The sequence below is a fragment of the Chryseobacterium sp. W4I1 genome, assembly GCF_030816115.1.
Lineage (GTDB): Bacteria > Bacteroidota > Bacteroidia > Flavobacteriales > Weeksellaceae > Chryseobacterium.
In genome coordinates this window covers 3,803,358-3,861,028 of the sequence record NZ_JAUSXQ010000001.1, presented here as the reverse complement: position 1 = coordinate 3,861,028, position 57,671 = coordinate 3,803,358, and the positions used below count along the sequence as shown (strand labels likewise).

General features: G+C 37.7%; 54 protein-coding genes, 4 tRNA genes and 1 pseudogene (2 of these 59 cut by a window edge). 26 read left to right on the top strand and 33 right to left on the bottom strand.

From position 1 onward, the window contains the following. The 5 genes from feoB to QF044_RS17920 form a co-directional block, all read left to right on the top strand. Window positions 1-1,539: the 3' portion of a ferrous iron transport protein B gene (gene feoB / locus QF044_RS17940; protein ID WP_307270215.1), read on the top strand. Its footprint begins 495 nt before the window's first position; the window shows 1,539 of its 2,034 coding nt (coding positions 496-2,034); its start codon lies beyond the left edge, outside the window; the stop codon is at window positions 1,537-1,539. A 220-nt stretch (window positions 1,540-1,759) separates the two neighbouring features. Then, window positions 1,760-2,083: a hypothetical protein gene (locus QF044_RS17935; protein ID WP_307270212.1), complete on the top strand. Its 324-nt coding sequence runs from the start codon at window positions 1,760-1,762 to the stop codon at window positions 2,081-2,083. Then, entirely contained in the window at window positions 2,040-2,789 is a 750-nt protein-coding gene (locus QF044_RS17930; RefSeq protein ID WP_307270208.1) for a DUF4421 family protein, read from the top strand. The genes QF044_RS17935 and QF044_RS17930 overlap by 44 nt, the downstream gene beginning before the upstream one ends. Window positions 2,790-2,849: 60 nt before the next feature. After that, on the top strand, window positions 2,850-4,232 hold the full coding sequence (glmM, locus tag QF044_RS17925; RefSeq protein WP_307270205.1) for a phosphoglucosamine mutase: 1,383 nt from the start codon (window positions 2,850-2,852) through the stop codon (window positions 4,230-4,232). A 362-nt stretch (window positions 4,233-4,594) separates the two neighbouring features. Further along, the gene (locus QF044_RS17920; RefSeq protein ID WP_307270203.1) at window positions 4,595-5,977 is read left to right on the top strand and encodes a tetratricopeptide repeat protein; all 1,383 of its coding nucleotides are present in this window, start codon (window positions 4,595-4,597) and stop codon (window positions 5,975-5,977) included. Between the two features lie 73 nt (window positions 5,978-6,050). Here the strand turns inward: QF044_RS17920 and QF044_RS17915 are convergent, their stop codons facing one another. The 3 genes from QF044_RS17915 to QF044_RS17905 all read right to left on the bottom strand — a co-directional run bounded on the left by QF044_RS17915 (window position 6,051) and on the right by QF044_RS17905 (window position 8,020). Further along, a complete protein-coding gene (locus tag QF044_RS17915; RefSeq protein ID WP_307270200.1) occupies window positions 6,051-6,941 on the bottom strand; it encodes a DMT family transporter in 891 nt (296 codons plus the stop codon). Then, window positions 6,928-7,581: a leucyl/phenylalanyl-tRNA--protein transferase gene (aat, locus tag QF044_RS17910; protein WP_307270198.1), complete on the bottom strand. Its 654-nt coding sequence runs from the start codon at window positions 7,579-7,581 to the stop codon at window positions 6,928-6,930. Before aat ends, QF044_RS17915 begins: the two co-directional genes overlap by 14 nt. Window positions 7,582-7,642: 61 nt before the next feature. Continuing rightward, window positions 7,643-8,020 carry a DUF3127 domain-containing protein gene (locus QF044_RS17905; protein WP_034739828.1) on the bottom strand — a complete coding sequence of 126 codons (378 nt, stop codon included), beginning with the start codon at window positions 8,018-8,020 and terminating at the stop codon, window positions 7,643-7,645. A 171-nt stretch (window positions 8,021-8,191) separates the two neighbouring features. Here QF044_RS17905 and QF044_RS17900 point away from each other — a divergent pair. The 17 genes from QF044_RS17900 to QF044_RS17820 all read left to right on the top strand — a co-directional run bounded on the left by QF044_RS17900 (window position 8,192) and on the right by QF044_RS17820 (window position 21,339). Continuing rightward, window positions 8,192-8,273 (top strand) — tRNA-Leu (locus QF044_RS17900). Between the two features lie 4 nt (window positions 8,274-8,277). Beyond that, window positions 8,278-8,353, top strand: a tRNA-Gly gene (locus QF044_RS17895). A 5-nt stretch (window positions 8,354-8,358) separates the two neighbouring features. Beyond that, window positions 8,359-8,442 (top strand) — tRNA-Leu (locus tag QF044_RS17890). A gap of 165 nt (window positions 8,443-8,607) precedes the next feature. After that, window positions 8,608-8,692 (top strand) — tRNA-Leu (locus QF044_RS17885). A 172-nt stretch (window positions 8,693-8,864) separates the two neighbouring features. Then, window positions 8,865-9,233, top strand: a complete 369-nt coding sequence (locus QF044_RS17880; RefSeq protein ID WP_307270196.1) for a hypothetical protein — start codon at window positions 8,865-8,867, stop codon at window positions 9,231-9,233. 41 nt (window positions 9,234-9,274) lie between these two features. Continuing rightward, a complete protein-coding gene (locus QF044_RS17875) occupies window positions 9,275-10,690 on the top strand; it encodes a PLP-dependent aminotransferase family protein (protein ID WP_307270193.1) in 1,416 nt (471 codons plus the stop codon). Between the two features lie 206 nt (window positions 10,691-10,896). After that, window positions 10,897-11,382 (top strand): GNAT family N-acetyltransferase, encoded by a 486-nt coding sequence (locus QF044_RS17870; protein ID WP_307270191.1) that lies wholly within the window; start codon window positions 10,897-10,899, stop codon window positions 11,380-11,382. Window positions 11,383-11,621: 239 nt separating this feature from the next. Beyond that, window positions 11,622-12,329 (top strand): response regulator transcription factor, encoded by a 708-nt coding sequence (locus QF044_RS17865; protein ID WP_307270189.1) that lies wholly within the window; start codon window positions 11,622-11,624, stop codon window positions 12,327-12,329. Between the two features lie 3 nt (window positions 12,330-12,332). Beyond that, complete coding sequence (locus tag QF044_RS17860; protein ID WP_307270187.1) at window positions 12,333-13,733, top strand: HAMP domain-containing sensor histidine kinase; 1,401 nt, start codon at window positions 12,333-12,335, stop codon at window positions 13,731-13,733. A 412-nt stretch (window positions 13,734-14,145) separates the two neighbouring features. Next, window positions 14,146-14,640: a hypothetical protein gene (locus tag QF044_RS17855; RefSeq protein ID WP_307270186.1), complete on the top strand. Its 495-nt coding sequence runs from the start codon at window positions 14,146-14,148 to the stop codon at window positions 14,638-14,640. Window positions 14,641-14,672: 32 nt separating this feature from the next. After that, complete coding sequence (locus QF044_RS17850; RefSeq protein ID WP_307270184.1) at window positions 14,673-15,500, top strand: YoaK family protein; 828 nt, start codon at window positions 14,673-14,675, stop codon at window positions 15,498-15,500. A gap of 452 nt (window positions 15,501-15,952) precedes the next feature. Beyond that, window positions 15,953-17,749, top strand: coding sequence for a DNA mismatch repair endonuclease MutL (gene mutL, locus QF044_RS17845; RefSeq protein ID WP_307270182.1), 1,797 nt, complete (start codon window positions 15,953-15,955; stop codon window positions 17,747-17,749). A gap of 2 nt (window positions 17,750-17,751) precedes the next feature. Then, on the top strand, window positions 17,752-18,501 hold the full coding sequence (locus QF044_RS17840; protein WP_307270179.1) for a rhomboid family intramembrane serine protease: 750 nt from the start codon (window positions 17,752-17,754) through the stop codon (window positions 18,499-18,501). 211 nt (window positions 18,502-18,712) lie between these two features. After that, window positions 18,713-19,498, top strand: coding sequence for an endonuclease/exonuclease/phosphatase family protein (locus tag QF044_RS17835; protein WP_307270176.1), 786 nt, complete (start codon window positions 18,713-18,715; stop codon window positions 19,496-19,498). 79 nt (window positions 19,499-19,577) lie between these two features. After that, a complete protein-coding gene (locus QF044_RS17830) occupies window positions 19,578-20,552 on the top strand; it encodes an endonuclease/exonuclease/phosphatase family protein (protein WP_307270174.1) in 975 nt (324 codons plus the stop codon). 4 nt (window positions 20,553-20,556) lie between these two features. Continuing rightward, the gene (locus QF044_RS17825) at window positions 20,557-20,919 is read left to right on the top strand and encodes a hypothetical protein (protein ID WP_307270171.1); all 363 of its coding nucleotides are present in this window, start codon (window positions 20,557-20,559) and stop codon (window positions 20,917-20,919) included. A 39-nt stretch (window positions 20,920-20,958) separates the two neighbouring features. Beyond that, window positions 20,959-21,339 carry a hypothetical protein gene (locus QF044_RS17820; RefSeq protein ID WP_307270169.1) on the top strand — a complete coding sequence of 127 codons (381 nt, stop codon included), beginning with the start codon at window positions 20,959-20,961 and terminating at the stop codon, window positions 21,337-21,339. A 137-nt stretch (window positions 21,340-21,476) separates the two neighbouring features. On the opposite strand, the gene QF044_RS17815 is transcribed toward QF044_RS17820, so the two are convergent. The 16 genes from QF044_RS17815 to mraZ form a co-directional block, all read right to left on the bottom strand. Beyond that, on the bottom strand, window positions 21,477-22,994 hold the full coding sequence (locus QF044_RS17815; protein ID WP_307270167.1) for a GH3 auxin-responsive promoter family protein: 1,518 nt from the start codon (window positions 22,992-22,994) through the stop codon (window positions 21,477-21,479). A gap of 106 nt (window positions 22,995-23,100) precedes the next feature. Continuing rightward, window positions 23,101-23,511 (bottom strand): BrxA/BrxB family bacilliredoxin, encoded by a 411-nt coding sequence (locus QF044_RS17810; RefSeq protein WP_307270164.1) that lies wholly within the window; start codon window positions 23,509-23,511, stop codon window positions 23,101-23,103. A gap of 443 nt (window positions 23,512-23,954) precedes the next feature. Continuing rightward, window positions 23,955-24,401 carry a GatB/YqeY domain-containing protein gene (locus QF044_RS17805; protein WP_307270162.1) on the bottom strand — a complete coding sequence of 149 codons (447 nt, stop codon included), beginning with the start codon at window positions 24,399-24,401 and terminating at the stop codon, window positions 23,955-23,957. A 123-nt stretch (window positions 24,402-24,524) separates the two neighbouring features. Beyond that, window positions 24,525-26,432, bottom strand: a complete 1,908-nt coding sequence (gene ftsZ / locus QF044_RS17800; RefSeq protein WP_307270159.1) for a cell division protein FtsZ — start codon at window positions 26,430-26,432, stop codon at window positions 24,525-24,527. A 120-nt stretch (window positions 26,433-26,552) separates the two neighbouring features. Next, complete coding sequence (gene ftsA / locus QF044_RS17795) at window positions 26,553-27,935, bottom strand: cell division protein FtsA (RefSeq protein ID WP_307270156.1); 1,383 nt, start codon at window positions 27,933-27,935, stop codon at window positions 26,553-26,555. 89 nt (window positions 27,936-28,024) lie between these two features. Next, on the bottom strand, window positions 28,025-29,014 hold the full coding sequence (locus QF044_RS17790) for a cell division protein FtsQ/DivIB (RefSeq protein ID WP_307270154.1): 990 nt from the start codon (window positions 29,012-29,014) through the stop codon (window positions 28,025-28,027). 84 nt (window positions 29,015-29,098) lie between these two features. Continuing rightward, window positions 29,099-30,472, bottom strand: coding sequence for a UDP-N-acetylmuramate--L-alanine ligase (murC, locus tag QF044_RS17785; protein ID WP_307270152.1), 1,374 nt, complete (start codon window positions 30,470-30,472; stop codon window positions 29,099-29,101). 59 nt (window positions 30,473-30,531) lie between these two features. After that, on the bottom strand, window positions 30,532-31,641 hold the full coding sequence (gene murG, locus QF044_RS17780; RefSeq protein WP_307270150.1) for an undecaprenyldiphospho-muramoylpentapeptide beta-N-acetylglucosaminyltransferase: 1,110 nt from the start codon (window positions 31,639-31,641) through the stop codon (window positions 30,532-30,534). A gap of 63 nt (window positions 31,642-31,704) precedes the next feature. Beyond that, window positions 31,705-32,943: an FtsW/RodA/SpoVE family cell cycle protein gene (locus QF044_RS17775; RefSeq protein ID WP_307270147.1), complete on the bottom strand. Its 1,239-nt coding sequence runs from the start codon at window positions 32,941-32,943 to the stop codon at window positions 31,705-31,707. Window positions 32,944-33,016: 73 nt separating this feature from the next. Next, complete coding sequence (gene murD / locus QF044_RS17770) at window positions 33,017-34,342, bottom strand: UDP-N-acetylmuramoyl-L-alanine--D-glutamate ligase (protein ID WP_307270146.1); 1,326 nt, start codon at window positions 34,340-34,342, stop codon at window positions 33,017-33,019. 86 nt (window positions 34,343-34,428) lie between these two features. Beyond that, window positions 34,429-35,670, bottom strand: a complete 1,242-nt coding sequence (gene mraY, locus QF044_RS17765; RefSeq protein WP_307270144.1) for a phospho-N-acetylmuramoyl-pentapeptide-transferase — start codon at window positions 35,668-35,670, stop codon at window positions 34,429-34,431. Window positions 35,671-35,679: 9 nt separating this feature from the next. Beyond that, window positions 35,680-37,140, bottom strand: a complete 1,461-nt coding sequence (locus QF044_RS17760; RefSeq protein WP_307270142.1) for a UDP-N-acetylmuramoyl-L-alanyl-D-glutamate--2,6-diaminopimelate ligase — start codon at window positions 37,138-37,140, stop codon at window positions 35,680-35,682. A 62-nt stretch (window positions 37,141-37,202) separates the two neighbouring features. Next, window positions 37,203-39,194 (bottom strand): penicillin-binding transpeptidase domain-containing protein, encoded by a 1,992-nt coding sequence (locus QF044_RS17755; RefSeq protein ID WP_307270139.1) that lies wholly within the window; start codon window positions 39,192-39,194, stop codon window positions 37,203-37,205. Then, window positions 39,178-39,543 carry an FtsL-like putative cell division protein gene (locus tag QF044_RS17750; protein ID WP_307270137.1) on the bottom strand — a complete coding sequence of 122 codons (366 nt, stop codon included), beginning with the start codon at window positions 39,541-39,543 and terminating at the stop codon, window positions 39,178-39,180. The genes QF044_RS17755 and QF044_RS17750 overlap by 17 nt, the downstream gene beginning before the upstream one ends. A 96-nt stretch (window positions 39,544-39,639) precedes the next feature. Further along, entirely contained in the window at window positions 39,640-40,533 is an 894-nt protein-coding gene (gene rsmH / locus QF044_RS17745) for a 16S rRNA (cytosine(1402)-N(4))-methyltransferase RsmH (RefSeq protein ID WP_307270135.1), read from the bottom strand. Window positions 40,534-40,575: 42 nt separating this feature from the next. Beyond that, the gene (gene mraZ, locus QF044_RS17740) at window positions 40,576-41,034 is read right to left on the bottom strand and encodes a division/cell wall cluster transcriptional repressor MraZ (RefSeq protein WP_048501622.1); all 459 of its coding nucleotides are present in this window, start codon (window positions 41,032-41,034) and stop codon (window positions 40,576-40,578) included. A 273-nt stretch (window positions 41,035-41,307) separates the two neighbouring features. On the opposite strand from mraZ, the gene QF044_RS17735 reads away from it, so the two are divergent. The 3 genes from QF044_RS17735 (at window position 41,308) to QF044_RS17725 (ending at window position 43,201) form a co-directional block, all read left to right on the top strand. Then, window positions 41,308-42,069 carry an alpha/beta fold hydrolase gene (locus tag QF044_RS17735; RefSeq protein ID WP_307270132.1) on the top strand — a complete coding sequence of 254 codons (762 nt, stop codon included), beginning with the start codon at window positions 41,308-41,310 and terminating at the stop codon, window positions 42,067-42,069. A 66-nt stretch (window positions 42,070-42,135) separates the two neighbouring features. Further along, on the top strand, window positions 42,136-42,759 hold the full coding sequence (gene yihA / locus QF044_RS17730) for a ribosome biogenesis GTP-binding protein YihA/YsxC (RefSeq protein ID WP_307270129.1): 624 nt from the start codon (window positions 42,136-42,138) through the stop codon (window positions 42,757-42,759). After that, window positions 42,752-43,201 carry a GNAT family N-acetyltransferase gene (locus QF044_RS17725; protein ID WP_307270128.1) on the top strand — a complete coding sequence of 150 codons (450 nt, stop codon included), beginning with the start codon at window positions 42,752-42,754 and terminating at the stop codon, window positions 43,199-43,201. Before yihA ends, QF044_RS17725 begins: the two co-directional genes overlap by 8 nt. A 62-nt stretch (window positions 43,202-43,263) precedes the next feature. Here QF044_RS17725 and QF044_RS17720 read toward each other — a convergent pair whose 3' ends face one another. The 10 genes and pseudogenes from QF044_RS17720 to QF044_RS17675 form a co-directional block, all read right to left on the bottom strand. Then, window positions 43,264-43,569 (bottom strand): hypothetical protein, encoded by a 306-nt coding sequence (locus QF044_RS17720; RefSeq protein WP_307270126.1) that lies wholly within the window; start codon window positions 43,567-43,569, stop codon window positions 43,264-43,266. 44 nt (window positions 43,570-43,613) lie between these two features. Continuing rightward, a pseudogene (locus tag QF044_RS21620) lies at window positions 43,614-44,682 on the bottom strand (type I restriction endonuclease). A gap of 120 nt (window positions 44,683-44,802) precedes the next feature. Continuing rightward, a complete protein-coding gene (locus tag QF044_RS17710; RefSeq protein WP_307270122.1) occupies window positions 44,803-46,353 on the bottom strand; it encodes an AAA family ATPase in 1,551 nt (516 codons plus the stop codon). A gap of 2 nt (window positions 46,354-46,355) precedes the next feature. Then, window positions 46,356-46,868 carry a hypothetical protein gene (locus QF044_RS17705; RefSeq protein ID WP_307270120.1) on the bottom strand — a complete coding sequence of 171 codons (513 nt, stop codon included), beginning with the start codon at window positions 46,866-46,868 and terminating at the stop codon, window positions 46,356-46,358. Then, on the bottom strand, window positions 46,868-47,035 hold the full coding sequence (locus QF044_RS17700) for a hypothetical protein (RefSeq protein ID WP_307270119.1): 168 nt from the start codon (window positions 47,033-47,035) through the stop codon (window positions 46,868-46,870). The genes QF044_RS17705 and QF044_RS17700 overlap by 1 nt, the downstream gene beginning before the upstream one ends. 10 nt (window positions 47,036-47,045) lie before the next feature. Next, window positions 47,046-48,749 carry a hypothetical protein gene (locus QF044_RS17695; protein WP_307270116.1) on the bottom strand — a complete coding sequence of 568 codons (1,704 nt, stop codon included), beginning with the start codon at window positions 48,747-48,749 and terminating at the stop codon, window positions 47,046-47,048. A gap of 18 nt (window positions 48,750-48,767) precedes the next feature. Further along, a complete protein-coding gene (locus QF044_RS17690) occupies window positions 48,768-49,217 on the bottom strand; it encodes a hypothetical protein (RefSeq protein ID WP_307270113.1) in 450 nt (149 codons plus the stop codon). Between the two features lie 126 nt (window positions 49,218-49,343). Then, on the bottom strand, window positions 49,344-50,009 hold the full coding sequence (locus tag QF044_RS17685) for a response regulator (RefSeq protein WP_307270111.1): 666 nt from the start codon (window positions 50,007-50,009) through the stop codon (window positions 49,344-49,346). Between the two features lie 14 nt (window positions 50,010-50,023). Beyond that, complete coding sequence (locus QF044_RS17680; protein ID WP_307270109.1) at window positions 50,024-51,682, bottom strand: tetratricopeptide repeat-containing sensor histidine kinase; 1,659 nt, start codon at window positions 51,680-51,682, stop codon at window positions 50,024-50,026. A 46-nt stretch (window positions 51,683-51,728) separates the two neighbouring features. Continuing rightward, entirely contained in the window at window positions 51,729-51,908 is a 180-nt protein-coding gene (locus tag QF044_RS17675) for a hypothetical protein (protein ID WP_307270107.1), read from the bottom strand. A 376-nt stretch (window positions 51,909-52,284) separates the two neighbouring features. On the opposite strand from QF044_RS17675, the gene QF044_RS17670 reads away from it, so the two are divergent. Continuing rightward, on the top strand, window positions 52,285-53,097 hold the full coding sequence (locus QF044_RS17670) for a hypothetical protein (RefSeq protein ID WP_307270105.1): 813 nt from the start codon (window positions 52,285-52,287) through the stop codon (window positions 53,095-53,097). Between the two features lie 51 nt (window positions 53,098-53,148). Here the strand turns inward: QF044_RS17670 and msrA are convergent, their stop codons facing one another. From msrA to QF044_RS17650, 4 genes are all read right to left on the bottom strand, one after another. Beyond that, window positions 53,149-53,703: a peptide-methionine (S)-S-oxide reductase MsrA gene (gene msrA, locus QF044_RS17665; RefSeq protein WP_307270102.1), complete on the bottom strand. Its 555-nt coding sequence runs from the start codon at window positions 53,701-53,703 to the stop codon at window positions 53,149-53,151. 376 nt (window positions 53,704-54,079) lie between these two features. After that, entirely contained in the window at window positions 54,080-55,048 is a 969-nt protein-coding gene (locus QF044_RS17660) for an ROK family protein (RefSeq protein WP_307270100.1), read from the bottom strand. An 85-nt stretch (window positions 55,049-55,133) separates the two neighbouring features. Next, window positions 55,134-56,345: a PepSY domain-containing protein gene (locus QF044_RS17655; protein WP_307270097.1), complete on the bottom strand. Its 1,212-nt coding sequence runs from the start codon at window positions 56,343-56,345 to the stop codon at window positions 55,134-55,136. A gap of 54 nt (window positions 56,346-56,399) precedes the next feature. Next, a protein-coding gene (locus QF044_RS17650; protein WP_307270094.1) for a TonB-dependent receptor crosses the window boundary here: on the bottom strand, window positions 56,400-57,671 show its 3' portion. 846 nt of this gene lie beyond the right edge of the window; only the last 1,272 of its 2,118 coding nucleotides appear in the window; its start codon lies off the right edge, out of view; the stop codon is at window positions 56,400-56,402.

Below are 57,671 nucleotides of genomic sequence, written 5' to 3'. Positions count from 1 at the left end.
AATAATGGGTTTGTAAAAACAGATACAGCCTCCTTCGAAATACCCAATGAACATAAAGATTTTATTCAGAAAATAGCTGCGAACAGTGGCATAAACAATGAATATAAGGCTTGGATGAACCTTTCTACAGGGTCGAGCCTTGGAAAGATACAATCCATAAAAGAACTTATCAATGAGCCGGATTCCAAAAGCCTGGTGCCAAAAAGACTTCAGGTACAGGAAACAGTAAGAAGATATCAGAATGTTGACAAAATTTTAGCAGATGTTATCTCTAAAAAAGCCCAGTTTAAAGAACTTCTGACTGAAAAGCTGGATAAAGTTCTTGTCCACAAATTCTGGGGATACATTGTTTTTCTGATGATTCTATTGGTCATTTTCCAAAGTGTTTTTTTCCTGGCAGAATATCCGATGAACTGGATCGATGATTTCTTCTCATGGCTGGCTGCATTTACAGCAGAACATTTACCGGATGGCCCTATCAACTCACTGATCTCAAACGGAATTGTTCCTGGAATCGGGGGAATTGTGGTATTTGCACCACAGATCGGGATTCTGTTATATTTCCTTTATTTACTGGAAGATTCAGGATATATGGCAAGAGTTGTGTTTCTAATGGACAGGATGTTACGACCATTTGGACTGAATGGTAAAAGTATTGTGCCGCTCGTTTCAGGAACAGCCTGTGCTATTCCGGCAGTAATTTCCACAAGAAATATTGAAAATGTAAAAGAAAGACTTTTAACCATATTAGTGACACCTTTTATGACCTGTTCTGCAAGACTTCCGGTCTACAGTATTATCATCGGGTTGATTATCTCAGAAGGCTCTTTTCTTGGAATCAAGTATAAAGCATTGGTGCTGATGGGAATGTACCTTTTAGGTTTTCTGGTAGCCTTATTTTCAGCAGCAATCCTTAAAAGATTTATTAAAAATGAAGGCAAAACCTATCTTGTGATGGATCTTCCGGCCTATAAAAAACCACTTTTCGGATATGATTTTAAAATGGTTTTAGGTAAGGTTTGGGAGTTTATAACAGGTGCGGGAAAGATCATTTTTATCGTCAGTATCATTATTTGGTTCCTGAGCTATTTCGGACCTAAACAGAAGCCTGAGCAATTTGTGGCAACTAATGTTGAGCTGGACCATTCCTACCTTGCGAAAATGGGGAAAGGAATCGAACCGCTTATTGAACCTCTCGGTTATGACTGGAAAATGGGTGTAGGAATTCTGACAAGTTTTGTGGCGAGAGAAGTTTTCGTAGGAACCATGTCTACTTTGTACAGCCTTGAAGATGATGCTCCCGAAGTGAAAGTAATTGATAAAATGAGAAGAGACGTGAAACCCAATGGAGAGAAAGTTTTCAGCTTTGCCACAGGGATTTCAGTGCTCTTGTTTTATGCGTTTGCAATGCAGTGTGTTTCTACGCTTGCAGTAGTCTACAGAGAAACCAAAAGCTGGAAATGGACCGGCCTTCAGGTAGCAATGATGACCGGTTTGGCATATTTTGTGTCGTTGATAGCATATCAGATTTTAAAATAATGGATAACTCATTGATTTTTCAGTACGTCATCATTGTACTGATCGTTGCATTTGCCTGTTACTCTTTATTTAAAGTACTCAGAAAGAATTTTGCACCGAAGAAATTCAGCTCCAAAAGAACCAACTGCGACAAAGATTGCGGATGTTCATGAATTTGTTTTAATATTTGCAATTGAAAAAATTGTAGTAATTTCATTTCCTGATATTAAAATATTTTGATTTGAGCCCGAAATCAGCAGCTGTCTTTTTATTATTTCTCGTTACACTTCTGGCAAAAGCCCAGGTAGATTCCACCAGGATCAAGTCTTATGCAGACCAGGTGATGGTTCGTGTGAATCTGGATACCAATATTGATCAATTCATCTTTACCGAAGGTCCGGAGGATAAGCCACTGGAAACAATCCTGATGACCAATAATAAGACCAGGCTTTCTTTTTCTGTTGATTACAGGATTATAAGTGCAACCTTGTCCGTTACGCCCCGTTTCCTGCCCGGTAATAATGACAATGAACTTAAAGGGCACCAGCTCCTATACAGATTTTAGATTTCGTTTCTTTCCTAAAAGATTTATCCAAACCGTTTACTATAAAAATATAGCGGGATTTTATATGGAAAATATGAAAGACTTTTTTCCCGACTGGAAAGAAGGAAAAGATGCGTATTTCCAGTTTCCCAACCTTAGAGTTCAGAGTTTTGGAGGATCTACAGCTTACGTAATGAAGAAAGATTTTTCCTTAAAAAGTATTTATACCCAGGGAGAGTGGCAAAAAGAAAGTCGTGGCAGCTGGGTTCCTTTTATGGATTATGACCTTTCCATATTCAGAGATGTCATAGACGGTAAGAAAAGCAAAGAGACCCAGTATAGTTTTGGAGGAAGCATGGGGTATTTTTACAACTGGGTACTAGGCTCCAAAAAAAGAGTGAATATTGCTCCCAATGTTTCACTGGGTGTAGGCGGCATGTTTTCCAGCAGCTGGGATATTCTTGATGACGGCTCGAAAGCAAACAGGGAAAACACAGGATATTTCACTTTTAAATTTACTACCGGACTTCATATAGGATATAATACAGACCGTTTCCTTTTCGGGGGGAAATTCAATGTGAATGCTAATGTTTACAACGAAACTGAAAATCAGACTGTACAGAATAATAATATATTCGGATTGCTTTACATAGGCTACCGTTTTCCTCCGCCAAAAGTGGTGGAAAGGAATTATAACAGAATGCAGAAAAAAATTCCCATTTTATAACTTAGAAGTCTTTTAAGTATCTTTGTCCAGAATACAACCAATTAAAAATATAAAGTAGAAATGTCGTTAATAAAATCTATATCAGGGATCAGAGGAACGATCGGCGGAAAAGTAAATGATAACCTGACACCTCTGGATGTCGTGAAATTTGCTTCAGCATTCGGAACCTGGCTTCAGAATACACAGAATAAAAATAATTTGACCCTTGTCATAGGAAGAGATGCCAGAATTTCAGGAGAAATGGTTTCTTCGCTTGTAGCAGCAACTTTACAGGGATTGGGAATTAATGTAGTGGATTTAGGTCTTTCTACAACACCAACTGTAGAGATAATGGTTCCCGAACTGAATGCAGACGGAGGTATCATCCTTACTGCTTCACACAATCCAAAACAGTGGAATGCACTTAAGCTATTGAATGGCAAAGGAGAATTTATCAGTGGAGATGACGGTGCAAAAGTATTGGCCCTGGCTGAAAGTGAAGATTTCAACTACGCTGAAGTAGATGACCTTGGAACATACGAAACCAGAAATGATGCTTTTGATATTCATATCCAGCAGATCCTTGACCTGCCGATGGTAGATGTTGAAGCTATTAAAGCCAAAAATTTCAAAGTGGTTCTGGATGCTGTAAACTCTACAGGAGGAATTGCAATTCCAATGCTGCTAGATAAGTTGGGCTGTGAGACGGTAAAATTATACTGTGAACCCAACGGACAGTTTCCACACAATCCGGAGCCTTTAAAAGAGCATTTGGGAGATATCTGTGAGCTTGTCATAAAAGAAAATGCAGATCTGGGAATTGTTGTAGATCCGGATGTAGACAGATTAGCCTTGATCGATGAAAAAGGAGAAATGTTCGGGGAAGAATATACCCTGGTTGCTGTTGCAGATTATTTATTAAAACATAAAAAAGGGACTGCTGTTTCCAATCTTTCTTCAAGTCGTGCCTTGAGGGATGTTGCTCAAAGCCACGATTCAGAATATTTTGCAAGTGCAGTAGGAGAAGTGAATGTTGTGAATTTAATGAAAGAGAAAAATGCAGTGATCGGCGGAGAAGGAAACGGAGGAATTATCTATCCTGATCTTCATTACGGGAGAGATTCTTTAGTAGGGGCAGCCTTATTTTTAACCCATTTAGCCAAAGAAAACAAGACCGTTTCCGAATTAAGAGCCGGATATCCAAGCTACTTTATGGGCAAAAAGAAAATAGAACTGACTCCCGAGATCAACGTAGATGATATTTTAGCTAAAATGGAAAAAGAATACCAGAACGAACAGGTTTCTACCATTGATGGAGTAAAGATCGACTTTGAAAACAACTGGGTTCATCTCAGAAAGTCCAATACGGAACCCATTATCAGAATTTATACAGAGGCCTATTCACAGGAAGAAGCCGATAAGCTGGGAGATGATATCATTGCTAAGATTAAAAGTTTAATTTAAAATAAAAAAGGAACGGAGCATAAATGCTCCGTTCCTTTTTTCCGTATTCATATATTTAAAACATTACAAACAGGTTTCTGACCATTGATATAATACATAGAATTGTTTGGAATACAAAAATTACCACCGCAAAAGACTAGTTATAATTATTTAATCACAATTTGCGTTATTTATCCACAATCCTTTTATCTATTTTCTTTTTTTACTATCTTTATTATAGAAATATAAGCAAAGCAAATTCAAAAAAAAGTTGCAACTTTGCATAAACATTTGAATTTCAGATTCAGAAGTTATTATTAATTAATAAAGTTTGCCGAGGTTTGTAAGCATATTCAGACATCGGACCGACAAAGAGGACACTATTGGAAGAGTATTTTGGAAATGAACTTGTAAAAAAGTTCGAGGAAATGATGGAAAATAATGATGAATTCTACTTCGATACCGAAGAATTGGAAGACATTATTGTTTATTATTTGGAGCTGGGAGATTTTAATTACGCAGATAATGCTGTTAATTATGGCCTTAAGCTTCACCCTAATTCATTAGATATCAAGATCAAAAGACTTGAAATTCTTTTGGAATGGGAAGATTATAATACCGCAAAAGAGCTTATTGACGAGCTGAAAGGTTCTTCAATGGAGAATACAGACTTCTTGGTCTGTTATGCGAAGTATTATTCGAACCTGGGAAATCCGAGAAAAGCCATTGACATCTGCAAAAGAGCCCTAGAACTGAAAGAAGAAGAAAACTTCCTTCATAACTTTATTGCAGACGAATATGTAAATCTTGGAGACCCCTTTAACGCTCTTAAACATTACAGACAAGCGCTGAAAGAAGATCCTACAGACGAGTATTCACTTGAAAATGCTATGATCTGCTTCAGCGATCTGAACAAGAGCGAGGAGGCTGTTGCCTTTCTTAATGAATATTTAGATGAATTTGCCTACTCTGAGGTAGCATGGTTTGAATACGGACAGTTTTATTTCAACAGAAAGAATTTTGAAGAAGCCATAAAAGGGTTTGATTACCTGTTGGCTATTAATTCAAATTCTGTGGGAGTTTATGCCAATAAAGCAGCCTGCTATGAGGCTTTGGGACAATATCAGAAAGCAGTATCGGTATACGAGGAAATGCTCGAGCTGGAATATACAAAAGCTTTTACTTTTTATAAGATAGGATTATGCCACAAGGCAGAGAAACAGCCTATAATGGCCCTGAATGCTTTCCAGAAATCATTGAGAGAAGATCCTCAGTTTTATCTGGCAATGATGGAACAGTCTTATCTGTATGAAGAAATGGGTGGTATGACAGAAGCTTTGCATTTTGCCAAAGAAGCAACTATGCTGAATGACGGCAATCTCGATTATCAGAAAAGATTAGCATTTCTTTTCATTGATTCCGGTAAATTTGAGGAAAGCCTTGGCTGCCTTAAAAAACTGGTAGATGCTGAACCTACAAGGTTTTATAACTGGTATGCCTACTCGGAAGTATTAATGCTTTTAGGCGAATATGAAGAAGCTGTAACCATTCTGGATACAGCAGTAAAAGTTCATGACAGGGCAGAACTGTATTATCAGCTCAGCAACTGCTATTATAACCTAAGAAAGCCGGAAAAAGGGGCAGAGTCTCTTCAGAAAGCATTAAGTAAAGATTCATCGCTGGCTCAGGATATGCAGAAAAAATATCCCTTCATTAAAGATGAGGTAAAGAAAGTCAAAGCCAAAGTGAAAAAGAAGAATTCTTAAAGATTTAATTGAATAACTCAATAAATAAATCCTGCAGCAATGCAGGATTTTTTAGTTGATATCAGGGAAATATTTATTTTTTAATAACACCCGGTTTAGACCTTAAAAAGATCAGTCCGCCAATAATGACCCCTGCGCCTACAAATTGTAAAACACTTAGTTTTTCACCATCTATAAAGCCCCAAATGATAGCAACAATAGGCATGAGCAATGTTACCGTCGAAGCAAACAGTGGAGTAGATACTTTCAGTAGTCTGTAATTTAATGTCATGGCCAGTCCGGTTCCGAAGATAGACAACAACCCTACAAACATTAGCCCCAGCATGTTATCTTCATTAAAACTGAACGTTGAAAAGAATCCTGTAAATGTTAAAGCAATCAGAGAAGGGAAAAATAAAACAAATGAGAACACAAAAGCTGATAAGATCGTGGAAGAAACATCCATCAGTTTAGATTTTACCGTTGTTGTGCTTAAGGCATAGCATAATGTAGCCAGCAGAAGCAGTAATATTGGGATCAGTTTAAATTTTCCGCCTTCCCCGTCCCCACCGAATGCCAGTAAACAGACTCCGGCGAAACTGATCATTGTTCCTACCATTTGCCTTTTTGTGGTCTCAAATTTCCAGACCAGTGCTCCCACAATGATTACAAAGATCGGCATCATAGAATTGATGATTCCTGCAATGCTGCTGCTCACTTCCGTTTCTGCGATAGGAAACAGGAACATCGGGATGAAATTTCCTGTAAATGCGGCCAATATAAGCCATTTCAAATGTTTTTTCGGAAACAGCTTGTATTTTGAGATTGCAATCGGCATTAAAATAATTCCTGCGATCAAAACCCTCAACGCACCTACCTGATAGGGACTGAAATGCTCAAGAGATTTTTTAATTAAAATAAAGGATGATCCCCAGATAACAGTTAATATAACCAGAAGGATCCATTTTTCTTTATCTGCGTTCATTGTTTGTGTGTAAAATTTTTAAAAATTCTTTTTTAGGAATCATCTTTGCACCAAGGCTTTCCAAATGCTCGGTATGGGACTGGCAGTCAATCAGATCAAAAACATCTTTATTGCTTTCTACAAAATGGATAAATCCTGCTTTGGAAGCATTGCTCACTTTAGCAAACATACTTTCCCCACAGAAAACATTGCCGATCTGAAGCCCGTAAAAACCTCCGACCAATTCTTCATTCTGCCATACCTCGATACTTTTGGCCAGGCCATATTCATGTAACTTGATAAAAGACTCCATCAGTTCGTCTGAGAGCCAGGTGCCAGTCTGTCCCTTTCTGCTCGTCTGCTGGCAATTTCTGATGACTTCCCTGAAGCTTTTATTCTCTGAAAAAGTGAAAATATTCCTGTTCAGGATTTTTCGCATCGATTTTGAAACTTTAAGCTCATCGGGAAACAAAACAAATCGAGGATCAGGGCACCACCACAATATTTCCTCATCAGGATTATACCATGGAAAAATACCCAGTTGATAAGCAAACCAAATACGTTCTACAGACAAGTCACCACCAAAAGCAACCAATCCGTCCTGCCCGTCATAAAGCTCCGGATCAGGGAATGAAATCTCGTTTTCGTCTAGTCGGACCATTTTTCTGGAAAAAAAATCCCACTTGAGAAAGCAGGATTTATATTTGATTTTATTCTTTTAATTAAAAAGGTAAATCATCGTCATCATCTCCAGCGAAAGGATTTTCATTGGAAACCGGTGATGCAGATTGAGAAGGAGAAGCCTGAGTTGGCTCAGATCCGTTATCCATTACTTTCTCAATTTTCCATCCGGTGATCGAGTTGAAATACTTAGTCTCACCTTGTGGAGAAACCCATTCTCTTCCTCTGATGTTGATTCCCACTTTTACATTTTCACCTTCTTTAAGATTATCTAATAAACTGATTTTATCAGACAAAAATTCTATGTTTATCGGCTGTGGATACTGTTCTTGGGTTAAAATAACCATTTCTCTTTTTTGAAAACCGCTTGCAAATGTCTGAGCGTCAAAAAGTTTCTTTACCGTTCCTTGTAATTCCATATTATAATTGTTAACGCTGTAAAAGTAAGAAAATGAAATGTAATAATAGAACACCCTGAAAAAAATCTGTCAATTTTAATTTTTTTTTCTGAAAAGTTTGGAGGTAAAGGAAAAAGTCCTATATTTGCACTCACAAAAACGAAGCAAGCTCTTTAAAATAAACAAAAACCAGCGGATGTGGTGTAATTGGTAGCCACGCCAGACTTAGGATCTGGTGCCGTGAGGCGTGGGGGTTCGAGTCCCTTCATCCGCACTATGCGAAAATAGCTCAGCTGGTAGAGCACAACCTTGCCAAGGTTGGGGTCGCGGGTTCGAATCCCGTTTTTCGCTCCACACCTGCCCTGGTGGTGGAACTGGTAGACACGCAGGACTTAAAATCCTGTGTTCGTAAGAACGTGCGGGTTCAAGTCCCGCCCGGGGTACTAAACTCTCTGTTGTTTCAACGGAGAGTTTTTTAGTTTTAAGAAGGTTTAAAAAATCCTGTTTATTTATTCATTGTTTGTGAGTATTTTTTAGTCCTGTTTTAAGGCAAAATGTTTATATTTGTAATTATAAATGACAAAGCCTTAGTAAAGGATAAATAACCAGCGGATGTGGTGTAATTGGTAGCCACGCCAGACTTAGGATCTGGTGCCGTGAGGCGTGGGGGTTCGAGTCCCTTCATCCGCACCAAGCGAAAAAAACTCTCTATTGAAATTCAATAGAGAGTTTTTGTTTTTTAGAGAAGCGTTTAAGGTAAACTCTGATTTAGCTTTTTAATGTCTGTACCCAAGATAATAATAACTTCTGTATCTGTGTCCTTAATTGAATACTCCATAATTTTGTCTTACTAAAGAAGAGTATTATGGAAACTACCGCTCAATATCACGAACAGCTTCAATATGCTGAAGTATATATTTCAGATATGCTGACATTAAAACAGATTTTTCTACAGTCACAAAATATCAAAATACTTCCCCGAAATTTTGGAGTTCCTTTTCTTTTAGTTAAAAAAAAGAATGAAATTGCAGCATTTGCGAGTCTTATTATTAATGAAAAAGGAGAAATCACCTTTAAGATATTTCACAATAATCAATTTTCAGAGTCAGAAAAAAAGGATTTTATTATTCGTGCAGAAAACTATTTTAAAAAGAATAATACGGCTAATTTTAAAAATCCGGAACAGCTCAAAAGCAGCATCTCGAGAATGGTCAGCTGGCTGAATATCGGATAAAACAGCAATAAGTTGTACATTTACTTAAAAGCACAATTCCTATGTCAAAAGATGTTCTGTACCTTAAAATAGCAAAATCTGTTACCGAGCAGATTAAAAGTGACACCCTTCAATTTGGCGACAGATTGCCTTCCTTAAGAAGTGCCCAGAAACTTTATAATGTCAGCCTCAATACTGTGAAGCAGGCCTATATGGAACTTGAAAGCCGTTCGTTGGTAGAATCACGTCCGAAATATGGCTATTTTGTGAGCCAGAGCTCTCAAAGAAAGTTGGCATTGCCATCTGTATCCCCTATGAAAGTGGCAGAGAAAGAAAATACAGCCGAGGTTCTGATCGATAAAGTGTTCGGAACGATTGATCGGACTGATGTTACCCAGTTTGCTTTAGGGATTCCCGGGAAAAGCTTTCTTCCTTTGGCTAAGCTGAAGAAATCGATGATCAATGTGATTAACAGAAAGACTGACAGCGGAACAGATTACGAACCGGTGCAGGGAAACGAATATCTGCGCAGAGAATCTGCCAAATGGGCTCTGGTACTGGAAGGGAAGATCTCAGAAGATGATCTGGTGATTACCTCCGGTGCGATGAATGCAGTGTATACCTGTCTGATGGCAGTAACAAAACCCGGAGATTCTGTAGCCGTGGAAAGTCCTGTTTATTTCGGTGTTCTTCAGGCCATTCAGCAATTAGGATTGAAAGTCGTGGAAATTCCCACCCATCCTATTTACGGAGTTGATCTGGCTGCCTTGAAAAAAGTTCTGCCTACGCTTTCTGCCTGTTGCTTTGTAACGAATTTCAACAATCCGTTAGGCTTTCAGATGCCTGATGATAATAAAAAAGAGCTGGTACGGCTCATCACAGAATATAACGTTCCTCTTATTGAGGATGATATTTACGGCAATCTGTATTTTGGAGCTGAAAGACCAAAACCCTGTAAATTCTATGATGAAGCTGGATTGGTGATGTGGATAGGATCAGTTTCCAAAACACTGGCTCCGGGTTATCGCGTGGGATGGGTAGCTCCGGGAAAATTTAAAGAGCAGGTGATTCGTCAGAAACTGGTACAGACGGTATGCAGCCCGTCCATATATCCGGATGTCATTGCAGATTTCCTGGAACACGGCCGGTATGACCATCACCTGAGAACATTCAGAAAAAAATTATATGCGAATTATCTTCAGATCCAGAAGTCAGTGACAGAATATTTTCCCGACAATACCAAAATCTCAGAACCAAAAGGCGGCTTTATGCTGTGGCTGGAACTGGATAAAAAAATCTGTACAGAAGATTTGTTTGATGAAGCAATGAGCCAGAAAATAAATTTTGCCCCGGGAAGAATGTTTTCACAATATAACCAGTATCAGAACTGTATGCGACTGAATTATGCTCTGGAATGGACAGACAGAGTGGAAAGCGATCTGGAGAAATTAGCAAAAATGGTAAAAAAGAGAATTTAATTTTCGGTAATCAAATCATAATCAACCACAAAAGTTTTTAAACACTTTAGTTATTTTAAGTTCAATACATTGAGTATACAAAGAGCACTAAAGTTTAGAAAAATCAAAATTATTAACCATAAAAGTAAACCAGAGATTTTTAGAGGAATTATGATTCCAAGAATCTGTCAAAAATATAAATAATACGATCAATTAACTCTATAGCGATGAATGAAATGAATAATGAAGTAACCATTATCAACTACGAGCCTCAATACAAAGAAGCCTTTAAAACATTAAATGAAGAATGGATCAAAACATTCTTTACCATGGAAGCCGGCGACTATAAACTGCTGGAAAATCCCGAAGAACAGATTATAGATAAAGGAGGGCATATTGTTTTTGCAATTTTGGATCATGAAGTGGTAGGAACCTGCGCATTGGTGAAAATGTCCGACGAGCCGCTTAAATTTGAACTGTCTAAGATGGCGGTAAGCCCAAAAGCACAGGGAAAGAAAATAGGCTATCTGGTAGGACAAGCTTTAGTGGATAAAGCAAGAGAACTAAAAGCAGAAAGTGTTTTCCTGGAAACGAATTCCGTGCTGGTTCCTGCGATAAAACTCTACGAAAAGCTGGGCTTCAAACATATGCCGGTTTCAGATTCAGCCTATGACCGTTGTGATACCCAAATGCTATTGACATTCAATGATTAAGCAAAAAAAAATATTGGAACTCAGATGGAAATATCCTTGTTCTGATATTAAAAGAATAAATCCAATGCTATAGTATTGTCAGGAAGTGTGAAACTATTGTGCCCAAAACTAAAACGGGAACTTTCAGCTTCCAATTCAGAGCTTCCGATCATTGAAATTATTATTGAAATTTTGTCGTAGATGAAGCCGATTCCACATATTCGCTCTTTTTCGCTATTTTTGTGAAATTCCTTGTTTCAATGAAAAAGATTATCCTCATAGAAGACGAAACCAGCGTTGTCTCTTTTATAAAGAAAGGCCTTCAGGAAAGCGGGTACGAAGTTTCCGTGGCTTTTGACGGGCGTACCGGTGTACAGCTTGTACAGGCGAACGACTTTGATCTGGTAGTTTTGGATATTATGCTGCCGGAAATGAATGGTCTGGATGTCTGCAAAGAGATCAGGAAAACCAACCAGCATGTTCCGATTCTTTTTTTGACGGCGTTGGGAACTTCTGAAAATATTGTTCTTGGACTGGAAAGCGGAGGTGATGATTATCTGGTTAAGCCTTTTAAGTTTATCGAACTGGTGGCGAGAGTAAAATCTCTGCTAAGAAGAAGTAACGGAATAAGCCCGCAGGAAATTGCTGAACCGGAACCGGATAATGAACATGTATTCCAGTTTTCAGACCTGATCGTTAATGATTATACAAAAAAAGTGACGCGCGCCGGAGATGAGATTTCACTGACATCTACAGAATATAAACTCTTGCTGTATTTCCTGAATAATCCTGAAAAAGTAATTTCCAGAGCTGAAATCCTGGATGCAGTCTGGGGTGTTAATTATGAACTGGGAACCAATGTGGTAGATGTATATGTGAACTATTTAAGAAAAAAACTAGATCAGCAAGATGATAATAAACTGATTCATACCGTGATAGGAATGGGATATGTATTGAAAAAACCTTAATGAATGTTTAATAAAGTCGTTACAAATCAAACCAAAACGATGGTGCTCCTGATGTTGGTGTTTACCGCCATCATCCTGCTTTTCAGTGGTTTGGTTTATTTTTCGATTGTCAACTTTTCACATCAGAGGTTTTATGAATTGCTTAAGATCCGTACAACGACGATTGTTCAGATTGAGAAAAGCAAAGACCATCTGGATCTTCCCGAAAACTATATCCTCAACAGTCTGAATGATGAGGAACTTCCCATGGAAAGAGATTATGTTTTCGCAGTTCCTACAGATTCTAATTTCAAAAAAATTTCACAGGAAGTTCATATTCCGGATTATTTTTTCAAAAGTATCGTCAGGAAAGGGGAGTCCAATTATAATGATAAAGAATTCTACTATATCGGACAGACCTTTAAATATGATGATAAAGATTATATCGCCATTGCTTCTGCAAAAAACCATTATGTGATCTATTATCTCGGGTTTTTAAAAAGAACACTGATCACCTGTATTGTACTTTCTCTGTTCTTCAGTATGATCTTTTCTTTTTATCTGTCTAAAACCTTATTCAGACCGATTCTTAAAATTACCGGGAAGGTAAAAGAGATCAGTTCTGAAAATCTTCACCTGAGGCTGGAGGCTCAGCCTGACAATAAAGAACTGAATGAGCTGGTAGATACGTTCAACGGAATGCTAAACCGTATCGAAACTTCATTTGAAACCCAGAATCACCTGATCGGAAACGTTTCTCATGAACTGAGAACGCCATTGACGTCGATCATGGGTGAAGCGGATGTTGCCCTTTCGATCAACAGAACGGCAGATGAATATAAAGATACATTACAAATCATCCTGGATGAAGCCGAAAAGCTGGATAAAAAGATCAAAGCATTACTTATGATTGCGGAGACCGGTTTTGATGGTAAAATTCAGAAAATGGATAAAGTAAGGATTGATCAGCTGCTTTGGGATGTCATAGAAACACTCAGAAAAATTGATTCAAGAAATAATATCTACTTGGATATCAGTATGCTACCTGAGAATCCTAAAAAGCTGAAAGTTTATGGTAATGAACAGCTGTTGCACCTTGCAGTGGCCAATATCATCAGTAACGGATGCAAATATTCTAATTTCCAACAGGTAAAAGTTTCGTTGGGTGCTACAGATACCGATGTCTATATCATTGTAAAAGACTTCGGGATCGGGATTCCGGAGGTAGAAATGAACAAGATTTACGACCCATTCTTCAGGGCTTCCAATACCAAAAACTATGAAGGCTACGGAATCGGACTTCCGTTGGCCAGAAACATCGTAAGAATGCACCGTGGAGAACTGATTGTAAGCTCCCATGAAAACCAGGGAACCACCGTTCAGATGCGTTTTCCCAATTTCTACAGTACAAGACCGGAAAGTTGAGGTGCGAGTTTGAGAGTTTGAGAGTCGGAGCGTTTTGGGTTTGAGAGTTTCGGGAAGTGATGAGTTATAAAGATGAATTCTGAGTTCTGTAACGTGAGGTCTTGGAGTTGGTAGTCTTTCACCATTCACTTGCGAAGCAAAATTCACCATTGACCATTCTCAATCTTAGCCTTACCCTAAAAATCTGAAATCTTGTGTCTGAAATTTCCTATTTACGCAAGAAATTCACCATTCACTTGCGAAGCAAAATTCACCATTCACTTTTTTTCTTTATGTTAACGGCCATTAACAATATTCTAATCTCATTCTAATCTCTTTAATCACATTTTAATTCCATTCCAAAGGGCTTCTAATCTTGCCGCTTTAGTTTTGTATCATCAAAATATGATAACAAACCTAAAATCTAAAAGATATGACCAAAACAATTTTAATCGCCACGGATTACTCTCTTGAGTCACTGAACATATTAAAAAAAGTACTGAAAGAGAAAGAAACATCGGAAGATCAAAATCAGTATAATGTTCTTTTGGTTTCAGGATATGAAACCGGAGATTCTATCAGGGATCTTCTTTTTAATACCAAAAGCACCATTTTCAATAAAATCAGATCTCAGGAATTCTGTGATGCCTACACAATCATCAGAAATAAATACCCTCACCTGGTCAATAAGATCATCTGCGATATTTTCACAGGAAGCTTTCAAAGGACTTTCAACAATTATGTGAAGGCAGAGAATATTGAAGAAGCCTACTATTCTCCATCTATTAAAAGTAAAGGTAAAGGAAAATTTGACATTGCACCTTACATCAAAAAATGCAAAGATCTGCAGGTTCAGGAAATCAAAGTTTCAATGCCTGAGAGGCTTCCGGAAAGAGGAAGACTGGCTGAGATTTTCGTAGAGGTCTAAAAAATAAAGAACACAATTTAAAAATATAAAAAATGCTAAGGAATTATAGTAACAGCCGAACGTTGGGAGACAATATCAGATTGGGGACGCTGACTGCATTTACTGCGGGGACTATAAACATTGCCTCTCTGTTAATTTTTCTCTCTTTTACATCCAACGTAACAGGACACTACGCCATATTGGCGGCAGAGATCAGTAAAGGAAACTGGACACAGGTAGCTGTGGTAGGAGCATGGATCTTCCTGTTCTTCTTCGGAAGCTTTCTGTCCAACTTCATCGTCATCAATTTCAATAAAAAGAGTAAGTATTTTGCTCATTCCATGCCGATTGTGCTGGAAATCATATGCTTATTGTTTGTAGGGATATACGGTCAGTTCTATTACCAGAAAACACTGGAAGAAACGGAATATCTGGTGGCACTGATGCTTTTTGCAACCGGACTTCAGAACGGGCTTACCGCAAGTATCTCTAACTTCTCGGTGAAAACGACCCACCTTACGGGTACCACCACCGACCTTGGAATTCTGCTTTCCATGTTTACAAAAAAGAAATATAGAAAAAGCGGTGAACTGATTGCAAGGGCAAAACTGCTGACGAGTATTATGGCAGCCTATGTTTTAGGAGCTGTATTCTCAGGACTTACCTATTATTATCTTGAATTCAGGGTGTTTTATGTGATCAGTTTCTGTCTTTTGATTGTCATCGGGTATGATGCTTATAAAATTCATATCAGGCACTTTAATACAAAATACCGCTACAGCAGGATTTATAAGAAACCTAATGTATTGGCTTATTTATACGACAAGATCCACGGTATTCCGAAAAGAAGAGAAAAAAGAACGCTTGTCTTTGATGATTAAGCAAAGAAATAAAAATAAATATCATTTATTATTTTTGTGTAAACTAGCTGTGAAGCACCCCTTTTCGATGGTAGAGAAGGGGTGTTCTTCTTCGATTAAAAGAACGTTATTTTCTTGTTTAACGCAAAGGTTGATATTAAAGCGTTTTATTTCTAAGTCTGCAGAGGAGGAATCAATCAAAAATTGATTCGATGAAGCGTACGGATAAAACGGTCGCTTAGTCAGTGGCGAAGCCACATCTCTTTGCCTTCCTTAATACTAAAGCAATTCATCATTAAACTTTGCGTTAAAAAAGACAAATTTCTTTTCAATGTTTTTTTCCTTTGTCTGGGATAAAAATAGAACAGGACAGCATATTGTGATTAAAATGTTGATAATAAAATTTTAATTCCCGTTTTTATTGTTTTAATTCCCGTTTCCATTGACTATTTTTGTAAGTTGATTAAACGTTTATGTCAGATATTATTCAGCTTTTACCGGATCATGTAGCTAACCAAATTGCGGCAGGAGAAGTGGTGCAGCGACCTGCGTCCATTGTGAAAGAACTTTTGGAGAATGCTATTGATGCGGAAGCTTCCAAGATCGAGTTGATTATCCGGGATGCAGGAAAAAACCTGATCCAGGTGGTAGACGACGGTAAGGGAATGTCTGAGACCGATGCCAGAATGGCATTTGAAAGACATGCTACGTCAAAGATCAAAGGAACGGAAGATATCTTTAAGATCTCAACAAAAGGCTTCAGAGGTGAGGCACTGGCTTCTATCGCTGCTGTTTCGCAGGTTGAACTGAGAACAAAGCAGAATGATGCGAAGATCGGAACCAATATCTACATTGAAGGCGGGGTATTTCAGTTTCAGGACCCTATACAGACTGCAGACGGATCCAATTTCCTGGTGAAGAATCTCTTTTATAATGTTCCGGCCAGAAGAAAATTCCTTAAAAATAATAATGTTGAATTCAGACATGTTATCGATGAATTTCAGCGTGTTGCTTTAGCGCATGAAAATCTGGAGTTTTCCCTGTTTCATGATGATGAAGCCGTTTTCAGACTGAGAAAAGGAAGCCAGATGCAGCGTATTGTAGATGTTTTCGGTCGTAAACTGCAGCCACAGCTGATTCCTATCAAAGAAGATATTATCTGGTGTAAACTTCACGGATTTGTTGCAAAACCTGAAGGTGCTAAAAAGTCAAGAGGAGAGCAGTTTCTTTTTGTTAACGGAAGATATTTCAGAAGTCCGTATTTCAATAAAGCGGTTCAGGAAGCCTTTGAAGGACTGCTTTTACCAGGGTATGTTCCAACTTTTTTCCTATATCTGGAAATGGATCCGGAAAAAATAGATGTCAATATTCATCCTCAGAAAACAGAGGTGAAATTTGAAGACGAGCATCTTATTTTTGCCCTTCTTCGTTCCACCATTAAAAGGTCTCTGGGAATTTACAACGTTTCTCCAAGTCTTGATTTTGATAAAGATCCGGAAATGGATGCGATGATGAATAAGCCTTTTCCAAGCAAGGGAAACAGCAACGGTGGCGTGATCAAGATGCCTGAAATTATAGTAGACAAAGACTACAACCCATTTATTGAAGAGAGAAATGTACGTCCGGAAGAGATTCAGAATCTTACGGAAATGTACCACCAGAATATTACGGCAGAACCATCCAAGATCAATTTATTTGAAGACGAAGATTTTGATGAAGATCTGATGAGGTTGCCCAACGGCTACTGGCTGTTCAATAAAGGAGATGTGACTCTGATGTTGGACCTTGGAAGAATGCACAGGCTGATTGTTTCAGAAAACAACAAAACATCAAAGAAGAATAACATCAATACCAATCCGAATAGTCATTCACTTCTCTTTTCTCTGGAGTATCATATGAACGAAATTGAGAAGAATAAATATAATTCTTTCAAAAAATTTCTTCCGGAACTCGGGTTTGACATGAAAATTGCTCATGAAAGCGTGCTGAGAATAGATGCACTTCCTGAAGGACTGAAAGAAACCCAGGCAATGAAATTCCTGGAGAACCTTTTTGAGATCCTGGAGTATAAAACTGAAGAAGAATTTATGCAGTTTTATCTCAATCAATGGAGCAAAATGCATTCGAAATCAAGGTTCGATTTTATTTATAAGAAAGATGCGGAACAGGTCATCAAAGATTTTACAGCGTTAGGCTTCCCGGAATTTTTACCGGATGGCAAAAGATGCTTTTATGAAGTTCCGTTTAATGATATTAAAAACAAATTTTAAAAATGTTTAACAATATACCGCCAATTACAAGGAGTATTATCATTATAAATATTATTGCTTGTATAATAACCAATTTTTTTTGGTACCCTTATTTATACAACATGCTTTCAGGATTTTATCCTTTTTCTCCGAACTTTAAATCCTGGCAAATCATTACTCATATGTTTATGCATGCCTCTTTTAGAGAAACGGGGGGATTTATGCATATTTTATTCAATATGTTAACACTATGGAGTTTTGGGCCTATTTTGGAGCAATCACTTGGAGAAAAAAAATATTTGATCCTTTATTTTGTAAGCGGTTTAGGTGCATTTTTTTTGTTTAATGCCTGGAATTTCATTGAAGTTCAGCAAGTTACCAATGAATTGCAACAGCTGGGATTCAATGTTAATGCTTATCTATCTGGGGCAAGAGTACAGTATGTAGGGAATGCGGAATCTATAATCCAACAGAAAGAGCTTTTAGATAATTTAAGCAAAATTATGACAACCCCTATGGTTGGTGCTTCCGGAGCCATTTTCGGAGTGGTAGCAGCCTTTGCCACACTTTATCCTGATTCAAAGATTATGATGATGTTTATTCCTGTTCCTATGAAGGTAAAATACCTGATGCCTATTGTTATTGTAGTTTCCATATATCTGGGAGTTTCCGGAAACGGGGGAGGTATTGCCCACCTGGCGCACGTAGGAGGAGCTTTGGTTGGCTGGATTCTTGCAAGGATCTGGAAAAAACATCTTTATAGATTCAATTAAAATTCTGTGAAAGTTTTCCGTTTAATCATACTGATCCTTCACCTGGGAGTTTTATTTCCTTCTGCTGGGTACTTTAATGAACGCTTATGTTCCGCCTAAAATATTCCCGTGGTTCAATTTGCTTTCCTTAGGATTTCCTGTACTTATTATTTTGTATAGTATATTTACAATTTTCTGGCTTTTCAGCTGGAAAAAAAGAACTTTTGTGTTTATGCTGGCAGGACTTATCTTCATGAATCCTGTACAGAGATGGGTGAATTTCTCTTCCGGTAAAAAAGATGCTGCAGACCTGAAAATGGTTTCCTTTAATGTTAAAGCCGGAACATTAGGTGCCTCCGGTATTGAAAAATACCTGAATAATGCCAATGCAGATATCATTATGCTCCAGGAATCCGGAAACAAAATTTCGGTTAACGGAATGGAAGAAGCTAAAGGAAATGGGATATTAAAAATCTTTTCAAAACATAAAATTATAGACTCCCGAGAATTGATCAAGAGCGATTATGACTATAATAATGCATATGCTTCCCAAACAGATATTGAAATCAAAGGAAAAATTTACCGTTTTGTTAATTTTTATCTGGAACCTTTTAAATTTGAAAAGGGAATGATTAGGTTAGATGGCGTTAAGGAAGAAGATGAGCAAAAGCTGAAGAACATCGTTAAAAGACTGATTCCTGTTTTTAAAAAACACCAGGATCAGGTAAATAGCATTAAAGAAGCCATCAGAAACTCACCCTATCCTGTCATCCTTGCCGGAGACCTTAATTCTGTTCCCAATTCGTACGAATATTATCACCTTTCCGATGGATTGGATGATGCTTTCGTAAAAGCCGGAAAAGGCAGCGCCACAAGCTTTCATGACTATAAGTTTCCCATTAGGATCGATTATATTTTCACCTCAAAAACCATACATCCGGTGACGTATCAGGTAGACCGAAGTATAAATCTTTCAGATCATTATCCTGTGGTGGGAACATTTTCATTAAATAACTAATAATCATAAAATTAGTTAAAGCTTACAGTCTTGGTAGGATTTTTGATGAATACAAAAGCGTACTCTAGACTGTTATTTCATGAAGCCGAGCCAGTTATTACTTTTTGTTCATATCGTTGTCGCCGTTTTGCTGTTATGCACATTAGGTAATGCGTGGATTCCACCTAATCTTTTAGGAGGTCTTAATGTGCTTTCTCTAGGCTTTCCTTACCTGATAATTCTCTATATTCTTCTCACCTTGATTTGGGTAATAAAAAGAAAAAAGATAGCCATTGCTTTTGTACTGGGAACTTTTCTTTTTTACAATCCTGTAAGAAGATGGGTAAATTTTTCTCCAAAAACAGAAAATTTAAAGACGGTAAGAGATATCAAAGTACTTACGTTTAATGTGAAGTATGGAGATTTTGGATGGGAGAAAATCAAAAAATACATCAAGGACCAGGACGCTGATATTATTTTAGTTCAGGAAAAAGATACCAATAGAGCGATCAGACGGGATATGGTAAAATACCCTTCCGTTATTCTGAAGACAAAACATAAAATTATAAGACAGGAAAAGCTGATTGAAGAAAGTGCAAGAGGAAACTCTTTTTATGCAGATGTAGATATCAACGGGAAGATCATAAGAGTGGTTAATGTATATCTGGAGCCTTTCAGGTTGCATAAATCAATGCTTCAGTTTGATGGTTTTGCAAAAGAAGGTGGAAAAATTGCCACCCTTTTTTCTCACATGACTCCTACCTTTAAAGCCCACGAAGACCAGATCAGAAAGATCAGAAAAGTAATTGATTTTTCACCTTATCCCGTGATTCTGGCAGGCGATTTCAATTCTGTACCTAATTCTTATGAATATTATAACCTTGGAAAAGATCTTCAGGATGCCTTTCTGACCGTTGGAAATGGCATTTCCTCCAGTTTCCACGACTATAAAGTTCCTTTGAGAATTGATTATATTTTCAGTTCAAAATCCATTATTCCTTTAAGCTATAAAGTAGATCAGTCTGTAAAATTATCGGATCACTATCCTGTAATTGCAGAATTTCTGCTAAATTAGTTCCATGAAAAATTTACTGTCTGCGGTTTTTATTGTATCCCTGTTACTGATATCCTGTTCCAAGAAAGAAACTCCCGGTTTTGCAGCAGAGCAGGAGGTAAGGATGCAGTATGATACGGCAGCTGTGGATTCCTTTTCATCAGGGGCTACATCAATAGATATTGTCCGCCAGATCAGAATGTCTTCACAGAACTATCAGGACTCTATAAAGCAGGCAGCCAAACTTCAAAAAGAAGAACAGAAACTGAAAGAGGAACTCGAAAAAGAGAATAAAAAGAAACTGGAAGACGAAAAGAAAAAGGCAGATACAGAGAAAAAGCAAAAGAGCTCTGAGATACCATCGGCTACCGGAACTAAATCCGAATAGAATTTTCAAACACGAAAAACATTTAAAAAAATATAAAATATGAAAAAACAAATCTTAGCAGCAGCTGCAGTAGCATTATTTGCTGTGTCATGTACAAAATCTACAACAAAAACAGAACAAGTCGAAAGTGCTGACGGGTCTGTAACGACCACGACTACAACAGTGTCAGAAACACCTTCTCATGTTGTAGACAGTGCCAAAGTAGATAAGGCTAAACAGGATGTAAAATCTAAAATGGACGAAGCCGGAAACAAAATAGATAATGCAGCTCAGAAAACGAAGGAAGACCTTAATAAAGCGGGAAAAGACATTAAAGCCGGAGCTAAAGAAGTCGGACAGGATGTAAAAGACGCCGCTGCAAAAGGAGCCGCCAAAGTAGAAGAGGGAGCAAAAAAACTGAAGGAGGATTTAAAGAAATAACAATTCTAAAATACAGAAAAACGCAGTCGAAATTTCGGCCGCGTTTTTTTTATATTTTTAAAGCAAATATCCCGATTTTAAAACTAGATATTGTTTATGAGCTCAATAGCTTTCATCTTTCAGCAAGAAGTTCCCTCTTATATTCCGTTAAGTTCAAGCAATGGATCTATATACTCTCTGTCGTTGCTCAATCTCGGAACTTTGTTCTGGCCTCCCAGTTTTCCTTTAGATTCAAGCCATTGATAAAAAAGATCAGGTTTTGCAATATGAACGATCGGCCTTTTCAGCGTCAGATTGTTATATCTTTTAGCTTCATAATCCGAATTTATTTTCTTTAAATGCTGATCAAAGGCGTCAGTAAAACGATCCAGATCATCGGGTTTATGGTTGAATTCAAAAATCCATTCGTGAGCACCACTTTCATTTTCCTTCATAAAAACAGGAGCACCTGTAAAATCAGCAACACTTGCTCCCGTAAGTTCACAAGCCTTTGAAAGGGCAGATTCTACATTCGTGATCATAAGTTCTTCCCCGAATGCATTGATGTAATGCTTGGTTCTTCCCGTAATTTTTATTCTGAAAGGATTTATTGACGTGAATACTACCGTATCTCCGATAAGGTATCTCCACAATCCACCATTGGTCGTAATGACCATTGCATAGTTTTTCCCCACTTCTACATCTTCCAGGCTGACCACTTTCGGATTGGAAAAGTGAAACTGATCCATTGGGATAAATTCATAAAAAATACCGTAATCCAGCATCAGAAGCATTTCATCACTGTTCGATCTGTCCTGGATTCCGAAGAAGCCTTCAGAAGCATTGTAAATTTCGTAGTAATTGATGTTTTTTCCGATGATCTGTCGGTACTGCTCCCTGTAGGGCTTAAAACTGATTCCACCGTGAAAAAAGACCTCTAAATTAGGCCAAAGCTCAGAAATGCTGCTGTTGCCGGTTTCTTTAATTACCCTTTGAAGCAGCACTAGCATCCAGCTTGGTACGCCAAGGATACTTCCCACATCCTCATTCTTCACTTCCGAAGTAATTGCTTTAAGCTTGCTTTCCCATTCAGACATCAGGGAGACCTTTTTACTGGGAGTTGTCGTAATTTCTACCCAGAAAGGAAGGTTATCAATTAAAATGGCTGAAAGATCTCCAAACTTCGTATTAAAATCCGCATGGAGCTCAGAGCTTCCTCCAAGCCGAAGGTTCTTATTGGTGAAAAGCTGGTTTTCAGGATGATTATTGGCATAAATGGAAACCATATCTTTTCCTGCTTTCATATGGCAATACTCCAGGCTTTCTGTAGAAATTGGAATAAATTTACTTTTGGCATTGGTGGTTCCTGAAGACTTTGCAAAATGCTTGATATATCCAGGCCAGGAGACGTCCTTATAGCCCTGCCTTGCTTTTTCAATATAAGGTTCAAAATCTTCATAACAAACGATCGGAACCTTGTTTTTAAAGTCCTGATAGCTCGAAATAGAGTTGAAGCCATAGGTTTTGCCATATTCCGTATCCTCAGCATGAAACAGCTGCGAAAAGAGTATACCTTTCTGAGTTTCAATAGGATGGTCCATGAAATTCTGTATCTGATCTATCCTTTGACGGATAAACCAGTTGACGACAGTATTAAAAAGTGCCTTTGTTGCCATTCCAACAAATATAATAATATTTGGATTTTTAGAGAATTTTTATGGTGTTAAATAAAAAAACCGTTACAAATAATGTAACGGTTCAGTATTGAGATTTATTATTTTATTAGCAATACTCATCAAAAGCAGCCTGAAGGTTTGCTGCAATAGCGCCTGCAGGGTTTCCTTCGATGTGGTGTCTTTCCAGCATGTGGACCAATTCACCGTCCTTGAAAAGAGCCACACATGGAGAGCTTGGAGGGAATGGAGCAAGGTGCTTTCTTGCCTCTGCTACAGCTTCTGTGTCAAATCCTGCGAAAACAGTTGTTAAATGATCTGGCTTTTTATCTCCTGTCAAAGAATATACAACTCCTGGTCTTGCAGCACCTGCTGCACATCCACAAACGGAATTGATTACCAATAAAGTGGTTCCAGACTGCTTTAAAGCCGCTTCTACCTGTGCTGGAGATGTTAAATCTTCGAAACCTTTATCTGTAAGTTCTGCCTTCATAGGCATTACTAAATCTGTTGGATACATATATTTTGTTTTTTATCGATACAAAGTTAATCATTTCTTAGCTTTTCTTCAATATATAAAAACTATCGGCGGCTTAGTCAGATAAAATTAATAGAATATTAATGTTTCAATAATATTAAGAAATATGTACAATAAAACTATGAATAATGATAAATATTTATTAAATTTGAAATGATTCTAAAAACAATGACCATGAAAAAACCATTTACTGCTTTCCCTCGAGCATTCAAATTATTTAACACGACATGAGTTAAATAGAACCTATTCAGTTTTCAATCACAATGACTGGATTAATTATTTGAATATCCAAAAAATGAAGCCCTGAACATTAATGTTCAGGGCTTCTTTAATCAAATCGATATGCAAAGGTTGGATATCCTGTTTTTTAGGGCTTGTATTTGGTGTTCCGGCTATATATCCCGGATCTTACAAGGCATCCCGTTTTAAGAAAGAAGCTTCTTAGCCATCTCGGAAATACTTTTCCCATCTGACTTTCCTGCTAATGCTTTTGAAGCAGCTCCCATCACCTTACCTAAGTCTTTAACAGACTCAGCTCCAGTTTCTGAAATAATATTTTTTATTTCTGCTTCCAGTTCTTCCGGGCTTAATTGTTTAGGAAGAAACTGCTCGATTACTTTCATCTGAGCCTCTTCAACTTCTGCAAGGTCATTTCTTCCCTGTGCTGAAAACTGCTCGAAAGAATCTTTACGCTGTTTAATCATTCTCTGAAGGATTGCAATTTCCTGCTCCGGAGAAACTTCAACTCCTCTCGCTTCAGTGTGTAGATTTAAAATTTGAGCTTTTACAGCTCTCAGAGAGTCCAAAGCGACTCTGTCTTTCGCTCTCATCGCTGTTTTAATAGCTTCGGTTATTGTATTTTCTAAACTCATTTTTTGAAATTTAACAATGTATCAATGTAACGGTTTACCAATTGAGAATGCGTCGATAGTTCGACAAGCTTCCATGATGGTTATTATTGTTACATTGGTACATTTCTACATTGTTATATTATTTTAGTCTACGTCTTTATTTAAAAATCTGTTCTCTCTTACCTGCATGTTCCCATTGTTGTCAGAAAGGTACGTGTTGATGTTCTGATCTGAGGCATTGGTTCCATCAATAGAGATATTTTTTCTTTTGAAAGCCGGGACAGATTCAAATTCGCTTGTGCTGTCAAAGCTTTGATAACGTGAATTGAATTCTTTTAATTTATTTCTTCTCTCCACAATTCTTTCCTGATCAACGGCTTTGTTCACAAAAGTGAACTCAGATTCTGCATGTTTTGGAGCTTCAATTTCTGTTTTTTCCTCAAAGGCTGGTTTTGTTTCAGTTTTCGGTTCTTCCTGTCTTGTCTGAAAGAATGTTTCAAGAGCCTGAACCGGGATTTCAGTTACAGCATTGGCTGGAGCAGAAAATTCTGCTTTTGGCTGTCCGAAATCTGTCTTAGGCTCATTGGATGAAGAGTTATTATTAACAAAGAAACTGAATTCAACAGGTTTATCGTCTGAGAAAGGTCTGCTGGCAGGTGTAGACGGAGTTTCATCTTTTTTTGAATCGAAATCAAATTTAAAAGATTCAATTTCGAGATCATTAGGATCTTCTCCTTCTTCATCGTAAGAGAACAGGCTGTAAGACTCTTCCCCGGATTCTTCTTCGTTTCTCCAGTTATCCTGTGTATCTTCCTGTTGGTCAAAGAATTTTATTTCTGTTTTAATTTCTTCTTCAACGATCATTTTTTTTTCTGAAGAGATCATGCCGAATTGCGGAACATCACTGTCTTCATCATCCAGTCTGAACGTATGTTTTCCTCCGAAATCACGAGGTGATTCAGAAGAGGTTTCTCTTTCTTCTCTTGTTTTAAAAGGAGAGGCTTTTGGAGTTTCAAGACTGTCATTAAGACTGATTCTGATCTTTTCCGTAGGACCTGCAAATCTTTTGCTGTCATTTGAAAAACCTGTTGCGATCACAAGAACGCTTACAGAATCTCCTAATTCCTCATCAGCACCGACCCCGAAAATAATATCAGCGGTATTTCCTGCTTCTTTCTGGATATGATCCATAATCACCCCGATCTCGTCCATGGTTACTTCTTCAGCACCACTTCTGATCAATAGAAGAACATTTTTAGCACCGGTGATCTTGTTATCATTCAATAACGGAGAATCTAATGCTTTTTTAACGGCTTCTTCGGCTTTGTTCTCGCCTGAAGCGATTCCTGTAGACATCAAAGCTGTTCCGGAGTTCTGAAGCACAGATTTAGCATCTCTAAAGTCAATGTTTACATCAAAGTAACCGGTAATAACTTCTGCCATTCCTTTGGCTGCATTGGTTAAAACTTCATCGGCCTTTGAGAATCCCTGCTTGAATCCAAGGTTTCCAAATTGCTGTCTCAGTTTATCATTATTGATCACAATCAGTGAATCAACATTATTTCTTAGTTTTTCAAGACCTATTTCGGCTTGTTCAAGTCTTCTTTTACCCTCAAAGCTGAAAGGAACGGTAACGATACCTACCGTTAGAATTCCCATATCTTTGGCTACTTTAGCAATAACGGGAGCTGCTCCTGTACCAGTACCACCACCCATTCCGGCCGTAATAAATACCATTTTGGTATTCTGACCCATAGATGCTTTGATCTCTTCAATACTTTCGATAGCAGATTTTTCTCCTACTTCAGGATCTGCACCGGCACCAAGACCTTCTGTAATGGTAGTTCCCAGCTGTACCTTGTTGGCAACGGGGTTATTATCTAAAGTCTGGGCATCGGTATTACAGACCACGAAATCTACTCCGTAAATACCTTTTTCGTACATGTGTTTCAGGGCATTGTTTCCGCCGCCGCCTACACCGATTACTTTTATGATGGATGAATTTCCTTTTGGTAAATCAAATGAAAATCCTTGTGTACCTATATTTTCCATAACTATGCTTTTTAAATTGATGGTTGATGAATGATAATTGATGAGTGATAAACGGCGACATGCAATAAGCTGTTTGCTTTTTATTTATCAATTATCAATAATCTTCTATCATTTTATACTTTACTCTACTTCTTCAAAGAATTTTTTAACTTTTTCCATAAGCGACTGCCCAAAAGTGAGTTTCGCTCTTCTGTTTTCCCGCTGTTCATTAACAATGGATTGTTCCTGAACTACAGGTGCCGGCTGAACAGACTGAACTGTTTCTATCTGTGCTGCAGAGGTTTCCACTTTGGCAGTTTCTTCCTCCATCAGCTCTTCCATTTCAGCACCCTGTTTTTTGTCCCGAATCTTCAAACTCTCCATCAGCAGGCCGATTGAAGTAGCAAATTCCGGGCCTTTCAGGTACTGGTTCTTATCGTTTGCAATATATTCATTTGCAAAACCAATTCTGCTGTCGAAACCTGTCGTATAATTGGCCAGCTGACGAAGGTGCTTCAAGTTGGATCCGCCTCCCGTAAGGACAATGCCCGCGATCAGCTTTTTCTTTTGCTCAAATGCTCCGTAAGCTTTTAATTCTGTATTGACCATTTCCAGGATTTCTTCCACTCTGGCATTGATAATTTGAGCCAAAGTTTTAAGGGAAATTTCTTTATCCGGTCTTCCGTGAAGCCCTGGAATAGTAACAAATGTACTGTCTTTTTCAAGTTCTGGAACTGCAGAACCAAATTTTACTTTCAGCTGTTCTGCATGTTTTTCAATAATAGAGCAGCCTTCTTTAATATCTTCTGTAATAATACCACCTCCGTAAGGGATAACGCAAGTATGACGGATGATATTATCTTTGAAAATGGCAATATCTGTGGTACCGCCTCCTATATCTACAATAGCAACGCCTGCTTCTTTTTCTTCTTTAGTTAATACAGCTTCTGAAGATGCCAACGGTTCCAGGGTAAGGGCTTCCATTTCCAGGCCTGCTTCTCTTACACACCTTGCGATGTTCCTGATGCTGCCCATCTGTCCTACTACCACGTGGAAATTGGCTTCTAAACGTTTACCATGCATTCCCACCGGTTCCTGAATTTCACCTTCGGAATCCACTTTATATTCCTGGGGAAGAACATGGATAATTTCTTCACCAGGAAGCATGACCAGTTTTTTCACCTGATCTTTTAGTGCTTCGATGTCGTCATCTGTAATAAATTTGTCTGGATGTTCACGCATAATATAATCAGAATGCTGCAGGGAACGGATGTGTTTTCCGGCGATACCTACCGTGACCTTACGGATAGGCACTCCTGCACTGGATTGTGCTTCAGACACAGCAGCTTTGATTGAATTAATGGTTTGTGAGATATTATTTACAATACCTTTATGAACTCCAAGACTTTTGGCCTTCCCAACACCGAGAACTTCTATTTTCCCGTGTGCATTCCTCCTTCCGACAATCGCGACAATTTTCGTTGTCCCGATGTCCAGACCTACTGAATACTCTTGATTTTCCATTTTATGTCGATTTGATTTTTTGTCTACTTTTTCATGTCTGGGACGGTGTCCCGTTTTTTTAATCAGTTGGATTTCATCCCAACTCTATGCTAATCGTCCTTTTGGACTCCTTTTATTCTATTTTTTACCTTGGCTTTGGGCTTAGTAGCCGTGGGCTTTTTCTCTGTTTTCCTGATTTCCTTTGGCTTGACTGCTGTTTTGGGTTTTGGTTTTTCCTTGGGCTTTACTGCAGGTGCTTTCGTTTTTTTTGTTTCTGAAGTTTTAGGCATGGCTTCCGGTTTTTTTGATGCCGCCAGTATCGGGGCTTTTGCCAGTTCCAGATTTCCAGCTTTCAGAATACTGTCGTTTTCTTTAAAGTAAGGATTTAAGGTAGTTACAATCTGGTTTTGATATTTTATGGAAACCATACTGTACTTTTGTGGATCCTGAAATACCAGGTATTTTTCCACGAAAGTTTTGAATCCTTTTACTTTAAATTCAATATTGTCAAGATCTCCCAGCTCCACTTTATAATTTCCTTCACTTGTCAGAAGATTATAATCGTCTTTACTTTTTGATATTCCGATAAAGAATTTTTTGCTGAAATCATCTTTATCAATTTTTTCAATGAGCTCTGCCAGCTTTTTGTATTCATCAGGTTTCACATTTCCGGTTACCAGCATGCAGGGATGCGAGTAGGTTTTTGAAGTAGGGAATTCAGTGCCTTTCTGATCTACATAAAAGTCTCTTCCATCTTTATTAAGTCTGAAAACCGGGACTCTCTGTTTGATATCCAGATAGAGTTTTCCGTTAAGGTTCAGATAAACATTGGCACTGTCAACTGCGGGAAGGGAATTGATCTTTTTTTCAAGCACAGGAATATTCAGATCTCCTACCTTTCCGGAAGGGTTTTCTTTTTTTACAATTTCCCGGATGTCTTTTTCATCAACAAAGTATACGGGTGTTTTTTCATTCATTTTTACAGAAATCTTATTGTCCGTGATCTTCTGGCCGCTGAATCTCTTCAATGAGAAACTCAGCAGTAATCCAAGGATGATCACTGTGACAGTAATTTTTAATATTCTGTATTTATTTTTCATATATTTTGTACAATGTAAAAAGTACAGTGTACTATTGTATTCTAATTAGTTACTTTATTAAATGATCTCTGTGCATTGTCCTTTTTACATTTTACTTTGTACAGAAGAATTTATCCATTCGCAAATAGGGTCATACAGGGTATCTATATTTCCTGCGCCTACGGTGAGAAGGATGTCAAAATCTTTTTCTTTTATTTTTTCAAAAGCACCGGACAGATCCGATTTTTCTTTTTTATCTAAATTCACTTTTTCCAATAACCAGCCGGATGTTATTCCTTCAAAATTTTCCTGAAGCTCTCTTGCAGGGTAAATGTCGAGAAGGATTAGCTCATCTGCTTTATCTAAACTTTCAGCAAATCCGTCAGCGAAATCTCTTGTTCTGCTGAAAAGATGTGGCTGAAAGATCACCAATAATTTTTTATCGGGGTAAAATGTTCTGATAGAGCTTAGTACGGCATTGATTTCTGTCGGGTGGTGCGCATAATCATCGATATAAATTTTACCGTTTGGATAAATATGTTTGGTATATCTTCTTTTAATTCCTTTAAAATTTGCAATAGCCTTTTTCAGGGTTTCAAAATCTACGCCTAAATTGTGCAGAATAGCCAATGCAGCTGTAGCATTTTCTACATTATGGATTCCCGGAATTTCCCATACAAAATCTTTTACCGTTTCGGAAGGGGTATGGAAATCAAAATAGATCTTATCGTGATCCATACGCAGGTTGTCTGAATAGTAATCTGCTTCTTCATTGACTGCATATGTTTTATGATTCCTGCCAATATCCAGACCTTTTCTTACAAACAGCTGTTTGTCATCCGGCACAAGTGCTGCAAACTGTTTGAATCCTTCTTCAATATGGCTTTTGTCCCCATAAATATCCAGATGGTCTGCATCCGTTGAAGTTACCACAGCCCAGTCCGGAGAAAGGCTCAGGAAGCTTCTGTCATATTCATCTGCTTCTACGACAGAATATTTTGTCCCGTTAAACAGGAAGTTCGACTTAAAATTTTCAGAAATACCTCCTAAAAAGCATGAAAACGGAAGATTGGCTTCTTTGCACAGGTGAGAAACCAAGGTAGAAGTTGTTGTTTTTCCATGGGTTCCTGCAACTGCGATACAGTCTGTATTTTCTGTAATTAAACCTAAAACTTTTGCCCGCTTTAAAACTTCAAATTGATTTTCATTAAAATAATCTAAAATTCCCAGTTTTTTAATAGCAGGAGTGTAGATTACCAAAGTTTCTCCTTTCTGAAGCGAAGTTATTTTTTCGTCAAGTACATCTTCAAAAACAATATCAATTCCCTCAATTATCAGTTGTTGAGTGAGTTTGGTGTTGGTTTTATCGTAGCCTAAAACATTTTTGCCTGAAGCATGGAAGTAGCGCGCCAAGGCGCTCATCCCGATACCTCCGATTCCAACGAAGTAATAATTTTGATATGTTTCTAATATGTTCATTCTTTTTGTATTAATGTATATTGTAAAATGTATTCATGTTTCTGGGTTGTTGTTACATTTTACACTGTACTTTTTACAGTTTTAAATATCTCATCTACAATCTCTTTTGCGGCATTTGGTTTGGCAAAATATTCCAGATTTTGAGACATTTCATTTCTTAGACTTTCACTGTTGCAGATTTCTTCCAGGGTATTCCAGAATTTTTCCTGCATTTCAGAGTCTTTTACCATTCTGGCTGCATTTTTTTCAACCAGATTCATGGCGTTTTTGGTCTGATGGTCTTCTGCCGCAAATGGGAAGGGAACCAAAAGAACCGGTTTTTTAGCTACTGCAAGCTCTGAAATGGCTATAGCTCCAGCTCTTGAAACGATGATGTCTGCTGCAGAGTAGGCCAGTTCCATTTCTTTAATAAATTCCCGGATCTGGATATTTCTGTTTTCGCTATCTTTTGTTTCTTCTAAAATATCTTTATAATCAAGCTTTCCTGTTTGCCAGATCAGCTGATTATCTTTGTTTACAAGTTCATTCAAATGAGATCTCCATGCATTGTTTAATGTCCTGGAGCCTAAAGAACCACCTACGGAAAGAATAGTAAGCTTATCTTTATTGAGGCCCATTTTCTCTTTCGCTGAAGAGGTTTCTGTCATTCCGGAGATAATATTCTCACGGATCGGGTTGCCCAGAAATTTTATTTTGTCAGCAGGAAAGCCTTCTACTTTTGGATAAGCTGTGAAAACGGCTTTAGCTTTCTTGCTTAAAATTTTATTGGTAACACCTGCATGAGCATTCTGTTCCTGAATGAAAATAGGAATCCCCATTTTACTGGCTTCGTAAAGGGCAGGCCCGCTGGCGAAACCTCCTGTTCCTATTGCAAAATCCGGAGCGAAGTTTTTAATCATCCTTTTTGATTTGGATAAGCTCTTCAAAATTTTGAAAGGAAGCCCTAAATTGGACAAAAGATTTCCTCTGTCGATTCCGGCAATATCAATTCCCTCAATTTTATAGCCAGCCTGCGGAACTTTTTCCATTTCCATTTTTCCGTTGGCTCCAATGAACAAAAATTCCGTATCAGGAAATCTTTTTCTGATTTCATCTGCAATAGCGATGGCCGGGAAGATGTGTCCTCCTGTTCCGCCGCCGGATAATACTACTTTTAGTTTTTTGTTCATTTCTTTTCTTATGTTGATGGGACTGCGTCCTATCTTTTGTTAAATCGTCCTGTTGAGACTCTTTTATGCTATATCATTAATTTCTGCTACACTTTGTTTTTTGCCCATTCCTTCTTCATCGTATATCTGTATTCTTGAGCTTATATTTAAAATAATTCCAAGCTGGAGGTAAGTAACCAGCATGGAGGTTCCGCCATAACTTATGAGTGGCAACGGCTGTCCTGTTACCGGAATCAAATTGACAGCTACTGCAATATTCACTGCAAGCTGAATGAAAATCATCACCCCGAGACTGAGCACGAGCAGTGACCCGAAAAATGCGGGCATTTTGCTGGCGATCATTACGATCCGGATCATCATAATCAGATACAGACATATTAGGAAAGCTGCTCCTATCAACCCATATTCTTCTACAATCACTGCGAAAATAAAGTCGGAGGCAGACTGTGGAAGCATTTGTTTTAATGCACTTTTCCCGGGTCCCATTCCGGTAATTCCACCATGAACGATGGCTGCCTTGGCCTGCATTACCTGATAGTTTTTAGCTTTTACACTTTCATCATCTACATCGGTTGTTTTTGCTTTGCTGGAAGTAAATGTTTCGACACGGCTCATCCATGTATGAACACGGTTTCCACCGATCAGATTGGTATTTAACGCAATAATGAGAAACAGAATAATGGCTACAAATGAGGAAGAAATAAATCCTGCAATGTATTTCCAATGAAGCTGTCCTATGATCAGGACAATTACGGAAACCATCAGGATCATCAATGCGGTAGACCCGTTATCTTTTGCTACCAATACAAATACCAATAGGATAGGTCCGAAAATGTACATAATATTCTCTATCGGAAGTCTTTCTCTTGTTATTTTCTTGGTGAGATATCTGCAGAGATAAATAACGAGCATTAAAAAGGCAAAAGAGGATGGCTGGAATGAAATGGGTGTTCCCGGAATTTTTAACCATCTTGAAGCACTGGCTCCGTCAATGGTCTGACCTGTAAACATAGTAACAACAAGGAGAACAATCATTAAGCCGAGCAGAATGCTGCTGAGCTTTCCAATGTATTCGTATTTCACCATTCCAACGACTCTCATAATGACGAGACCTAAGACTACAAAGAACATATGCTTGATCACGTGACCTGTTGTGGTCCCGTTATTGACAATATATTCCAGGTTTGAACTTGCAGAATATACGGGGAAAATAGAGAAAATGGAGATCACAAGGATGACCATCCAAAGTACTTTATCACCCTTTAGAAGTTCAATTCTGCTTTCTGTATTCTGTTCGTCCATATTTTTTTGTATTCATGTATTGATGTAAAATGTATTCATGAGTTGAATCATCATACTTTCCTACTTTTTACATTTACTTTAATACTTGCTCTTTAAACTGTTTTCCTCTGTCTTCATAGCTTTTGAAAAGGTCAAAACTCGCGCAGCATGGGGAAAGTAAAACGGTATCTCCGCTTTTGGCCAGTGATTTTGATATTTTCACGGCTTCTTCCATACTTGAAGTGTCATAGATGAATTCTTTTTTGTCTCTAAAGAAGTCTATGATCTTGATATTGTCTATTCCTAAGCACACAATGGCTTTTACTTTTCTTTTAACGAGCTCTTCAATTTCTGAGTAATCGTTTCCTTTATCTAGTCCCCCTACGAGCCAAACCGTTGGAGTTTTCATGCTTTCTAAAGCGTAGTAAGTGGCATTTACATTGGTTGCCTTACTGTCGTTGATGTATTTTACACCATTGATTTCTGTCACGAATTCAAGCCTATGCTCTACCGCCTGGAACGTCATTAATGAGTTTCTGATGCTTTCGTTGTTGATTTCCAGTATTTTACCTGCTATTGAAGCGGCTAAGCTGTTGGCAACATTATGATTTCCCAGAAGAGAAAGTTTATCAACCTTCATGGAAAACTCATCTTTCATTTTTACTATAATCTGATCGTCATCAATGAAACCACCTTCCGACAGTTTTTCTTTTGTAGAGAAGGGAATCATTTTAGCTTTTATTTCCAGCTTCTCAAGGATATTTTTACTCATTTCATCATCCTTATTGTAGATGAAGAAATTATCATTTTCCTGGTTCTCAGCAATTCTGAATTTAGCTAAAGCATATTCTTCATAATTGTAGTTGTATTGATCTAAGTGATCTTGAGACAGATTCAGCAATAGAGAAATATAAGGTCTGAAATTCTGAATATCATCCAGTTGGAAAGAACTTACCTCCAGTACATAATACTCATGGTTTTCATCAGCTACCTGTTTGGCAAAGCTGTATCCTATGTTTCCGCCTAGCCCTACATTTAATCCGTCGTTTTTCAGAATATAGTAGATCAGGGAAGTGGTGGTTGTTTTTCCGTTGCTTCCTGTGATAGCGATGATTTTGGCATCGGTAAATTCTGAGGCAAATTCAATTTCAGAGGAAAGTCTTATTCCTTTATCATGAATTTTATGGATGATTTCTGCCTTTTTGGGAATTCCTGGGCTTTTTACAATCCAGTCTGCATTTAAAATTCTTTCTTCGTTGTGGTTTCCTTCTTCAAATTCAATTTCATTTTCGGCTAAAAACTGCTTATAGTTATCCTTAATAGCACCTTTGTCTGAAAGAAAAACTTCCAGACCTTGTTTTTTCGCTAAATAAGCAGCTCCGCATCCGCTCTCTCCACCTCCTAAAACAACTATTTCCATATTTATTCTTTTGTAAAATGTATAATGTAGTATTGTATTAATGTAATTTGGATTTGTATTAACACGTCATACTTTACACAAAATTTCTATCTCATTTTTAATGTGATCAGGCATATTATGGCCATCATTACCCCGATGATAATCATTCTGTTTACGATCTTACTTTCGTGAAATCCTCCTTTCTGATAATGGTGGTGTAATGGTGACATTCTAAAAAATCTATTATTCTGAGCATATTCCAGCCCATATTTTCTTTTTCTGTATTTGAAAACAATAACCTGAAGCATAACAGATACGTTTTCAATCAGGAAGATTCCGCATAAAACGGGAATCAGGAGTTCTTTTCTCAAAATAATTGCTAAAACGGCAATCACTCCTCCAAGCATCAGGCTTCCTGTATCGCCCATAAAAACCTGTGCAGGGTATGTATTATACCAAAAGAAACCGATCACGGCACCTACCATGGCTACCGCAAAAATGGTGGTTTCACCCATATTCGGGAGAAACATAATATTGAGGTAGTCTGCAAAGATGATGTTCCCGGAGAGGTAAGCAAACAAGGCAAGGGTAAGCAGTATGACTACGCTGGTTCCTGCGGCAAGTCCATCAATTCCATCTGTGATATTGGCTCCGTTTGATACGGCAGTCACGATAAAAATAACAATTGGAATAAAGACAATCCATGCCCATTCATGAGCATCTTTATCATTCATCCAGAACAGAATTCCACTATAATCAAATTCATTGTTTTTAGCAAAAGGAACGGTAGAAACGGTGATTTTTTCTGTAGGCATAAAATTCTGCTCTACATTGTTTCTGTTCACTACTTTTGCATCTGCATATTTTCTTTTCACGGTAATGTCTGGATGGAAATACATTGTAATTCCGACAATTAGCCCTAATCCCACCTGGCCTACAATTTTAAATTTTCCGCTCAGACCGTCTTTATTTTTCTTTACTTTCTTCAAATAATCATCTACGAAACCTATAGCCCCCATCCACACCATGGAAACCAGCAGCAGAACAATATAAACATTGGTAATTCTGGTAAAGAGAAGAACCGGAATGATGGTGGCTATGATAATAATAAGCCCTCCCATAGTAGGAGTTCCTTCTTTCTGCTTTTGCCCGTCTAATCCAAGGTCACGTACCAATTCGCCCATCTGTTTTGTTCTCAGGTAATTGATGATCCTTTTTCCATACACAAGGGCAATGACAAGAGAGAACAGCACAGCTATTCCGGCACGGAAAGAAATGTATTTAAGCATTCCCAATCCCGGTATGTGGATTCCCTGGCTTGTAAGATATTCGTATAGATAGTATAGCATGTCCTTTTTTTATTTACTCATTAACTTCCAAAGTTCGTTGATCGTTTCCTTGTCGTCAAAATGATGTTTTACACCATTAATGTCCTGATAGGTTTCGTGGCCTTTTCCAGCTACTAACACTATATCTTTTGGTTCTGCGAATTTAATCGCCATTTTTATAGCTTCTTTTCTATCCGGAATTGAAGTGTATTTGCTGAAATTCTGAGGTTCAACGCCTGATTCAATTTCCTTGATGATCTGTGCAGGATCTTCTGTTCTCGGATTGTCTGATGTGATAATTGCTAATGTCGATTTTTTGGTAGCAATATTTCCCATTTCAGGTCTTTTGGAGTGATCTCTGTCGCCTCCGCACCCAAAAACGGTGATCAGTCTTTCGTTTTTGGTCCTGATTTCATTAATGCTGTCCAGAATATTTTCCAAAGCATCCGGCGTATGAGCATAATCCACAATGAAGAAAATTCCGCCATCTGATTTGAAGGTTTCAAATCTTCCGGAAACTCTTTTCAGCTTACTGATCGCCTGCAGAATTTCATCCTGACCAAAACCAAGTTCTGTTGCGATTCCGAAAACCAATAGTAAATTGTAGACATTGAACTTTCCTGTCAATGTGGTCCAGAATTCTTTTCCGTTGAAGTTCAGCAGCATTCCGTTGAAATCAAGTTCTAAAGATTTTCCGTGGTAATCTGCCATGGTTTTCAGAGCGTAAGACTTTTTCGTTGCTTTTGTATTCTGGAGCATCACCATACCGTTTTTGTCATCAATATTGGTAATGCCTATGGCAGTATCTTCAAGTCCGTCAAAGAATCTTTTCTTGGTTTTAAGATATTCTTCAAACGTTTTATGATAGTCTAAATGATCGTGGGTAAGGTTGGTGAATCCTGCAATTTTAAAATGCAGTCCCTCAATTCTGTTTTGGGCAATTCCATGGGAGCTGACTTCCATGAAAGCAAATTCACAGCCTTTCTCAACGGCTTCGGCTAAAATCTTATTGATGGTAATCACATCCGGAGTGGTGTGGGTCGCAGGGATGATTTCATCTGCAATTCTGATCTCCACCGTGGAAAGCAGTGCAGAATCATATCCTAAGTTTGTGAATACATCAAAAAGAAGGGTAGATACCGACGTTTTTCCGTTGGTTCCGGTAACCCCGATCAGTTTGAGTTTCTGAGATGGATTTCCGTAAAAGTTGGATGCCAGGTGCCCCAATGCTTTAGATGAATCTTTTACCTTAATATAGGTTACGTCTTCATTCAATATTTCAGGAAAGTCTTCGCACACTACTGCTTTTGCACCTTTTTCAACAGATGATGCAATGTATGAATGTCCGTCTGCAACCGTTCCTCTCACTGCTACGTACAATGAGTTTTCCGTGATCTTTCTGCTGTCAAAAACCAATTCTGAAATCTCACGGGCGTCGTTGCCGTGAATTTCTAAAACTGGGATCCTTTTTAATAATTCTGTTATTATCATTTTTTATTTGACAGGAATTTTCTTATCCTGTATTAAAGCGTCCCTTGGGACTTGTTTCTATTTTAATTCTGCAAAGACAAATAAAGCCTTTGGTTTTTGCTGATTATGGTGCCTTCCAGTGGGAATTGTTCTTTGATCCTTCCAACGCCTTTATAATCTACACGGTATCCTAAATTTTCCAACTGAGGAATGACGTTTTTGCCGATCAGACCTACTACGTTGGGCATTTGCTTATTATTAACTGCTACTTTTACATTGGGTTCTACCATTTTGCTTAGGTTGACCTTTCTGTCTACAAGCATTTCTTTTTCAATATTCTGAGGGGTTTTCAGGAATGTTTTTCCTGCGATTTCTTTAAACACCGGCGCTGAAACGGTTCCACCATAAAAACTTTTTGCTGTGTTGGGTTCGCTGATCATCACATAACAGGTATATTTCGGATTATCAGCCGGATAGAAACCTGCAAAAGAAGCACGGTATTTCATTGGGCCCGGGAGCCAGTATTCAAATCTCGCAGTTCCTGTTTTCCCTGCCATTTTCAGGTTGGGAGTGAAGATGCTTCGGCCTGTTCCTTTTTCTACGGCTTTGGTGAGTGCGCTGGTCATCATCTTAATGGCTTTCTCTGAGGCCATTTTATTTACCATTACTTCAGGTTTTGCGCTGTACATTACTTTTCCGTCTTTCATGATCTTGTCGATGAATAGAGGTTTAAGCATTTTACCACCGTTAGCAACTCCATTATAGAAGGTTGTTAATTGTAAAAGATTGATGTTTGATGAATATCCGTAAGAGATGGAAGCTAAAGTGGCCGCGTTCCATCTTTTATTCTGTGGAGTTACGATCTTTGGTTTTGTGATCCCTGGAAGCTCGATATCCATTTTGTCAAATAATTTCCATCTTTTCAGATGGTCAAGGAAGATCTGAGGTTTGTCGGCATAATATTTTGTGATCAGCTTCGAAGTTCCTACGTTGCTGGATTTTGCTAAAACATCGCTTATATCGTACGTTCCACCACCATGACCGTCTGAAATTCTCTGTTTTGCATATGTCCAAACTCCGTTTCCTACATTCACGGTTGTATTTTCATCTATAAAACCGTCATCCATTGCTGCCAGGAGTGAGATCGTTTTAAAGGTAGAACCCGGCTCGATATTATCTTTTATGGCATAGTTGTAAGAATCTTCGTAATTGCCCTCTTCGTTTTGTCTTAGATTAACCAGTGCCCGAACTTTTCCTGTTTCTACTTCCATTACAATCACGGTGCCGTGCTTTGCTTCATAAGTAATCATCTGTTTCTCCAGTGCGGAGTGTGCAATGTCCTGAATTCTAAGGTCTAAAGTAGTATAGACATCTTCTCCGTCTACGGGTTCTTTTACTTTCCAGAAATCAATGGGTTTCCATTGGGAAGAATTGATTCTCTGCTCCAGTCTTTTTCCGTCTGTTCCTGTAAGATGTTTTGAGAAAGCTCCTTCCAGTCCGGCTTTTGCTTCACCATTGTCTATACCGATGGTTCCGGCACCAATCTCTGAAGTGGCCAGCTCTCTTTTATAATTTCGGTCTACGATAAAACCTCCTTTGTTTTTACCTTTTTTAAAGATCGGAAAGTTTCTGATTCTGTCGTATTGGTCAAAGTCAAGTCCTTTTACTAAAGTATAGTACTGATTTTTCTTTTTCTTCTGCTCGTCAAATTTCTGTCTGAATTCTCCTCTTGATTTTCCGAACATTTTGCTTAAGGAATCTGTCAAAGCACCAATGTTGTTGCTGTAGATCGTATCCTTCATTGTTTTAAAATCAAGATAAATGTCATAACGCATCACGGTGGTTGCAAGAATGGATCCGTCTGAAGCAAAGAGATTTCCACGGGCAGCCTTTAAAGTGGCTTCACGGTAATTTTTATTAATGTAATCGTCCTTAATTTCCTGAACGTTAGTGTTTTGCAGGATTACTATCCTTGTAAGGAACAGCACAAATACGCAAAGAACTCCCACTGCGAAGAGGTAGCCCCACCTTAACGTTTTTTTACGTTTGCTATCGTATTCATTTTGTTTTTGCATCTGTACTGTCTAGTTTTATTAGCAGTTTATGAGGATGGTTTTCCAAAGTCATCAGTGAGTCCTTTGCTACTTCCTTCCCCAGTTGCGATTCCATTTTTACTTTGATCAGCTTACTCTGGGCGTAAGCGTTTCTTGATTTGTATTCTTCCGTTTCTTCTTTTAAAGCATTCACAATTCTGATCTTTTTATTGACGAGGTGATTGCTATAGATCATCGCCATCATCAGAACAAACAACAGCAAAAAGTACTTGTAATGAGTTTTGATCTCATCACGATTCAGAAAGTTTCCTTTTATAATGTCTATAAAAGTGAGCTTCTTCTGAGGGCGGTTTGTTGTTCTTTTTGCCAAAATCTTTTATGTCAATTGGTTTACAGTGAATTCACTTTGCTTAGTAGTCAATTTATATGAGTCTTAAATTCACAATTGGCTATTCACCATTCACTCTTACACTTTAATTCCTGTTCTCATTTTTGCGCTTCTTGCTCTTGAATTTTCCTCAATCTCCTGATCATCGGGGATAATGGCTTTACTCTTAAGCAATTCAAAGACCTTTTTATAATTTCCATAAATATCTCTCTGCTGTTCTCCTTCAAACATTCCGTTTTTAAGGAATCTTTTTACCAGACGGTCTTCTAAAGAATGGTAAGAAATAACAACGAGTCTGCCTTCCGGCCTTAAGATATTAAGTGCCTGAACCAGCATTTCTTTCAATGCTTCAAGCTCCTGATTCACTTCTATTCTTATCGCCTGGAAAAGCTGTGCATAAAATTTATTCACTTTATGAGGTGGAAGATAGCTGAAAAGCTTTTTCAAATCCTCGGTGGTGTTTATGGTTTTTGTTTTTCTGTGATGAACGATGTCTCTTGCCAGCTTTCTTGCTTCCCTTAATTCTCCATAGTGATAAAAGATATCGGCAAGCTCTGCTTCATCATATTCATTGATCACTTTTTTGGCATCAAGACTCTGCATCACGTTCATTCTCATGTCCAGAGGTGCGTTGTTTCTTGTGGAAAAACCTCTTTCCGCTTCATCAAACTGATGGGATGAAACACCAAGGTCTGCCAGCACACCATCAACCTGTGGAATACCATACATCAGCATGGAGTTTTCCAGAAACCTGAAATTCTGATTCACCAAGGTAAATCTTGGATCGTCAATTGTATTTTTAAGAGCATCAAGATCCTGATCAAAACTAAACAGTTTTCCTTTCTCTGAAAGCCTGCTGAGAATCTCTCTTGAGTGGCCTCCTCCTCCAAAAGTGCAGTCCACGTATATTCCGTCAGGATTCGTCACCAAATCATCAACGCTCTGCTTCAATAAAACGGGGTTGTGGTACATACTTAATTGTGTTTTTACCTTACCTTTTACAGCAAGTGTGGTTTATTCTTCATCAAAAGAGCCCATTACATCTTCAGCAAGGCTCGCAAAATCAGCTTCGTTGGTAGAGATCACCTTTTCATAGGCTTCCTTGTCCCAAATTTCAAAAAGCTCCCCTGCGCTGGTAATAACAGTGTCTTTCTGAAGGTTTGCAAAATGAACCAGATCTTTTGAGATCTGAAGTCTTCCTGCGTTGTCCAGTTCTACCGTTTTTACGCCTGCCGTAAACATTCGGATGAAATCAGCATTCTTTTTAATGAATCTGTTCAGCTTATTAATTTTGCCCATCAGTTTGTCCCACGCATTCATGGGATAGACTTCGAGGCAAGGTTGGAACACAGATCTCTTGACTACAAACGCCTTATCGTCGAAGTTTTCCATCTGTTTGATCAGGGAGGAGGGAACTTTTAAACGGCCTTTGTCGTCAATTTTACACTCATATGTTCCAATGAAACTTTTCATTTGGGACAAATTTATATAATAATGTTCCAAAATTTCCCACTTTTTCCCACTTTTTGACTTAATGTTAATAAGTTTTATCAGAGGCTGAATTTTTAAGGTGTAAGTATTTGATATTTTGATGGTTGTAAATAATGCTATTTAGGCTATAGTAAAGAGGTTTTGAAAAAAGTGAAGAAAAAGGAGGTTATTATATTATTTTTACTTTAAATTAGAGTAATCAAAATATTTTTGAGGTTTAATTTGTATTTTTGCAGAGCTTTATTAAGGCATTTTATGATATTTAGCACAAAAAAAGAAAAGAAATATACTTTTGTAGAGGCGGGAGAAGGACATCCATTGGTACTGTTACACGGTTTAATGGGTGGTTTGAGTAATTTCGATAAGATGGTAGATTTTTTTTCGGAAAAGGGGTTCAAGGTTTATGTTCCTCAGTTACCTATCTACGATCTGCCGGTACTCAATACTAATCTTACCACTCTAGCAAAATATATTATCAAGTTTATAGAGAGTCATATCTCAGAACCGGTCACTATTGTAGGAAACTCAATGGGAGGACATATAGGTCTTATTATGACTTTGGCAAGACCGGATCTGGTTAACAATCTTGTTTTAACAGGAAGCTCAGGATTGTATGAAAGAACTTTCGGGGACAGTTTTCCGAGAAAAAATGACCGTTCCTATATAAGAAAGAAAACGGAAGAAGTTTTTTATGACCCTGCTATTGCTACTGAGGATCTTGTAGACGAGGTTTTTTCTGTGGTGAATGACAGAATGAAGGGAATAAAAACGGTGATGCTGGCCAGAAGCGCAATCAAACATAATATGTTGCATGATCTTCCTAAGATTGTGACGCCAACGTGTCTGATCTGGGGAAGACAAGATAATGTAACGCCTCCTGAAGTGGCGGAAGACATGCACAAGTTTATCCCGAATTCAGATTTATTCTGGATTGAGAAATGCGGTCATGCTGCGATGATGGAAAAGCCAGATGAATTCAACGAAATTCTCTACAGCTGGTTAAAAGATAAAGTTTAAAACAAATAATAATAAACCATTAAGAGCTTTTCTTAATGGTTTGTTTTTCTAAAAAATATTCGAGAAATGGTTATTAAAACAGCAGAATTTGTAAAGAGTAGTGGAAAGTGGCAGGAATGCCCGGAACCTACAATGCCTGAATATGCTTTTATAGGAAGATCTAATGTGGGAAAATCTTCATTGATTAATGCAATGATGAATCATAAAGATTTAGCAAAAACTTCCGGAACCCCAGGGAAAACCCAGCTTATTAACCATTTTTTAGTGAATGAAAGCTGGTATCTTACTGATTTACCAGGATATGGATATGCCAAGGTTTCAAAGTCTATAAGAAAAGATTTTGAAAAGCTGATTACCAATTATATCCTGAACAGAAGAAATCTTGTGAATCTTTTTGTTTTGGTAGATTCCAGACATACACCGCAAAAAATTGACCTTGAATTTATCCAATGGTGCGGAGAAAGCGGGATTCCTTTTTCCATTGTTTTTACAAAAGCAGATAAGCTGAAACCGAATATCGCCATTCAGAATGTAGAAAATTATAAGAATGAACTTCATAAAACGTGGGACGATCTTCCTGAAATGTATGTAACTTCTGCAGAAAAGAAGACGGGAGGAGATGAGATCCTTGATTTTATTCAGACCACGAATGAGTTTTTGAAAAATAACAGTGTAAGTTTTGATGAGTAATATAATCTGGAAAATTAAAACCTTTGATGAGTTTACAGTTCCTGAGCTGTATGCTGTTTTAAAAGCACGTATTGATGTTTTTGTGATCGAACAGAACTGTCCTTATCCTGATCTTGATAATTATGATCAGAAAGGTGTTCATATCTGGGCAGAAGAAAACGGACAAATCCTTGCCTACTGCCGTGTTTTTGACAAAGGAATCAAGTATGAAGAAACTTCTTTTGGAAGAGTTCTTACTACGGAACAGGCAAGAGGAAAAAGTTTAGGGAAACAGGTGATAAAGTATGCTGTAGAAACCATAGAAAATCGGTTCCACACTTCTCAGATCAAGATTTCCGCACAAGATTATTTATTAAGATTTTATTCCGAATTCGGATTTGTAGATACAGGGAAAAAATACCTTGAAGATGATATTCCGCATACGGAAATGATAAGAAAATAAAAAAGCGAAGAGAAATCTTCGCTTTTTTATATATGATGGGTGTTTTAGTTTTTTGAGCTATGCTAGTTACATCCTGAGCAGTAAGACCTGTCTACATATTGCTTACTGCTTCCAGTATAATAATAACAGCCTCCTCTTGATCCTACATAAAGCTTATTCCCGTTATAGGTACAGCCTTTGTCTGATGAGTAAAAGGATCTTGATCTTTTAGAGCCGGAGCTGCTTTTACTTTTACTCTTCTTTGATTTTTTCTTTTGTTTCTTAGAAGTTAGTTCTGTTTTGGAAGCAACGCCGGTTGTTGCTGCTTTGAAGCTTACCGGAAATATTAGGCCTGCGGCTAAAAGGGTGGTGAGTAGTAGTTTTTTCATGGTTGTATAAGTTTTATATGATAATAGTTTTCATGGTTACGGAATTAATAGTTCTCTAATGTTCTAATCAGCTGGTCTCTGAAATTGTATATTTCATCAAGGTTATTCAGTAATATCTTTTCACCTGCCTCTTTTCCATTATGAAAGGTTTCGATATATTTATTGGCTGTGTTGAAATGGAATCTGCAAAGCGGCTTTCAGTTGTTGTCATCAAGTAAAACTCCAAAGTAGGAAAGCGTGTCTCTGTAGGCAATTCTGTTGGAGGAAACCTTTTCTCTTAAAATAGCTTTTGCAATTTGAAAAGCTTCTAATTCTTCTTCTGTTGTAACAATCTTGGAGTCATTGTTTTCATCAATAGGGGCAGCTGTCTTTACGGGTTCTTCTTGTTTTTCAATCTGTTCATTGATGCTTAATGCAGATTTTAGCCTGAAGCTGATAGACTCGTTGATAGAAAGTGTCAGAGCTTTTTTAGTGTATTCCTTGAAAGAAAATCATCCGGCTTGCTGTCATCGGTTTTTCGAAGAATCTGCCGACCAATAGTTTTACGATTTCATCAGAAGGATTTTCTATTTCCTTTTCAAATTCCTTCCGGATGGCTTTGATGTATTTCAATGCTTCTGCAGAGTCCAGGATGTTTTCCAGATTGTAATCGTTTTTTGTAAAGCTCTCCAATATCTTGATGGAGCTGTCTTTCAGATCTTCAATATTGATGGTGAAAAATGGTTTTTCATCCATAATATTAGGTTTTTCCAAGTCAGTATAAAAATTGTAAACAATTCCATTTGTTAAAACCCCGAATCTTGCTTTTGAAACATGATAGTATCTGTGCAACTGAGAGTTATGAGCGTCTGCACTTTCTTTCCAATGTTTGCATTCGATGATTAGAATAGGATCATCATTTTTCCTGATTACATAATCTACCTTTTCTCCCTTTTTGGTTCCAATGTCACAAATATGCTCAGGAATTACTTCTGTGGGATTGAAAATATCATAGCCTAAAATTTGTATAAAAGGCATGACAAAGGCATTTTTGGTTGCTTCTTCAGTGTTAATCTGTTCTTTTAATCCAACGACTTTCTGATGCAGCTGTTCTAATTTTAGTTTAAGATCCATAGGTCAGGTAATGTTTAAATTCTTGTTCAAAAATATCATGTAAAAAAAGGCTTTCCTTACGGGAATCCGTAAAATGAAAAACCTTTCAAAGAACTTATACATGTAGGGGTAAAATTATTCTTATATGATGATGGCACGCCTGGCAGAACTTATATCGTTCGAGGATAAATCCCACGCCAATCCTGAAGCGGGCAGGGCCCTTTCTTTGCCCCAGTTTCTGATGGCTTCAATTCTTTCAGGACTCGTTTTGCTCAACGGAACGATATTCTGGAAGCACTTTTCATAAAGATCATCAGTAATAAAAGAATCTCCATTGATGACCGCCTGTATAGCGACATCTCTTACGGCTCCTTCCAGATCCGATCCTGCGAAACCTGCTGAAATGGCTACCAGCTTTTCAAAAGTTGAAGAAGAAGGTGGTGGTAAAAGATTCTTTTTAATATAAAGATTGATAATATCTGCTCTTTCCTGATCCTGTGGGAGGTCTACAAAGAAAAGTTCATCGAACCTGCCTTTTCTAAGCAGTTCCGGAGGTAGTTTTGTCACATCATTGGCTGTTGCTACCACAAAAACTTTTTCGGTGCTTTCCTGCAACCAGAAGAGAAACTGGCCAATCATTCTTGTGGTCACTCCTGATGAATCGTTGGCACTGGCAGCTAATCCTTTTTCAATTTCATCAATCCATAAAATGCAGGGCGCTGCATTATCTGCTGATTCAAATGCCTCTTTTAATCTGTTCTCAGACTGTCCCACATACATTCCCTGAATGGATGCAAAGTCTAATCGGTACAATGGAAGGTTCCATGTAGCTGCGATGAATTTTGCAGACAAAGATTTCCCACAGCCCGGAACCCCCACCAATAATACACCTCTCGGCGGACGAAGTTTCCTTGATCTTAAATCTGCAGTTAACAGTTGTTTCTGATTATCAATCCATTGGTGTAATCCGCTAAGCCCTCCTACGGATATTAAAGATGGATCCACTTTTACCTTTTCAAGCCCGGAAATATCGCTGAAAAGCTTATCTTTTTCCATGCTCAGGCATTTGATATCGTCTTTTGTAAGAGAACCTTTTGCCATTTGGGTTGCCAAAACATTTTCAGCTTCTATTTTGGTCATATTAGCTAAAATGGTTGCAGCCATTTTCAAGTCATTTTCATCCCAGTCAATAGGAATAGAACCTTTGTAGGGTATTACACAATCCTTGACAACAGTTAGCATTTCTTCTTCGTTAGGAGGGTCCAGGGTAAGTGTCATTCCCAAACGCTGCAACTGTGACCATACGCTTTTTGTAGAAATGATGCAGATGCTTCCGCCTTTTTCAATAGCCTGGACTACGCAATCATAGATATGTCTTGATACAATATTATCATCCTCAATATCACTTACCTCTGTGAAAATAAACGTAACGTTCTGTCTTTGCGAAATATTCTGAACGGCAAAATCGATTCCGCCGGCAACGGAACGGTCATCGTTGACTGTTTTTCTTGTTTTAATATCCATGGTTCCGTGTGATAGGCTATGGATGTATATCGGAATATTAATTTCCTCCGACAACTGCTGTATTATTTCTAAAACTCTCGATCTTTCTATACTCCGGATTGAAATAAAAGGAATTCTTGCCCGGAACATTCTGGATAAAGAATTTTTAAACTCTTCTTTGTTTGCCATAGTTAAAAAATAAATTTTCTTCTTGCTGAAGGATTGGGATTAGGAATCTCTTCAGCAGATTGATTATGTTGGAATTCGCAGAAGCTGAATGAATTGATTACTATCAGCATTTTCTCTCTTTCCTTGTTGTCTTTTGGAGTATTATCTTTTAAATTTTTTTTAAAATCATTTACAAAACCTGTAAAATCATTCGAAAAATTCTTTCTCAGTTCACTGGGTAGGCTTTTTGAATGGGCAAATTTTGCCAAAACGGCTAGTGTTTTTTTATTATTATGAAGCACAAATTCCAATTCTTCGATGGTTTTAATGTGCTGAAGATTAAAGTTCCTCTGATATTGGTCCAACCATATTTTTTTCCGGGTCTTATAGGCTTCTTCGGCTTTTGCATAGAAACGCTCAGCTGTTCCGGCGTCAAGATGAAAATGTCCGGAACTCATTTCCTCCAGTACATCTTCACCCTTCCCGTAACGCTCAAAAAGATCTGCCCAATCAGCGTAAGTAACAGGTGATTTCATTATTGTTTTTTTATTCTTGGATTGATAAACTGATGAGGTGGGGTAATATCCCAGGCCGGAAATTTTGCTTTTTCTTTTTCCCCTTCGGTCCTTCCCTGGAACAAATTCGGCCTTGGCTGCTGTTCGGGTTTATTATTCTCTTCGGAATCGTTTTTAATATTGTCCATACTGTAATTATTAAGAAGGTTGTAAAATGGTTCTTGTATCTCTGGATGTACTTGAAAAATCTTCGGGCGTGATCGACATTAAAGTCTGTCTTAAAATTTCAGCTTTTGCATCTTCCTGGGCAAGTTCCTTTCTATAATCTACTGTTTCGGCAATGCATCCTCTTAATACTTCTTTAGACTTGTTCTTTCTTTCCATGATGGTTTCTATAGTTTTTTTCTTTGCTTTTTTATGACTATTAATTGAATTCCAAATAATCAACCCGCCAATCAATGCGCCAATTATTCCTATAATTCCGAACTTAAAAATGATTAAACTAACGGCAGAAACTATAATCCCGAAGAAAATTAAAGCGAATGGAAATGCCAGTTTTTTTAATTCATTTTCAAGAAAATCAGTCCAATACCGGTCGTGCTTTTGTAATTGTTCCGTTTCGTCACTTCCATCGGGGGTTGAGGTCTTAAAGCCATCGATAATCAACTCAACATTTTTCTCGATATCATTTCTGTATCTTGCAGTAAAAGTATCATGCGCTTCTACAATCCAAGGCTGACTAATGGAAACAGCAAGTGCCTGTGTAACTTTTGTAGCACCAGTTAATTCCGGATCGAATGCTGCATTCGTCAACATCTGAAGGAAATCTACTTTTTCTTCAAAAATGTATTTCTCATCATCCATTAAAGACTGTGCTGCTTTTTTATCTCCATCTTTCTGAATGATGAGCTGATTTAGCCTGACTTCATTTTGCAATGGAAGTTCTTCATCATCAAAATTAGTCACCAATAGGGAAAGAATTTCATCCAGCTGAATCTTGGTAGCTTTAGAATAATCTGTTGTGGTTTCGAAAATATTTTTAAAGTGTATATTTAGAGCATGGTGCGATCTTGCCTGGGTAACAGAAGTTTTCAGATTATCCCAATTCGTTGCAAATTCTTCAAGTAACGGGTATTTTTCCGTGGATAAGGAGCCTTTTGTTTCAAAGAAGTGGATCCATTGAACTTTCTGTTTATCAATGTAGTTATCTGTTTGAGTAAGTTGGTCGATCCAGCTTTTAACGTTGGTAATCATCAACTGATGGGAAGCGGGCTGAAAAGCTCCGGTTGTGATGGCTTCCAGAATAATGATAAACTCTCTGTCCAGGTTATGTGGATTCTGATGAAGAAAATACCTGTTCATCCATTGGAAGCAAGCATCATTTCTTCCTAATCTTCTCATGACAAGCATAAGAAAAAGAGTTGTTTTGTAATCGTCTCTTTTCAGGCTCTCGGTCAAAGCTTTTTCAGCGGTGTTTTTGTCATCGCGAATCCAAGAGGCAAGTACGATTAAAGCCGGAGCCAACCAATAATTAGGGGCTTTTATCATAACCTCCTCGGTTGTATGGCGTAATGTATCATCGCCTATAATTCCGGTGTCTACGCCTTGGAGGATTCCGGTGGCCATTCTACGTACTTCTGCATAATATCCGAACTTTATCTGAAGGTCCTGTTTCAGGTTTCCTTGTCGCGTTTCAGCGAGTTGCAGTGCTTTATGTTTTATATCCGATTCTACAAAATCAGAGAATGAAAGGGTAAGCTGTAATAAATCGCTTTTCAGGTGGTCATGCTTTGTATTGAGGCCTCCCAATTCTATATTGACTTCCCGCATATCTGTTTTGAGCGAGTTCAAGGCACTGTTGATCCTTGAAAGGTCTGCATATGAAATTACTTTTTGTGACATTGTACTGATTTTTCAGGATTATAGTTTGGCTGCTGTTCCGTCTTCACGGATGAGGATGAGTTTATCTTTATATACTTCTACAAAAAGATAAGCGTTGTGTTTGGCAAGGGTTCTTGCTTTTTCAAAATGTTCGGGAAGGGGTTCTCCTATTGTATAATGCTTAATGATCTGTCCGGCACTTAAATCTAAGGTGTGAACTTCATGAGGATGCCCTAGATAGCATTTAGCCAAAATTCCTACGGGAAGATCAGCGAGCTGAGCTGACCCAAATTCCTCATGAATTTTTGCCATCATATCTTCCTTCCCCCTTGTTTCAATAAGAAGTTCCGTATCCATTGTCTTAATTAAGCTGAGATATTTCTCTGAACGCTTTTTTAGAATATCCCTGTCACTTAAAATTTTAGTGGAAGCGGATCTGATATCGGATGTGCCGGTCAGTGTTTCGTTTTGGAAAATTATTTTTGCCATTGCCTGAGTTTTGAATTTGATACAGACAAAAATATCGGGCTGGCGATAGTTTTCCTTACGGATTCCCGTAAATATAAAAACCTTTCAAAAAATTTGAAAGGTTATATAGGGGACTATAAAACAAGATTAAATAATTCCCAAATCTTTGCAGAACGCAACCAACTGCTCATTGCTTGCTACGTTGAGATTTTCTTTTAAACTGTTCAGTCTTTTTTCCACGCTGCTCAGACTGTTGGGCCTAATATTGTTGGCCTGCAGATAAGTTGGAATATTTTTTTGCAGTACTCCTTGAGAAAGAAGAGAAACAAGCGTAATATCATAGGTTGTAAACTCATAGCTATTGAGCTTTTTTACTTCCTGTTTAAGGTCAAGGGAAAGATAGGTTTCATTAACGTAAACGGCCGCAATCGCTTTTTTCAATTCTTTGGAATCATTTCTGGCTTTACGTACAAAGCCGTTGATCTTGCATTCATTAAAAAGAGAGTCTATGATTCCGGATTTACGTTCTCCGGAAAAAACAATGACTTTTAGTGATGGTTGTAGGTCTCTTACCTCTTCAATCAGTTCTTTTCCATCTTTAATATTCTGTAGGTGGTGGTCTTCTTCATATGAAAGATCAGTGATGAGTAAGTCGTAAGGATCGTTTTCCCGGATAGATTTTTTAACTTTTGCTAAAGCATCATCACAATAATATACATAATCAACATTAGGAATGTTGAGCTCTTCTAATGTTTTTTGGACAGATAGACTACCCATTTCTTGGTCTTCGGCAATTAAAATTTTTTTGAACATTCTTTTAGGTCTTTTTAAGAAACAGGAAATGAAATATTAATTTTCAGTCCTTTTTCGGATTTATTGTCAAAAATAATTTCTCCACGGATAGCAACAATACGGGTTCCCGTATTTGTCAGCCCGTTTTTGTAGATCATATCACCCGGAATTCCAATTCCATTGTCTGTATATTGGATATTGACTACATTATTTATCCTTTCAAATTTAAAAATAACCCGTGAAGCCTGGCTGTGCTTTTTCATATTAACGAGCAGCTCACGGATGACCTGATAGATATCTTCAAAGGATGACTGAGAAATTCCGTTCCATATTTCATTTTCGTTCCCTACTATATAGGTGTCGATCGCTTCATTTTTAAAAGAGGCTATAAGGTTGGATATTCTCTCTTTATGTTCCTTTTTATCGTGTTCCGTATCAGATTTTTCGTAGGAAATATCTCTGGACTTTTCGTAAACAAATTCCAGCTCATCAAGGGCATTTTCTTTATCAAAATGTTCCTGATTTTCTATTTTGGTCATGACCTGGTAGATACCGTTAGCTACAACGTCGTGGACTCTTTTTGAAATTCTTAGCTGGTCATTCTTTAATTTGAGTTCATTTTCCTGTTTAAGCCTGGCCTGTCTTCTTCGGTACAAAATAATGATGATGATTATAGCAATTATGGCGACTGCCAAAGCTGCTTGCTGACGAATCAGCTGATTTTCCTTCTGAGTCTGATCAACTTTTAACCGTTGGTTTTCTGTTTCCTTCTTCTCGCTGTCGTATTTAATATATGCAAAACGGTTTCTGTTAGCATTTTTGTAATTTTGAATACTGTCCGAAAGTGTTTTATAGTGTATAAAATTGGAGATAGCGTTAGAGGGTTTGTCAACAAAAGAAATTCTTTCAATGGCTTCCAGGCGATCTTCAGGGCTTTTTATTTTTTCTGCTGTACCAAGCATTTGTTTTGCATAAAACAATGAAATATCTGGGTTGTCTTGCTGATATATCTCGGCTAAATGAGAATAACTTGAATTTGCACCCCAGTTGTCGTTTTGCTGTAATTTTTGTGCTAATAATTTTTTGAATTCTATATGAGCTGGATAATTTTTATCCTGAAGCCATCGAGTATAGACAATATTTTCTTTAATTCTATTTTGGAGATTGAGATCTTTTATTTTTAATAGATCGATACTTTGTAAGGCTTTTAATGCTGAAGAGTATTGGCCTTGTCGGTACTCTGATGCTGCCTTATTATTAAGAATAGTATATTTCTTTTCAATAGATTCATTTTTTTCCGCAAGAGCTTTATTATACCATGCTGTTGCTGAAGAGTACTCTTTTTGATCATATTTTATGTCTCCCAGGGTATTATATACAGAGTAAAGACTTTCGTCACCTTCATTCATAAAATTTAGAGCATCCACTAAAGTTGTTTCGGCACCGAATACATCACCGGTATATTTTTGTGCAATTGCCTGGCATATTAAGCTCTTAGAGATGTTGGAAGAATCTTTTGTTTTATAATAGTAATTTAGTGCTTGCTGGAATTTTGAATAAGCCTCAAGATTATTTTTAAGGAGCAAGTTTGTCCCTTCATTATATAACTGATCTGCCTTTACTAGATCGTTGGTTTCCGTTTTTTCTTTACAAGAAACAAGAAATATTAGTAAAAATAATAGATATCGTACCATATTACTAATATAAAAAAACCGTTCTAAAAAGAACGGTCTTATTTTTCTATTTTTTTGGTGGGAGAACAGGTCCTGTATCACCTCCTGTATCCCCAGGATCTACTCCTGCTCCCGGATCTGACAGTTGAACTGTTGTCTGCTCCTGATTATTACTATTATTTGATGTCGTATTTGCGTTATTATTTGAAAATGCTAATCCCAGTAGCATCAATATTAATTCTAACATTGTTTTAAAAAATTTAAAATTTGGCATTAGTGTTCTTCCTCACGAAACAGATCGTAAGCAGTGTTACACGTGTAAAAATTTCGAAGCGCTTCTTAAATTTTTGGGAAGTAACCTTCAAAAACGGAGGAGAAACATCTGCTTCCCAACCCGGAGTTTTCCTCCGTTTTATCTGGTGTTTTTTGAAATCAGTTTCGTATTTTTGTTTTTGTAATGTTTTGTTTCTCACTGATTTCTATGGCAAAGTAACGACGAAAGAAAAGGCAAGGGTTAGAATGTTTTTGGAAAGTTTTTGGAAAGTTTTTCTCAGTGGGATATACGGGAAACCGTATTTATTTTGACTTGAAACTTCTTAATTTTCACCATAATAACCATGAGTATGTCAAAATTTTTATCTGAAAAAAAGAAATTGTTAGAAGATGTCTACGAAAAAGCTTCAACTGAAGCTACAGAAACATCATTTAGTGGAATACTCTTACATCTTGAACGAATTTTAAAAGATGATTTTGAACCGCTGAGTTACAAATCTTTTGAAAATTATTATAAAGCAATAGTAGAACAAGATGAAGACTACAATATAAAAAGAACAGTTTTAGATAATCTAAGCCGATATATAGGATACGATACATTTAAAGATTACTGTTCTGAGTGGAGAACGGTGGAGTATAGTATTCAACAAGCAATTTCTAAAATTGTGATCACTATTATTAATAAGCCAATTCTTGCAATGCCTGAGTTTATGAAGCAGAATGGCTTGGGTATTATGGAAATTACATTGCTGATATGCCTTGTCACTGGAAATGTTGTATTTTCTAATAATAAGAAAGTTAATAACGGATCGTTTACCTTAGGCTTAATATCAGGAATGAAACCTAATGATGAAAAGAAATATATGTATTGGGATGGGGAAAGATATATTGCAACAGACAGTAGTTATATTAAACCCGGGCTTGATATTGTAGCCATGAATGAGCACTTGTTTCAACATTTTAAAAAGATCACAAGAAAAGATACTCTGACAGAGGCTAATGCTCTTGGAAGAACCTGGTATTCAAAATTCTATGGAAATGTTGAATTTTTTACAGATGATGGAATAGATCCAGAGAATGGGAGGGAATTGAGAAAATCAACTTCTACGATTATTTATAAATACGCAGGAAAGTCAAAAGACTCGGTAGAGGTTGAGGAATAATTTAGACACAAAAAAAAGCGAACATCTACTAGATATTCGCTTTTATATTTTTTAAGCCTCATTCAGCATTCCCAATTCTCCATATTGCTTTTTAAACTTCTGGATTTTCGGACCTACTACGGCGCTGCAGTAAGGTTGATTTGGATTTACATTGTAATAACCTTGATGGTACTGTTCTGCCGGCCAGAACTTCTCAAATTGGGTTACTTCAGTGACATATTTTCCCGGCCATTTACCTGAGGCTTCAGATATTTTCAGGGCTTCTTCTGCTTTAGCTTTTTCAGCATCGTCTTTATAGTAGATTACAGAACGGTATTGAGTGCCGATATCGTTTCCTTGTCTGTTCAGTTGGGTTGGATCGTGAAGGAAAAAGAATACATCCATTAGCTGCGCATAAGAAATGATCTTAGGGTCGAAAGTGATCTGTACCACTTCCGCATGTCCGGTTTCTCCTGTGCAGACCTCTTCATACGTAGGATTGTCTTTGTGACCTCCTGAATAACCTGATATTGCTGACTGTACTCCTTTAAGCATATTGAAACAGCTTTCCACGCACCAGAAGCATCCGCCTCCGAAAGTGATCTGTTCTAAATTATTATTATCCATTGTAAATTGATTATTATATTGGTCCGGTTTTACTCCTATCCGCGATGGAAATGAGTGAAAACAGCTAATCAAAAATAGGAAAAACTTTTCCATTTATACACACGAATCACACAAATAGATATCACAAATAACGCTACAATGTATTCAAAATAGCATCTGATCTTTTTATGAATAAATACAGATAAGGAAAGCGCAATCACCTTTGCTGCTCTACGTAATCTATGGTTAGATTTCAACGCGAATGCTAAAAGAAATCAAAATAAACATCTGTGTAAATCAGCGTAATCTGTGGTAATTTTCAATATAAACATTCCCAATTAACAAACAAAAAAGCACCCTTAAAAAGGATGCTGCGTATATTTAAAATAGCTTTCAATTATTTTTCCCAAACTAAAGCACTGGCTCCAAGAATGGCAGCATCTGCTTCGTCCAGTTCACTGAAAACCAATTTTACTTTATTTCTGAAGATCGGAAGAAGGTTTCTTTCCATGTGAAGCTTTGCAGGCTTTAAAATAAATTCACCGGCCTTGATAACACCTCCGAATAATAAAATAGCTTCCGGCGAAGAAAACATCACGAAATTCGCTAAAGCTTCACCCAGTTTCTGCCCGGTATATCTGAAAACTTCCATTGCGATAGGGTCTCCTTTCAAAGCACATTCATGTACTGTTTTAGAATTGATAGCTTCTTCAGGGTATTGGTTCAGCATAGATTCAGGAAATTCGGCTCTCATCTTTTTTGCAGTGATTGCAATTCCTGTAGCAGATGCATAAGCTTCCAGGCTACCTTCAGATCCAGTGCTCCAGTGCTTTCTTCCGCCCGGTTTTACAATGGTATGGCCCAGTTCCCCTGCGAAACCATCATGTCCATAGATTAAGCTTCCGTTAGAAATGATCCCGCTTCCTACTCCGGTTCCCAGAGTGATCATAATGAAATCTTTCATGCCACGGGCTGCTCCGAAAAGCATTTCTCCAAGTGCTGCTGCATTAGCATCATTGGTAATGGTACATGGCATGCTGAATTTAGCTTTCATCAGCTCGCTGAAAGGGATCATTCCCTTCCATGGTAAGTTAGGAGCCTGTTCGATGGTTCCTTTATAATAGTTGGCGTTAGGAGCGCCTACTCCTATTCCGTCAAAGTTTTTTTCTGTACCATATTTTTCGATCAGGGGCTGAACCTGTTCATACAAAGCATCGATAAAATCTTCTACTTTTTCGTACTCATCAGTTCTCAGACTTCCTTTTTCCAGAACTTCACCACGATGGTTTACTACTCCGAACTTTGTATTCGTTCCGCCGATATCAATTCCTAGAGCAACTTGTTTTGATAAATCTATTAATGACATTTCCTGTTTATAAATTCTAAAGGGTTAAAATTATAAAAAAGATTGTATTAATGGATTATTAACGAAATATTTATTTAAAAAAGTTTTAGGCTGTTACTGGTTTTTTCTTTTTCCTTCTTCCCCACCAAACCAGAAATCCGGTTACCGGCAGCGATGCACATATAAGACTGACAATGAATGCAATGATCTTTGTAGGAAGACCCAAAATAGAACCTACATGGATATCATAATTGGCATTCACTGTTTTTTCGCCAAAGTTTTTATCCTTGGGATCATGGGTATGAAGTAATTCCCCGGAGTTTTCATCAAAGATCAGGCTGCTGCTCTTGTGATAAGAGTAGGAAAGATGCTTTACATAAACTTCAAAGTTCGGATGTTCATGGTCATCCATATGTTCATGGCCAAGGTCAATAGCAAAACCGAATGCATCAGGGTATTTCTGCTGTACAGTATTAATGATTTTATCCAGTGTTCCTTCAGTTCGCAATTCTATGGGCGCCTTGGTTTTAATGTGGGAAAAATCAGGGTATTTTGTTTCTCCTCCGGAGAATACCATGTAGATCATAGCCTGTACTACGAAAAAAGCATAGAAAAGTCCTGTAATGGCGAAAATAAGAGCAAAAATGGAGGAATAGAAACCGAGCACATTGTGAAGGTCATAATTCTTTCTTTTCCAGCTTTTGATGTTCTTCCATTTAAAAGAAAAACGCTGCTTTCTGGCTGCTTTGTTTTTAGGCCACCAGAGAACAATTCCGGTGATAAGCATGATAACAAATATGATAACAGGGATTCCCACTACATAAGTTCCCCAGTCCTGCTTCAGCAAAAAGCTCCAGTGGATCATCTTTACAATATTGAAGAATCCGTTCTTTTCATCATATATTCTGAGGACTTTTCCGGTATAAGGATTTACATAAGCTGCTTTGTAGACCGGGAACTCATCAAAATAATTCCAGGCATCCGTATTATGCTCATACCAGTAAAAGATATAAGACATTTTTTTATCAATTGGGATGTTCACCCAGTGAACGGGATATTTTTCTTTTACTTGCTCTACAACGATCTTTTCCATCATTCGGATAGGGAGAACCTGCTTCTGTGCTATATTCTGTTCGTTGTGGTAGATGACTTCTTTCCGGGTAAGGTTTTCTATTTCGTCTTTAAAAACATAGAGCGCTCCCGTAATAGAAATAATGAAGATTAAAAATCCGATGCCAAGGCCCAACCACAGATGCAGTTTGGCAGACCATTTTTTGAAAAAGCCCGGTTTTTTTTTATGATGATGTTTTTTCTTCATATCGCTGGTTAAAAAAGTTGTACAAAGATATATTTTACTTTTTATTTAGATTAATTAAAATTTATATTCAAGCATCAATGTGCCTCTTCTCCCTAATGAATTCACGAATTCGCTGTCCCGGGCAGACCACCATGCAATGGCGGGCTGGTACATTTTGTTGAATACATTTTCAACACCTGCGGAAACTCTCCAGCTTTTATTGATTTCGTAGCTTGATTTAAAATTAAAAACGGTATAATCCGGAACGTATCCTTCTCCATAGGCAAAAAGACCTGTTTTTGCATTAGGCTGGAATCTATCCTGCTCAAACGCATGCAGCATGTCAAAACCGATGGACAGGGTTTGTATAGGTTTTATCTGAACGTAAGCAAGTACTTTTGGGACAGAAATTCTGCTGTTGTTGATCTTTGATGAATAGTCTCCGTCATCTTTTATTGAGGTAATTCCTTCCATCCAGCTATAGCTTCCTCCGAAATTGATCCATTTTACAGGCGTGAAATGCAGGAAACCTTCCACTCCGTAAACGATTTCCGGAGATCTCTGTATTGTTAATGCTCTGTCTGGGCTCTGTACAAAAGATGCACCCAGTTTTGAAGTACTTACATAAGAAGTGATTTCATAATTTACCCATTTTGCGATCTGTCCGGTCGCGCCGAATTCATAATTGTTTACAATGATCGGCTTGGTTTCAAGATTTTGAATGGTTCCCTGAGTGGACGTTCTCAGAATTCGTCCCAATTCATTGATAGAGTAGGACTGTGAGAAGCTTCCGAATAGGTTAATGAAAGGTTCGATATTGTAACGTATACCCAAATTGGCCACCAAAGCATTGTATTTTAACTTTCCACCGGTAACGAAAATACTGTTTGTGAAAGTTCCGTCACTTTTAATAGAGGAAAGGGTGTTGAAATCTCCAACTTTTACACTCATGTTTTCATAACGGAGACCACCTTTAATGGTTATTTTTTTTAATAGATCAATTTTAACCAAGACAAAAGGAGCAAGGTTGGTCATATTCATATCCGGTGTCCAGTAACGGCCGTCCTCAAGCTTCTGAACGGTTTGGTCATTAAGGATATCCATTCCGTACATTACTTCAGCCTGTGAATTTTGAGCGTTCCAAAGCTTTGTATCGAAGTTGAATCTTGCGCCGTATTTTTTGGAAATCACATTAGACTGTCCTCCACCGAAAAAGGTATCACTATAGCCGTAAACAGTCTTGAAATCCTGCATGTAGGCGTTGAAATTCAGTGAAGTTGTTCCCCAGAAAAGATTTTGATTATCATAATTGATCCTGAAATTATGGTTTTTGGGCGTTCCCTGAGG

Bases quoted from the DNA above. Each gene is read 5' to 3' on its own strand.
- QF044_RS17930 (WP_307270208.1), top strand. From the start codon at position 2,040: ATGACAATGAACTTAAAGGGCACCAGCTCCTATACAGATTTTAGATTT.
- glmM (WP_307270205.1), top strand. From the start codon at position 2,850: ATGTCGTTAATAAAATCTATATCAGGGATCAGAGGAACGATCGGCGGA.
- QF044_RS17915 (WP_307270200.1), bottom strand. From the start codon at position 6,941: ATGAACGCAGATAAAGAAAAATGGATCCTTCTGGTTATATTAACTGTT.
- aat (WP_307270198.1), bottom strand. From the start codon at position 7,581: ATGGTCCGACTAGACGAAAACGAGATTTCATTCCCTGATCCGGAGCTT.
- QF044_RS17905 (WP_034739828.1), bottom strand. From the start codon at position 8,020: ATGGAATTACAAGGAACGGTAAAGAAACTTTTTGACGCTCAGACATTT.
- QF044_RS17880 (WP_307270196.1), top strand. From the start codon at position 8,865: ATGGAAACTACCGCTCAATATCACGAACAGCTTCAATATGCTGAAGTA.
- QF044_RS17875 (WP_307270193.1), top strand. From the start codon at position 9,275: ATGTCAAAAGATGTTCTGTACCTTAAAATAGCAAAATCTGTTACCGAG.
- QF044_RS17870 (WP_307270191.1), top strand. From the start codon at position 10,897: ATGAATGAAATGAATAATGAAGTAACCATTATCAACTACGAGCCTCAA.
- QF044_RS17865 (WP_307270189.1), top strand. From the start codon at position 11,622: ATGAAAAAGATTATCCTCATAGAAGACGAAACCAGCGTTGTCTCTTTT.
- QF044_RS17860 (WP_307270187.1), top strand. From the start codon at position 12,333: ATGTTTAATAAAGTCGTTACAAATCAAACCAAAACGATGGTGCTCCTG.
- QF044_RS17855 (WP_307270186.1), top strand. From the start codon at position 14,146: ATGACCAAAACAATTTTAATCGCCACGGATTACTCTCTTGAGTCACTG.
- QF044_RS17850 (WP_307270184.1), top strand. From the start codon at position 14,673: ATGCTAAGGAATTATAGTAACAGCCGAACGTTGGGAGACAATATCAGA.
- mutL (WP_307270182.1), top strand. From the start codon at position 15,953: ATGTCAGATATTATTCAGCTTTTACCGGATCATGTAGCTAACCAAATT.
- QF044_RS17840 (WP_307270179.1), top strand. From the start codon at position 17,752: ATGTTTAACAATATACCGCCAATTACAAGGAGTATTATCATTATAAAT.
- QF044_RS17835 (WP_307270176.1), top strand. From the start codon at position 18,713: ATGCTGGCAGGACTTATCTTCATGAATCCTGTACAGAGATGGGTGAAT.
- QF044_RS17830 (WP_307270174.1), top strand. From the start codon at position 19,578: ATGAAGCCGAGCCAGTTATTACTTTTTGTTCATATCGTTGTCGCCGTT.
- QF044_RS17825 (WP_307270171.1), top strand. From the start codon at position 20,557: ATGAAAAATTTACTGTCTGCGGTTTTTATTGTATCCCTGTTACTGATA.
- QF044_RS17820 (WP_307270169.1), top strand. From the start codon at position 20,959: ATGAAAAAACAAATCTTAGCAGCAGCTGCAGTAGCATTATTTGCTGTG.
- QF044_RS17815 (WP_307270167.1), bottom strand. From the start codon at position 22,994: ATGGCAACAAAGGCACTTTTTAATACTGTCGTCAACTGGTTTATCCGT.
- QF044_RS17810 (WP_307270164.1), bottom strand. From the start codon at position 23,511: ATGTATCCAACAGATTTAGTAATGCCTATGAAGGCAGAACTTACAGAT.
- QF044_RS17805 (WP_307270162.1), bottom strand. From the start codon at position 24,401: ATGAGTTTAGAAAATACAATAACCGAAGCTATTAAAACAGCGATGAGA.
- ftsZ (WP_307270159.1), bottom strand. From the start codon at position 26,432: ATGGAAAATATAGGTACACAAGGATTTTCATTTGATTTACCAAAAGGA.
- ftsA (WP_307270156.1), bottom strand. From the start codon at position 27,935: ATGGAAAATCAAGAGTATTCAGTAGGTCTGGACATCGGGACAACGAAA.
- QF044_RS17790 (WP_307270154.1), bottom strand. From the start codon at position 29,014: ATGAAAAATAAATACAGAATATTAAAAATTACTGTCACAGTGATCATC.
- murC (WP_307270152.1), bottom strand. From the start codon at position 30,472: ATGAACATATTAGAAACATATCAAAATTATTACTTCGTTGGAATCGGA.
- murG (WP_307270150.1), bottom strand. From the start codon at position 31,641: ATGAACAAAAAACTAAAAGTAGTATTATCCGGCGGCGGAACAGGAGGA.
- QF044_RS17775 (WP_307270147.1), bottom strand. From the start codon at position 32,943: ATGGACGAACAGAATACAGAAAGCAGAATTGAACTTCTAAAGGGTGAT.
- murD (WP_307270146.1), bottom strand. From the start codon at position 34,342: ATGGAAATAGTTGTTTTAGGAGGTGGAGAGAGCGGATGCGGAGCTGCT.
- mraY (WP_307270144.1), bottom strand. From the start codon at position 35,670: ATGCTATACTATCTATACGAATATCTTACAAGCCAGGGAATCCACATA.
- QF044_RS17760 (WP_307270142.1), bottom strand. From the start codon at position 37,140: ATGATAATAACAGAATTATTAAAAAGGATCCCAGTTTTAGAAATTCAC.
- QF044_RS17755 (WP_307270139.1), bottom strand. From the start codon at position 39,194: ATGCAAAAACAAAATGAATACGATAGCAAACGTAAAAAAACGTTAAGG.
- rsmH (WP_307270135.1), bottom strand. From the start codon at position 40,533: ATGTACCACAACCCCGTTTTATTGAAGCAGAGCGTTGATGATTTGGTG.
- mraZ (WP_048501622.1), bottom strand. From the start codon at position 41,034: ATGAAAAGTTTCATTGGAACATATGAGTGTAAAATTGACGACAAAGGC.
- QF044_RS17735 (WP_307270132.1), top strand. From the start codon at position 41,308: ATGATATTTAGCACAAAAAAAGAAAAGAAATATACTTTTGTAGAGGCG.
- yihA (WP_307270129.1), top strand. From the start codon at position 42,136: ATGGTTATTAAAACAGCAGAATTTGTAAAGAGTAGTGGAAAGTGGCAG.
- QF044_RS17725 (WP_307270128.1), top strand. From the start codon at position 42,752: ATGAGTAATATAATCTGGAAAATTAAAACCTTTGATGAGTTTACAGTT.
- QF044_RS17720 (WP_307270126.1), bottom strand. From the start codon at position 43,569: ATGAAAAAACTACTACTCACCACCCTTTTAGCCGCAGGCCTAATATTT.
- QF044_RS17710 (WP_307270122.1), bottom strand. From the start codon at position 46,353: ATGGCAAACAAAGAAGAGTTTAAAAATTCTTTATCCAGAATGTTCCGG.
- QF044_RS17705 (WP_307270120.1), bottom strand. From the start codon at position 46,868: ATGAAATCACCTGTTACTTACGCTGATTGGGCAGATCTTTTTGAGCGT.
- QF044_RS17700 (WP_307270119.1), bottom strand. From the start codon at position 47,035: ATGGACAATATTAAAAACGATTCCGAAGAGAATAATAAACCCGAACAG.
- QF044_RS17695 (WP_307270116.1), bottom strand. From the start codon at position 48,749: ATGTCACAAAAAGTAATTTCATATGCAGACCTTTCAAGGATCAACAGT.
- QF044_RS17690 (WP_307270113.1), bottom strand. From the start codon at position 49,217: ATGGCAAAAATAATTTTCCAAAACGAAACACTGACCGGCACATCCGAT.
- QF044_RS17685 (WP_307270111.1), bottom strand. From the start codon at position 50,009: ATGTTCAAAAAAATTTTAATTGCCGAAGACCAAGAAATGGGTAGTCTA.
- QF044_RS17680 (WP_307270109.1), bottom strand. From the start codon at position 51,682: ATGGTACGATATCTATTATTTTTACTAATATTTCTTGTTTCTTGTAAA.
- QF044_RS17675 (WP_307270107.1), bottom strand. From the start codon at position 51,908: ATGTTAGAATTAATATTGATGCTACTGGGATTAGCATTTTCAAATAAT.
- QF044_RS17670 (WP_307270105.1), top strand. From the start codon at position 52,285: ATGTCAAAATTTTTATCTGAAAAAAAGAAATTGTTAGAAGATGTCTAC.
- msrA (WP_307270102.1), bottom strand. From the start codon at position 53,703: ATGGATAATAATAATTTAGAACAGATCACTTTCGGAGGCGGATGCTTC.
- QF044_RS17660 (WP_307270100.1), bottom strand. From the start codon at position 55,048: ATGTCATTAATAGATTTATCAAAACAAGTTGCTCTAGGAATTGATATC.
- QF044_RS17655 (WP_307270097.1), bottom strand. From the start codon at position 56,345: ATGAAGAAAAAACATCATCATAAAAAAAAACCGGGCTTTTTCAAAAAA.